The following is a 55,877-nucleotide window of genomic DNA, read 5'->3' on the forward strand; positions in this document are numbered from 1 at the left end:
GCGGACCTCGACGGCACCGCGCCCCGCTCCCAGGACTGGGGCTACGCGCAGCTACGACTGAACAGCGCGCCGCTGAAGGAGGCTGTCACCTGGTACCCCGCTGATGCGTGGGGAGGGCTGGGCGCGGCGACCGGTGCCGTCGCGGTCTGCATGGCGGCACGCGGGTTCGCGAGAGGCTACCTACCCACGTCCGGCGTCCTGACCTGGCTCTGGGGATGGAACGGGGAGCGGGCGGCCTTCCACCTGCGGCCGCCCTCCGCGCGCTGAGGCGGACTTCAGCGCGCGAGCCGAGGGAGCATCCGGTACTCGGGGTGGGTCCGCAATCCACGGCCCTCCGCCAGCCGGAGCAGGGCCAGTCCCTCGACGAAGATGTGGCGCTCGGTCTGGAAGCGCTCTGGGTGGGACGGCACGCCCGCGTCCTTGAACTCATGGGCCCGCTCGACCAGCAACTCTTCCAGCGACAGGTCGAACGCGTCCTGGTCCGCTGAAGCGAGGGCTTCGCACACGGCGAGCCGCGTGGAGCCCGTGTCGGCGGAGCACTGCTGGAAAGCGGCGAGGGCACGCTCGGCCCCAGCGGAGAGCCCCTGGGTTCCCGCGAGCAGGAGTTCGTGGAGGAAGTCCGCGTAACGGAAGTCATCCTCGAACTCGTCCTTCTCCGACCATTGGCGGGGCGAATGCCGGGCGATTTCCTGCGCCAGGCCGGCCTCGCCCGTGGCGAGCGCATCGAACAGCGGATCCGTACGGCTGGCACACGCAAACCGCCCTGGAGTCACGTCCGAACGCGCGTGGGCTTCGACCAGCAAATCCCTGCGGGCGGTGGCGGACTGGCGCAGGCATCTCCGGAAGGCGGGCGTGTCCGCCTCCACCAGCAAGGTGCTGATGGCGGCGATGCGAAGGTACGTAGAGAGCCGCGTCAGGAGCGTCTCTCGCTGGATCGCTGTGAGCGGCTGCTTCAGCCCCTTCTCCAGCTCCTCAACCGCAAAGAACGCATTCTCGCGAATGAAGTCCATCTTCAGCATCGACGAGCTCCCGCTGACGGATCCAACCTCAAGGTGAGTACTCGACTCAGGCTCGCCCGCGAAACTCGGAGCCGAAGTCCTCCATCTCCTGGAACAACACGCCCAGGCAGTCCTCGTCCACGATTCGCTGGCCCAGGTCTTCACGAACCAGGATGAGACTGGTCTGCTCCGCGAGCCGGAAGATCTTCACGTCCTTGGGGATCTTCTTCTCATTGAGGACCAACCGCCGGAAATGCAGCACCTGATTCTTCAGGATGGCGTTCATGCTGAAGTCGGACTTCTTCGCATCCATGCACGCGACCGTCCCCAGCACGTTGGCGATGTAATAGGGCATGGTCAGGACTTTCTTACGGGGCGTCCGGAGACGAATGGGCAGGTATTCGATGGAATCCGCTGGCGTCTCCTGCTCCAGGATGCCCTTGAGCTTTTCGGAGACCACCAGCATCCCGAACGTGTTCGGGATGCTGTCCGTCAGCGTGCTGCCCCCCTCCTTCGACAAGTCGAAGACTAGGCCCTTCGGGAACCATTCCTCACAGCGGACGCCCTCCGTGAGGAGGTAACCGCGCCCATCCAGTTCTTCCTTGCGGGAAGAGTCCAGCCACGCGAAGGACTCATCCTCGTCGTCGTCCACCCAGGGGTAGTAGCTCACGGCAATCCGCTCCACTTCAGCGCTTCTTCGCGATACCCCGCTTCTTCGGAGCGGGCTTGGTGAACAAGTTGATGTTGATGGGGCCTGCCGCGGACACCATGTCCCAGTAATCCGCCTGGAGGCGCATCAACATATCCTTGACGTCTGTCGGAGGATTCCACTCCTTGTGCTTCTTGTCCTTCGCCAGCGCGGAATCCAGCGAATTGCGGACGATGCGCATATCGGCACTCGCCTGTTTCGAATAGGCCGGATGACTCCCCATGTGGTGGGGCAAGCTGTGGAACTCCGAGTCGCGCGCCACGGCGGGGAGGAAGATGATGTTCTCCCCATTGTTGATGTTGTAGTCCACGCCCCGAAGCATCCGCATCTGGTCACTGGTGAAGTTCTTATCGGAGAAGGCCTCCTCCGGAAGCAGATGGTGTGCCTGGTTGATGTACGGGGACTGGCCAATCTTGAAGTTCTGGCCGTGGACAAAGGTGTATCTGCGCGCATGCGTCAGGCTGCCAGGCTTGATTCGCTTGTCCCCGCGCACACGGGTGCCTCGCGCCTGGAGCACGCCCTGGATGATCTCGAGATTCGCGTAGATCTTGTTCCGGCCACCATTGCCCTTGATGTGCTTGTGGCCTTTATCCCGATAGTCACGCGACCGCCTGAGCCGGGCCTTCAGCTTGCCCATTCCAGAGAGATGATCTGCCTTCGCCATGCGTGCCCCCGTGGAGCTCAGTTCAACTCAATCTTACCACCGCGGATGAGCTGGAGCCCCGAAGCCCGGCTCTCTACTCGAACCCCTCGAAGAAGGATGGTGCCGTCCCGGCGCAGCGTGATGCTTGCCTCGCCTACACGCAACACGATTTCCTTCTCAGCGCCGAGCACCAACCGGTCCTCCTTCGGGGTGTCCTTCACCTCAGGGGCCGCGGGCGCCGGACCGCCAGCAGCGGCCTCGGGCCGGCTCGCCACTTCGAGCAACTGCTCCAGCAGCGAAGGAGCGCTGGGGGCTTGAGCCAGCGCGACCAGCAGCGGACGTGCGGGGTCACCGTCCTCGAACAGCAGCACGACCTCCCGGCGCTCTTCCACCGCCGACCGCAGCTGCTCGGCCCCGAGCGCGACGAAGCTCCGGGCCGCGACCGGCATGGACGTCGGATTGCCCGCGAAGTCCACCAGCGCCAGCCCCTCCGGATTCACTCCCATGAGCCTGCCAACACGAGCCCCGGTGATGGGCTCCCGGTGAGCGGCGTGGAGCGTCTTCTCGGGCTTGGCGCCATCATCATTCGAGGCCATAGGCCCTCCAATTCGACGTCATGACGCGCAGTGAGACCTTCGCCCCAAGGAGACGGCGGACCTGAACGATATCAGGCCCTTCCCAACCACTCCACCAGCAGCGCCAGGCTCCGGCCCACGATGGCGCGCCGGACCTCGGCTCTGTCCCCGGGGAAGACGTGCCGCTCCACCGTGGCCTGTCCACCCCGCTGGAGCACCGCGAGGTAGGCCAGCCCCACGGGCTTCTGCGGCGTGCCACCTCCGGGGCCCGCGATGCCTGTCTCCACCAGCACCCAGTCCGCCGTGGAGCGCGCCAGGGCGCCGTGGGCCATGGCCTCCACCGCCTCCGCGCTGACGGAGCCATGCGCTTGCAGCAACGCCAGCGGCACGCCGAGCTGCTCCACCTTGGACTCGTACGAGTAGGGAATGAAGCCACGCTCGACCACCGCGGAGGCGCCTGGCACCTCCGTCAACGTCGCGCCCAGCAGTCCTCCCGTGCAGGCCTCCACCAACGCCAGGCGAACACCCGCCGCGCGACACCGCTCCAGCGCCTGCCGCGCCAAGGCCTCCAGGGATGCTTCCGTCATGCGCCCCACTCCATCGCATCCGCGGCGGACCTGCACGCCCAAGAACGGTCGCGCCGTGCGTTCCCGGCCGTGTCCTCGCTCGGGGTGCGGCACCGCGTCCGAACCCACCGTAGCAGCCGAACGTGGAGCCCTGTGGACGCACCAGGGCGGGGGCACCGTCCACGGTCGCGCAGTCCGTTGACCGGCATACCCTGGCCACACTCCGGGTGCCCTCGGCGGCGGATTCCTTGACCCATCCGCGCTCGTGCGCAACAGAGTGCCGCCCGTGTCCTGGCGAGCGTGGAAGGTTGGAGTCCTGGCCCTGATGGCCGCGTTCCTGGCAGCCTGTGCGTCCAGGCCGGTGGCCCCTGCCCCGTTGCCAGTCCCCGAACCCGTCGTCACGGGCCCGTTCGCCGAGGCCGAGGCCTATCTGCACGCCTGGGCCGCGGGGGATGTCGCCTCCATGCGGCGCGCGGTCGTCAACCCGCCCGCGTACTTCGAGGTGATGCACCAGCAGTTCCGCGACGGGCTGCGCATCGTCTCCTCCCAATTCGAGCTCGGACCCTTCCAGCGCGATGGCGACGCCCGGGTGGCCACCTACCGCGCCGTGCACCTGCTGCGCGGGCTCGGGGAATGGGAGCTGGATGGCGCGCTGCGCTTCGTCCGCCACCAAGGCCACTGGCGCGTCCAGTGGACTCCCGCCGCGCTGCACCCCGAAGCCCGCGAGGGTGACTTGTTCTCCCGCACCCGCACGGCCCCGCAGCGGGCCGATATTCTCGACGCGAAGGGGACACCGCTCACCCTGCAAGGCGAGGTCATCACCATCGGCGTCGACCCCACCCGCGTCCGGAACCGCTCGGACGTGGCGGCGGCGCTCCAGGCCCAGGCCGGAGTGAGCACCGCGCAGTTCGACGCAGCGCTGAGCGTGGCGGGCACGGCGACGAGCCGCTTCGTGCCCATCATCGACCTGCCCCCCGAGCGCTACCAACAGGTGCGCCCGGCGCTGGCCCCCGTGCCCGGCATCTTCTTCCGCCGCAAGAGCGCCCGTACTTCGGAGGACGGCTTCGCGGCGCACACCCTGGGCCGCATTGGTGATGTGACGGCCGAGCTGCTGCCCCAGATGGGTCCCACCTACCTGCCTGGAGACCTCGTGGGCCTGTCCGGCCTGGAGCGGGCATACGAGGTCCAACTCGCGGGCAGTCCTTCCGGCGACGTCCTGCTCATGCGCCCCTGGGGCAAGACGCAGGTCCTCTTCCACTTCGAGGGTGAGCCGGGCGCGCCCCTGTCCACCACGTTGCGCCGCGAGGTCCAGGCCGCCGCGGAGGCCGCGCTCGACGGCGTGGCCCACCCCGCGGCCCTCGTCGCCGTCGACAGCGCGACGGGGGCCATCCTCGCCGTCGCCAGCCGGCCGCTCTCGCAGCCGCTGCACCGTGCCCTCACCGGCCGCTACCCGCCCGGGTCCACGTTCAAGGTCGTCACCACGGAGGCGCTGCTCGCCCGAGGCATGCGGGTGGACTCCCCTGTCGCGTGCCCGCCGATGACGATGGTGCGCACCAAACCCTTCCGGAACTTCGAAGGGGAGTCCCTGGGTGACACCACGCTGCGGCAGGTGTTCGCCCACTCGTGCAACACCGCGTTCGTGACGCTCGCGACGGGGCTCGGCGGTGATGCGCTGAGTGCCGCGGCTCGCCGGTTCGGCTTCGATGTGCCCTACTTCCCCGGGCTGACTTCCGCCGGTGCATCATTCCCCACGCCCGCGGATGCCATTGAGCTGGCGGCCGCAGCCATCGGGCAGGGGCGGGTGCTCGCAACGCCCTTGCACATGGCCTCGGTCGCGGCGGCTGCGGAGTCAGGCGAGTGGCGCGCGCCCTATCTTGTCGAAGGGCTGGACGGCGGACCGAGCAGCCTGCTCTCGAACGGCGTCCGGGCGCCTTTGTCCGCGCTGATGCGTGCCGTCGTGATGGAAGGCTCCGGGAAGGCCGGCCGGCAGGTGCCCGGGCTCGGCGGCAAGACAGGCACCGCCGAGTTCGGCACCGTGGCGCCGCTGCCCACGCATGCGTGGTTCATCGGGTTCCGAAAGGGCGTGGGATTCGCTGTCCTGGTGGAAGGCGGGGGCGTGGGAGGGCGCGTCGCCGCGCCCATCGCCGCGAAGTTCGCTGGCGCGCTGTAACGCGCCTGAGAACCCTTCCCGCCGCGCGCCGCCAGCGCTCAGGCTCCGCGACGGCGCAGCGCCACTGCCAGTCCCGCGAACGCCAGCACCACCCACAGCGCCACCGCGCCCGGCCCCGTCGCGTTGCAGCCGCCACCGCCCACGTCCGCGCCGTTATCCCGCGACGTGCCCGCATCCGGCGTCTGCGGCCCGGCGTCCGGGTGCTGCGTACCCGCGTCCGGCGTGCCCGTACCCGCGTCCGGCTGCTTCGTCAGCGTGCTCTCGTCGAAGTACGCGCCACACGCCGGGTCATTCACCCCGGCCGCGCGGTGGTCCAGCGCCAGTGCATAGGCGCCCGCGCCGAAGCCCGCCATGGGCGTGTTGTACTTGTAGGTGCCGTTGAACTCGTCATACGTCTCCGCCACGGCCAGGTAGTTCTTCAGCGACTGGTCCGTCACCCACTTCAGCACGCGGTCGGCACGCGCCACATCGCCGCCCATGCGCTTGGCCACCGCGCCCCGCAGGCTGACGATGACCCACTCCGCGCTGTCGTACTCGCCGCCCCAAGGGCTCATGTCCGCGCCATCCGGGTGGTCATACCGGTCATCGTTGCGCTGCCAGCCCGCACCCGCCGGTGAGGACAGGCGCAGGTCCAGTCCATGATAGGTCGCCTGAGCAATCTTCCCCGCCGGGTCGAAGAGCTCGAAGGCGAACGCGTCGAACACCGCCGCGTCCCAGTAGCCCCTGCCCTTCCTCAGCTCCTCCAGGTTCGAGGCCAGCGCGAAGTTCCTGTCCGTCAACTGCTCCGCCATCGCCCGGCGCAAGGACTCGCCCGCCTGCCGGTAGCGCTGCGCGCGCTCCGTGTCCCCCACCCGCTGCGCCAGCTCCGCCGCGTCACACAGGCCGCGCGCCGCCGTGAGGCTGGTGTACGTCCACGACCGCTGCCGCCCCTTCCAGTGCGTCTCCCAGATGGACGAGTCCGGACGGATGAGCCCCGTCACCGGGTTGATGAGCGCCACCAGCGCGTCCCCCACCTTCGTGGACACCGTGGGCCAGGTCTGGTCCACCAGCGTGGTGTCACCCGTCGTCCGCTCGTAGTGCCGCAGCGCCCACAGGAAGAGACCGAAGCCGTCGAACTCGATGTTCGGCCCCGCCTCGTTGAAGTCCGTCTCCTCCACGCCGAAGCCGTGGTAGCGCGTGAGGGTGATGATGTACGGCGGCATCGAATACGGCTCCAGCTCACGCCAGTGCTGGAAGCGGCCACTGTCCGCGTTGAGGTAGTAGGACAGCCCGTCGCGGGCATCGCTCTGCATGCCCAACGTGGCCATGGCCGCCACCGCGTAGGCCCCGTCCCGAATCCAGGCGTACGTCCACTGCCCGGGCGGCAGGCTCGCCAGCACCGCGCCGTAGCCCGCGTGGCGCACCACGCCTGGCAGCGTCGCCGGCGTTCCGTCGGGCGCCTTGAAGCGCGTGCGGCGCGGCTCGCCATCCCGGGACAGCGACTCGCGCAGGTACACGTCACGCGAACGCACCTGCGCCATGTGCAGCACCACCGCCGAGTGCCGCAGCAGGGACTCCTCGTCCGCCGACATGCCCGCCGGCACCTTCACCGTGTCCGTCTGGAACGCCGCCCACCGCGCCACTTCCGCGTCCACCAGCGCCTGGGCGCCGGACGCGCCCGCGTACTCCGTCAGCCACTGCCGCACCGTGGCCCCGGCCGCGGGGTCACCGTGGTGCGCGAAGGCCACGCCCACCCACCGCTCCGCGCCCGCCGGGATGTCCCCCAGGTTGAACTGGTACGCCGTCGCCCAGCCCGTGCCCGCCGAGGGCTGCGCCGTGAAGTCCCGCAGGTCCTGCCCGCCGCCCCCATTCACCACCGAGTAAGCGTTCTGCGGGCCCGTCGTGGTGGACAGCCACGCCGACTTCCGGGCCACCGTGCCCAGCGGCCGCGCCACCAACACACCCGCGAAGCCCTTCTCCACGAAGTCGTTGCCGCTCAACTCCACCGTCTCGCCATTCTCATCCAGGTCCGCCATCACGCCCGGACGGCCGAAGCCCAGGTGGAAGTTGTGGAGCGAGAAGGCACTCACGCCCGTGACGGCCGCCGTGCCGGTGTTGCGCACGCGCAGCGCCATGACGAAGGACGCGTGCGGCAGGCCCTGCGGCGCGAAGACGAACGTCGTCGCCTCCAGCGTTCCCACCCGCTGCACCAGCGCGCCCAGCCCCGTACCGCCCGTCTTCTCCGGCGCCCACGCCGCGTAGCCGCTGGCTTCCCGGTCCGCCTCCTGCGTGCTGAGCCAGCGCTGCGTGCCCCCGGAGCGCAGCCCGAAGAACGCGTCGAAGAGCAGGTCGCGGGAGTGAATCACCTTCGGATGGCCATTCTCGAAGACGTCATTGCCCGCCGCGTCGATAACGGGCTCCTCGGTGGCGAACAGGTGCTCGCGGAAGTGCGTCACCTTGCGCTGCTCCACATCCAACATCACCGCGCCATGCCCGTTGGACGACGGCAGGCGCAGGAAGGAGCGCTGGATGGGGACTTCCGCGCGGGCGCCAGCGCCCACGGTGCACAGCAGCGCGAGGAGCAGCACGGGCGGCTGGCCGCGTCGGTGAGACAGGCGGGGGGTGGGAATCATCCGGTGGATTCTGGGACCCTTCCCGTCTCAGTCCAACGGGTGTGAAACCACCCCTCTTGCTGACCTTCCCGGAAAAGGCTGTTTCGAACGGGGTTTCAGCCGGGCTTCTGGCGCCTCCGCGCAACCACCTGTCGCCACCCTCCTCCCAAGAAATGGGACTCATCACGTACTGACTGGTGACGCGGCACCGGACGACCCACCACCGCCGCAGGGGACCTCATGACTTCGCTCGCCCGGCCCGCGAGGCTGACCTGGCAGAACCGCGGCACCTTCCTTCGCGTCCTGCTGACGCAGGTGCTCTACGTCGCCCCGCTCTTCTGGTTCATGGAGCTGGCGCAGAACGTGGCCTGGCGGTGGATGAATGGGGACTGGGGTTGGGTGTTCCCCAAGTCGCCGTACCACTGGTTCTCCTTCGGGAGCCTCATCCTGTGGGCCGGCTGCGTGGCGCTCCTGTGGAGCCTGCACTTCTTCTGGTTCTACCCGCGTCGCGTGAAGGTCTGGCCGCGGCTGGCCATTGGCGCAGTGGTGTGCTGGGTGGGCGAATGGGTGGGCGGCTACGTCGCGGCCAACGTCTTCAACCATCCGCTCCAGGTGTGGCCCGGCTCACCGCTCGTCTACGTCCACTACAGCGCCCTGTTCTTCTGGGTGAGCAACTGCATCGTCTACCACCTGCTCACCAACGACGTGGTGGACCTCACGCCCGAGTACGACGCGCCTCCGACGACGACGCGCGCACAGGTGGCCTGAGACTCACGCGCCCTGGGGCAGCTTCAAGCGCGCGCGGCAGCCCTTGCCCTCGGGGCGGTTCTCCAGGCGCAGGCTGCCTCCGTGGGCCTCCGCGATTTGCCGGCTGAGCGCCAGGCCGATGCCGCTGCCCTGGGGCTTGGTGGTGAAGAAGGGCACGAAGAGGTTGCCCGTGTCCGTCATGCCGGGGCCCTCGTCCTCCACCCAGACCTCCACCGCGCCCGGCGACAGCACGGCCCAGGACACCCAGACGTCCCCCACGGCCTCCGGCGCGGACAGCACCGCGTCCACCGCGTTGCGCACCAGGTTGATGAGCAGTTGCTCCAGTTGGTCCACGTCGCCCCGCAGCACCAACCCGGGGCCCGCGCGCACGCCCACCTTCCGGCGCTTCTCCAGCGCGGCCACCCGGCGCACCCACGCGTCCACCTCCACGGCGCCTGGCGTCGGAGGCGGCAACCGCGCGAGGCTGGCGTAGGCGGACATGAAGCGCGCCAGTGATTGGGAGCGACGGGCGACGATGCCCAATCCGCTCTTCGCGTCCTCTTCCCAATCGGACGGACGCGGCGCCATGAGCAACGTGTCGCGCAGCGCCTCCGCGATGGAGCCGATGGGCGCCAGCGAGTTGTTGATTTCGTGGCTCAACACCCGCACCAGCCGTTGCCAGGCCTCGCGCTCTTGCTCACGCAATGCCAGCCGCAGGTCCGCGAGCACCACCAACTGGTGCGGCAGGCCGCCCTGCCGGAAGGAGCCTCGCCGCAGCTCGTAGGGGCCGCCCTCCTCCGCGAAGGAGCGCGTCAGCCTGCGAGGCACGTCGCCTTCCAGCAGGTCCGTCAGGCCCAGGGCTCCGGCGCCCTTGCCCACCAACTGCGAGCGTGACGCGCCCAGCAGCCGCTCGCCCGCGCGGTTCACGAGCCGTAGCGTGCCCGCCACGTCGAAGGCCAACACGCCGACGTCAATCTCCTCCATCACCTGCTCCAGGAGCGCGCCCGCCTCCAGCACTCCCAGCCTCTGCTCACGCAGGGTGTCCCCCAGCGCGTTCACCTCCAGCAGCACCTCGCCCAGCGCATCCCCCGCCCGCGCGCCCCGGCCGCGCACGGAGTAGTCCCCTTCGCGCAGGGCGGCCAGCAGGTTGGCCACCGCGTGCAGCGGCCGCATCACCCGTTCGCGCACCAGCAGGCCCACGCCCAGGAAGGTGCCCACCACCAGGGAGGTCAGCGTCCACTGCACCTTGGAAGAGAAGTCCCCCAACCACACCAGCACGAGCGCGGCCACCGAGCCCGGCAGGCCCGCGAGCCACGCGAGCCCGAGCACCTGCAGGTCATGCGGCGGTAGCCGGCGCTCCTCGCTCACCGAGCGCCCTTGATGCCGTAGTACTGGAGCCGCCGGTACAGCGCGCTGCGCGACAGCCCCAGTCCCTTCGCCGCCTCGCTCACGTTGCCTTCGTGCCGCGCCAGCGCCCGCTCGATGAGGTAGCGCTCCACCTCCTCCAGCGTCATCTCCTCCAGCCGCGTCATGCCCTCGCGGCCGGCCCGCTTGAGCAGCAGGTCCTCCTGCGTCACCTCGTCACCCGACGCCATCAGCATCGCGCGCTCCACCGCGTGCTCCAGCTCGCGCACGTTGCCCGGCCACGCATAGGCCAGCAGGGCCTCCAGCGCCTCCGAGGACAGCCGGACGTTGGGCCTGCCGTAGCGCCGGCCCTGTTCGGCCAGGAAGTGCGCGGCCAGCAGCGGGATGTCCTCGCGACGCTCGCGCAGGGGCGGCAGCTGCACCTCCACCGTGTTGAGGCGGTACAGCAAATCTTCCCGGAAGCGGCCCTCCGCCACCGCCCGCGACAGGTCCACATTGGTGGCGCTCACCACGCGCACGTCCACCCGCCGCGTCTTCGACGAGCCCACCGGGTGCAGCTCGCCCGTCTGGAGCACGCGCAGCAGCTTGGCCTGCTGCGACAGCGGCATGTTGCCAATCTCGTCCAGGAAGAGCGTGCCGCCGTCCGCCAGCTCGAAGCAGCCGATGCGGTCCGTCTTCGCGTCCGTGAAGGCGCCCTTCACGTGGCCGAACAGCTCGCTCTCGAAGACACCTTCGGACAGGCCGCCGGAGTTGACCGCGACGAAGGCCCGCTCCGAGCGCGTGGAGCCCCCATGAATCAGCCGCGCCACCACCTCCTTGCCCGTGCCGTGCTCGCCCGTCACCAGCACGTTGGCGCCAGACGGCGCCACCCGCTCGATGAGCCGCCGCACCGGCTGCATGGACCGGGACTCGGACACCAGGGCGAGCTGATTGCCCTGCCCCCGGCGCAGGTGCTGGTTCTCCTCCTCCAGCCGGCGGCTGCGCTTCAGCGCCCGGCGCAGCTCCAGCTGGGTACGCAGCGTGGCCAGCAGGCGCGTGTTGTCCCAGGGCTTCTGCACGTAGTCGCGAGCACCGGCGCGCATGGCCTCCACCGCGCCCTCCACGCTGCCCCACGCCGTCATCACCACCACCGGCAGGGACGCATCCTGCGCGCGGATGCGGCCAAGCAGGTCGATGCCCTCCTGCCCGGAGGTGGTGTCGCGCGCGTAGTTCAGGTCCATCAAGACCAGGTCCACGTCCTCTGCCTCCAGCGTGGCGAGCGCACCCGCGGGCGACTGCGAGGTGACGACAGTGAGTCCGTCCCGCTTGAGGAGCAGCCGGAGGGCCTCCAGGACGTCCGCCTGGTCGTCGGCGACCAGGACACACGGAGGCCGCGTGGCGGCACTGGGAGCATTCGGGAGGGAGGGGGCGGATTCAGACACGGGGGACACCAATAGGGGGGGAATGTGCCAGAAACAACCGGCGGCGGGCGCGCGGGAGTTGTGGGCGGCCGGGGACCTCAGGCGCCCTGCAACCAACCATCCGCGAGCTGGATGACGCGGTGGCCGTAGGCGGCGTTCGCCTCCGAGTGCGTCACCTGGATGATGGTGGTGCCGTCCCGGTTGAGGCCCTGGAAGACCTCCATGATTTGCTTCGCCTGCTGTGAATGGAGGTTACCCGTGGGCTCGTCCGCCAGCAGCACCTTGGGGTTGGCGATGAGCGCCCGGGCGATGCCCACGAGCTGCTGCTGCCCACCGGAGAGCTGCGAGGGGAAGAGGTCCTTCTTCCCCACGAGCTGGAAGCGGTCCAGCATGTCGCCCACCAGGGCCTCGCGTTCGCCGCGCTTGAGGTCGCGGTAGGACAGCGGCACCTCCAGGTTCTCCGCCACCGTCAGGTTGTCCAGCAGGTGGTACTGCTGGAACACGAAGCCGATGGTGCCCCGGGAAAGCTCCCCGCGCGCCTTGGGCTTCATGGCATGTACGGCCTGGCCCTCCAGCAGGTACTCGCCCGTCCAGTCCACGTCCAGCATGCCCAGGATGGACAGCAGCGTGGACTTGCCCGCGCCCGAAGGCCCCATCAGCGTGACGAACTCGCCCGGCTGGATGTCCAGGTCGATGCGGCGCAGCACCCAGGCCCGGCCGCCAGCCAGGGGGTAGGACTTCTCGACGTTCCTCAGGGAGATGAGCGGAGATGGCATGTCCGTCTCAGCGGCGCTGTTCGTCCTGGACGATGCGGCCGTCGAAGAGGCTCACCGTGCGGGTGGCCACGCGCGCGTGCGCCGGGTCGTGCGTCACCATGCAGATGGTGGCGCCGCCCTTGTGGAGCTCCGTCAAGAGCTGCATCACCGCCTCGCCGTTCTTCGAGTCCAGGTTGCCCGTGGGCTCGTCCGCCAGGAGGATGAGCGGGTCGCCCGCCACCGCGCGCGCCACCGCCACGCGCTGCTGCTGACCACCGGAGAGCTGCCCCGGCATGTGACGGGCCCGGTGTGCCATGCCCACCTTCTCCAGCGCGCGCTCCACCCGCTGCTTTCGCTCGGCGGCGGGCATGCCCCGGTACGTCAGCGGCAGCTCCACGTTCTCGAACACCGTCAGGTCACCGATGAGGTTGAAGCTCTGGAAGATGAAGCCGATGTGCCGGTTGCGCACCAGCGCCCGGTCCGTCGCGGACAGGTCCAACACGCTGCGCCCGTCCAGCAGGTAGGCCCCGCGCGTCGCCGTGTCCAGCAGCCCCAGCACCGCCAGCAAGGTGGACTTTCCCGAGCCCGACGGGCCGACAATCGCCACCCACTCTCCCTTGCGCACGTTGAGGTGGATGTTGGAGAGCGCGTGCGTCTCCACGTCCTCGGTCTCGAAGACCTTGGTCAGTCCGTCCAGGTGGATGAGCGCCTTGCCGGGCTCCGCGCCCGCGTCCTCCTGCGCCACCGCGCCTTCCGGGGAAGCAGCCGTCTTCGTATCGTTCGTCATCATCGCAGCCTCACCCGCTCCACCGCGTTCCACGCGGTCATGTCTGAAGTCTCCATCGGGCTACTCCGCTCGCAGGGCGATGGCCGGGTCCACGCGCGTGGCCCGGCGCGCCGGAAGCCAGGCGGCCAGCACGGCCACCGTGCCCAGCAGCAACGCCACGCCCGCGAACGTCCACCCGTCGTACGCCGCCACCCCATACAGCATTGCGTCCAGCAGCCGCGCCAATCCCAGCGACAGCCCCAGGCCCAGCACCACGCCCAGCGAGGTGAGCCGCAGGCCCTGCCCCAGCACCAGCGTCAGCACGCGGGTCCGCGAGGCCCCCAACGCCATGCGGATGCCCATCTCCCGCGTGCGCTGCGCCACCGAGTAGCCGATGACGCCGGAGATTCCGAGCGCCGCCAGCAGCAACGCCGTGCCCGCGAACAGACCCATCAGCAGCGCCGACACCTGGCGGGAGCTGATGGACTCATCCACCAACCGCGTCAGCGGCGCCACCGCGTACAACGCCAGGTTGCCATCCACGGCGCGCAGCTCCGCTTCGATGGCGGTGCGCAGCGCCTCCGGGCTGCCGCCGGACTTCGCCCGGACCGCGAGCGCCAGGAAGGGCGTGGGCACCTTCGCCGCCGGGTAGTACGCGGCGGGCCGCGCGGGCGTATCCAGGCCCCATTCGCGCACGTCGTCCACGATGCCCACCACGGTGGTCCACTGCACCGCGTCCCAGTGCAGCTTCAACCGCTGGCCCAGAGCATCCCCCTGGGGCCAGTAGAGGTCCGCGAAGGTCTTGTTGATGACCACCTGCCAGGGCGCGTCCGGCCCCTCCATCCCGTCTCCCTCCAGGAGGTGTCCCTGGCGCGGGGTGACGCGCAGCGTGCGCAGGTAACCAGGGCTGACGGCGCGGAACTCCACCGCGGGCCAGACTTCATCCGGCGCCCGCGGCCGTCCCTCGATGTCGAAGCTGCTGTCCGAGCGCCCTCCCAGCGGCAGCAGGTTGGTGACCCCCACGGCCTCCACGCCCGGGAGCGCCTGGAGCCGGCCCAACAGCTCCCGCTGGAAGGCCACCTTGTGTGCCGCGTCCGGGTAGCGCGCGGAGGGCAGCACGAGCTTGCCCGTGAGCACGCCCTCGGGCGTGAAGCCCGCGTCCACCGCGCGCAGGGCCAGGAAGCTCTTGGTGAAGAGCCCCGCGCCCACCAGGAGCACCAGCGCCACCGCGACCTGCCCCACCACCAGCCCCGCGCGCATCCGGCCCGAACCATGGCCCTCCGTGCCCCGGCTGCCCTCGCGCATGGCGACGCTCAAGTCCTCCCGGCTGCCATGCAGCGCCGGACCGAGCCCGAAGAGCACGCCCGTGAGGAGGCTCACGCCCATGGTGAACACCAGCGGCCGCGCGTCCAGCCGCACCTGGCTCGCGCGAGGCAGCGCCTCTCCCACCAGTGCCACCAACGCGTCCGTGCCCCACAACGCCAGCAGCATCCCCAGCACCCCGCCCGCCAGGGACAGCACCAGGCTCTCGGTGAGGAACTGCGCCACCAGCCGGCTCCGGCTCGCCCCCAGCGCGGCACGGATGGACACCTCGCGTCCGCGCGCCGCCATCCGAGCCAACAGCAGGTTGGCCACGCTGCTGCACGCCGCCAGCAGCACGAAGCCCACCGCGCCCAGCAGCAGCCACAGCGTGCCGCGCACGTTGCCCACGACCTTTTCGTCCAGCGACGTCACCGAGAAGGACCAACCCACCTTCCGGTACCGCGAGGGGACGGCCTCCTCCATCTCCAGCGCCACGCGCGCCAGGTCCGTGCGCGCCGCGGCCTGCGTCACGCCGGGCTTCAACCGCCCCACCACCGACAGGAACCGGGCGCCGCGCTGGTCCTCCTGCCGCTGTGTCTCGGTGGGCACGAAGGGCACGTACATCTCCGCCCAGGCGGGGTAGGCCACCCCCGCGGGCAACACGCCCACCACCGTGTACGGCTCGCCGTCGAGCTGCATCGTCTGGCCCAGCACCTGCGCGTCCCGGGCGAAGTGCACGCGCCACGCCGTGTCGGTGAGCACCACCACCCGCTCACGCCCCTGGACGGCCTCCGCCTCCGTGAAGGCGCGGCCGAGCACCGGCGACACGCCCAGCGTGGCGAAGAAGGACGGTGTGGCCGCCACCGCGGCGAGCTGCTGGGGGGTGTCCCTGCCCGTGAGCGTCAGGTTGCCGCCCCGGTAGGCCGCCACCGATTCGAAGGCGCGCGACAGCGTCGCCAGGTCGAAGTACTCCGGCACGGACAGGGAGATGTCCTGGAGCTCGGCCTGCGCGATGTTCCCCTGGAGGTGCACCACCCGCTCGGGCTCCGAGAAGGGCGGCGGCGTGAGGAGCACCCCGTTCACCACGCTGAAGACGGCGCTGTTGGCGCCAATCCCCAGCGCCAGCGCGAGCACCGCCACCAGCGCGAAGCCGGGGCTCTGGCGCAGCGAACGCAGCGTGTACCGCACGTCACGACGAAGTGCGTCCATCATCGCAGCCGCACCCGCTCCACGGCGTCCCACGCGGCCATGTCCGACAACACCACCTGGTCACCTTCTTGAAGGCCCTGCAGCACCTCCACCGCGTTCACCGAGCCCCGGCCCAGCTGCACCGGCACGCGGACGGCTTCATCACTGCCCGGCATCAAGCGGAAGAGGGCCATGGTGGCATTGGGCTGCGCGCCAGCCGGGCGCCCCACGGACAGCACGTCGCCCAGCCGCTCCAGCTCCACCGTGCCCTCCACCGTCAAATCCGGCCGCGCGCCGCGGGGCAGCTCCGCGGGCAGCGACACCTCCACGCGCACCGTGCCCTGGCTCGCCGCGGGCGCCACCCGCGCCACCTGGCCTTCCACCACGCCGTTGCGGGTGTCCACCAACGCCTTCAGCCCAGGCTGGATGTCGCGCGCCTGCGTCTCCGCGATGCGCAGCTCCGCCTTCAGCCGCTCCGGCTTCACCACCTTGGCCAGCAGCACGCCCGGCGTCACCCACTGCCCCAGCTCCAGCGGCAGGTCCTGGAGCACGCCATCCTCGCCCGCGAGCACCTTCATCGACTCCACCTGCGCGCGGCGGAAGCGGGCCACCGCCTTCAGGCGTTCCACCTGTCCCTGCTGCGCGGTGAGCTGCTCCTTCATGCTGGACGCCACCACCTGGAGCTTCTTGCGCTCCAGCTCCAGGCGACGGCTCAGCTCCGCGGCCTTCTCGCGCGTCTGCTGCATCTCCAGGTCGCCGATATGTGCCTTCTGGTGAAGGGCCTCGTTCGCGTCGGCGCGGCGTCCCGCCTCGGAGGACTCGTTGATGAGCGCCGCCACGGTGGCCTCCTGGGCCAGCCGCTGCGTCTCCAGCTCCATGCGCACCTGGATGAGGTCGGCCTCCACGCTGGCCAGCTGACGCTCGGCCTCCAGGGCCTGGAGCTGCACGTCCGGGTTCGACAGCTCCAACAGGAGCGTGTCCGCCGTCACCGTGGCCCCAGGCCGCACGTGGATGCGCTCCACCCGGCCCGCCGTGTCCGCGGTGAGCCAGCGGATGTACTCCGGCACCAGCGTGCCCGCGCCCTTCACCTGGCGCACCATGGGTCCGCGCTTCACCGTGTCCAACCACACCGAGGCCCGCTCCACCGTGGGCGCAGCCGGGCGCAGCCGTGACAGGCCCACCGTCACCAGCAGGAGCGCGCAGGCTCCACCGATGGCGAGCACCCAGGGCTTGCGACGCGGCTTCTTGGCTTTGGGAATGTCCACGCCCCTGCCCAGAGCGAGGCTCGTGCCAAAGCCATCTCCCACGTCAACCCCCTGGAATTGCTCGGGATGAAGGACTGCCTCGCGAAGGCCGTGCCCACTTGCGGAAAGTGCCGTCCCAGAAGCGGACAGCGGCCGGAAGGGGGTGGAGGCCCCTGGGGGCGCCGGCGCTAAGGTGCGCGCCCATGTCGGCCTCCCTTCTCGAAGTGTTCCTGGACCATGCACACCGCGCACCCGAGCGGCCCCTGCTGTCGTTCGAGCAGGAGCGCTTCACCTACGGGCAGTTCGCCACGCACGTCACGGCCTTCGCCCGGGGCCTCAAGCAGCGCGGGCTCCAGCCGGGGGAGCGGGTGGCGCTCTTCCTGGAGAACAGCGCCCGCTTCACCATCGCCTACCTGGGTGTGCAGGCCGCGGGCGGCGTGGTGGTGCTGGTCAACACCGCCTACCGGCAGGTGGAGCTGGCCCACATCCTGTCCGACGCGGAGGTCTGCGGCTGCGTCACCGGCGCGGCGGGCGCCGCGGAGCTGGTGCCGCTGCGGGCCCAGCTGCCCTCGCTCCAGTGGCTCCTCACCGTGGAGCGCCCCACCACCGCGCTGCCCGAGTCGCTCACGGAGGTCCCCTTCGACACGCTGCTCGCGGAGGGCACCTCCGCCGCCGCGCCGCTGGTGATGCCGCGTCCGGAGGACCTGGCGGTGCTGGGCTACACCTCTGGCACCACGGGCCGCTCCAAGGGCGCCATGCTGATGCACCGCAACCTGCTGGCCAACGTGCGAGCCGTCACCGAGGCGTGGCGCTGGACGGAGCAGGACCGGCTGCTGCTCACCCTGCCGCTGTTCCACACCCATGGCCTGATGGTGGGCCTGCACGGCACGCTGTTCACCGGCGCCAGCGTGGACCTGCGCCGCCGCTTCAACGCCGCCGAGTCCCTGGCCGCGCTGCGCGATGACGCCTCGCTCACGATGTTCTTCGGCGTGCCCACCATGTACAGCCGCCTGCTGGAGGAGGCCCGCGCGTCACGCGTGAAGCCGCGCGCGCTGCGCCTGTGGGTGTCCGGCTCGGCGCCACTCAGTCCCCAGCTCTTCGCGGACATCGAGGCGGAGCTGGGCGCCCGCATCCTGGAGCGCTACGGGATGACGGAGACCCTCATGAACACCACCAACCCCTACGAGGGCGAGCGCCGCCCCGGCACGGTGGGCGTCCCCTACCCCGGCCAGGAGGCCCGCGTGGTGGACGTGCGCACGCGCCAGCCGCTGCCGCGCGGTGAGACGGGGGAAATCGAGGTCCGGGGCCCCCACGTCTTCGCCGGGTACTGGCGCCGCCAGGACGCCACCGCAGAGTCGTTCGACGCGGACGGGTGGTTCCGCACGGGTGACCTGGGGGATGTGGACGCGGACGGCTACCTGCGCATCACCGGGCGGGCGCGCGAGCTCATCATCAGCGGCGGCTTCAACGTGTACCCGCGCGAGGTGGAGGAGGTGCTCGCCATGCACCCGGGCGTCGCGGAGGTCGCGGTGCTGGGCCTGCCTGACGCGGACCTGGGCGAGCAGGTGGTGGCCGTGGTGGTGCCTCACCCGGGGGCGACCCCGCCGGAGTCCCAGTCCCTGGTGGACTGGTGCAAGGACCGGCTCGCCAGCTTCAAGAAGCCGCGCCAGGTCGTCTTCACGGATGCGCTGCCGCGCAATGCGTTGGGCAAGGTGCAGAAGCACCTCCTCCGGGCAGCCCTGGTGACACCCGGCACGCGCGAGTCACGGTGAGCCGCGCGTCCACAGCACGGTTCCGAACAGACGCCGCGCAATTGCGTGGCGTGGGCACCTTGCTGGCCTAGGGTTCGCGCCCTGGACGGAAGGAGCATCGTGTGACGGACACCTCTGAGCGGCCGGACGAACCCGACGCGCGGGTTCCCAGCGGCGTGCCAGGGCTGGACGCGCTCCTGCGCGGCGGCTTTCTTCGCGGGGGCACATACATCATCACGGGGGCGCCGGGGACGGGGAAGACCATCCTCGGCAACCAGTTCTGCTTCGCCACCGTGGCCCAGGGTGGCCGTGCCATCTACCTCACGGTGCTGGGGGAATCCCACGCGCGGATGATGATGCACTTGCGGAGCATGCGCTTCTTCCACGCGGAAGAGGTCGGCCGCGCGCTGAGCTACGAAAGCGGCTCCGCCGCCCTCAAGGCGGAAGGGCTGGCGGGCCTCAGCAAGCTCATCTTCCGCGCGGTGCGCGAGCACGGCGCCACGGTGCTGGTGGTGGACGGCCTGGTGGCCATGGAGGAGCGCTCCGAGGACCCGCTGAGCTTCCGGGAGTTCCTCCACGGCCTCTGCGTCCACAACGCGCTCGCGGGCTGCACCACGCTGCTGCTCACCGGGCAGCGCGGCGACCCGTCCGACCCACGCTACGCCATGGTGGACGGCGTCGTCGCCCTGGCCCAGGAGCGCGTGGGCGTGAAGTCGGTGCGCATGGCCGAGGTGACGAAGTTCCGCGGTGGCCCCCAGGTCCCCGGCCGTCACGGCTTCGAGATTTCCGACAACGGCCTGTCCATCCATCCCCGCATCGAAGCCCTCCACACGCGGCTGCCCACGCGCACGCCCTCGACGGACGCGCGGCTCACCTTCGGCATCCCCGCGCTGGACGAGATGCTCTTCGGCGGCCTGGTGCGGGATTCGTCCACGCTGGTGGCGGGCCCGCCCGGCAGCGGCAAGACGCAGCTGGGGCTGCACTTCCTGGCGGAGGGCGCACGCCGGCAAGAGCCCGGGCTGTACCTCGGCTTCGTGGAGACGCCGGCCCGGCTGGTCAACAAGGCGGAGCGGCTGGGGCTGGGGCTGGGCGGACCTGTGGACGCGGGCCGGGTCCACCTGGTGACCCGCGTGGCGGCGGAGACGCAGCCGGACGCGCTGGCCGAAGAGCTGTTCGGGTGGGTGAAACAACACGGCATCCAGCGGCTGGTGCTGGACGGACTGGAGTCCTTCTGTCAGGAACTCACGGACTCCGAGCGCACGCCCCGCTTCCTCGCCGCCCTCATGCACGAACTGCTCAACCTGGGCGTCACCCCGCTGGTCCTCCAGCAGACGCGCGCGCTCGCCGCACCGGAGGCGGACGCGCGGCTGGACGTGGAGGCGCTCGTCGACAACGTCCTGGTGCTGCGGATGGTGGCGCTGCGCTCGCGGCACTACCGCGTGCTCTCCGTGCTGAAGGCGCGGGAGAGCGAGCATGACACGGCCCAGCGCCTGTTCTCCATGACGCCTCGGGGCATCGAAGTCGCGGCGGACAGTGAGGGCGCGGAGGCCCTCTTCAACGGGCAGGCCCCGTCCCACGCGGCGCCCCCGCGGAAGCCGAAACGCAAGACAGGGAGCAAACCGGTCCGGCGCGGCAAGCCGTCCCGGCGTGGGGGGCGTGGCGTATGAAGCGGCTTCTCATCGTGGACGACGAGCTGGCCATCGTCGAGGCACTCCAGGACATCCTGTCCGTGGAGGGCTACGACATCGACACCGCCTTCAACGGCGCCGAAGGCCTGCACCGCATGGCGGACGCGAAGCCGGACCTGGTGCTGCTGGACTTGATGATGCCCGTCATGGACGGCCGGGAGATGCTGCGCCGCATGCGCGAGGACGCCGGCCTGCGAGGCATCCCCGTGGTGGTGATGAGCGCCGGCCGCATCTCCGACGAGGAGCGCCGCTCCAGCGCGCGCTTCCTCGCCAAGCCCTTCGAGCTGGACGTGCTGCTCGACACCATCGCCGAGCTGCTCGTCGAGCCCCAGCCCAACGCCTAGGCCGGCGTCCCGCGGAAGAGGGTGTCGCGGTAGTACTGCAGCTCAGAGATGCTGGCGCGCACGTCCGCCAAGGCGGTGTGCCCGCTGGGCGCCTTGCGCGGCTCCACCAGGTTCGGGTACCAGGCGCGCGTCAACACCTTGAGGCTCGTCACGTCCACCATGCGGTAGTGCAGATAGCGCTCCAGCAGCGGCATGTAGCGAATCAGGAAGCGCCGGTCGGTGTGGATGGAGTTGCCGGCGAGGATGCCCTCGCCCAGGGCGCAGTGCTCGGTGACGAGCGCCATCACGTCCCGCTCCGCCACGCGCAGCGAGGTGTTGGAGGCACGCACCTTCTCCAGGAGCCCGTTGCGGGTGTGCATCTCCCGGACGACGGGCTCCATGCGAAGGAGCGACTCCTCCGGCTGCCAGATGACGCGCTCAATCTCCGCGAGGGGCCGCAAATCCGGACCGGTGATGATGACACCCACCTCGATGATGGAACACGTCTCCGGGTCCAACCCGGTCATCTCCAGGTCCAGCCACACGAAGCGCTGCTCACTCGAAATCATGCGTCGGACCCTACCAGCCCGCGCGTATGCCCGGGGCGTTCATTGCTCCATGTCCGTGTGGACATCCACATCCGAAGCCAGCGTCCGGTGCACAGGGCAGCGGTCCGCGATGGCCACCAGCGCCGCGCGCTGCGCGTCCGTCAGCGGGCCCTCCAGCCTCACCGTGCGTTGCAGCCGGTCCATCTTCCCGTCCTTCGTCTCGCACTCCTCGCACGCCTTCGCGTGCACCTTCTCGTGGCTCAGCCGCACGTGGACATGCTCCAGCGGCCAGCCCTTGCGCGCCGCGTAGAGCCGCAGCGTCATCGCGGTGCACGCCCCCAGCGCGGCCGTCAGCAGTCCGTAGGGCGTGGGGCCGGTGTCCTCGCCGCCCACCGACAGCGGCTCATCCGAGCGCAGCCGGTGCGCCCCCACGCGGATGTCCTGGGCGAAGCGGCCCTCACCCGCCTCGTGGACCTCCACCACGCCCGGGGGCAGGGGCGCCTCACGCTCCCGCACCGGTGTCACCTGCCGCGCGGCCCACACCCCCAGCACGTCGGCGGCATGGCCCGCGTCCGCGTCGTGGGACAGGAAGTGGTCCGCGCCCTCCAGCAGCATCAGGCTGGCCGGACGGCGGGCCATGGCCATCCACCGCCGGGCGTGCTCGAGCGGCACGTACCGGTCCGCCGGCGAATGCAGCACCAGCAGCTCGCCCGGAAAGGCGTTCAGCGCCCGCCGCAGGTGCGCCGCGTCGATGCCCTGGAGGAAGCGGCGCGTGAGGCGCAGACGGCCCGGCCCGAAGTCGAGCTCGCCCTCACCCGCCTCCCGCGCGGTGGAAGACAGCCGTTCGAGCAAGGGTCCACCGCCCACCGGCGCATTCACCAGCGCCAGCGCGGCCACCTCCGAAAGCCGGGGCAGCGCCGCGGCCGCCGCCGTGCCGCCCAGGCTGTGCCCCACCAGCAGGCGCACCGGCGGGTAGCGCTCCCGCAGCCACGCCGCCGCGGCCTCCACCGCCTCCACCGAGGGCACCGTGTCCGGCCGCGTCCCGGCAGCCGCGGGCGCGGTGAAGTCCAGCGACAGCACCGCGAAGCCGCGGGCCACCAGCGCGTGGGCCAGCCGGGAAGGTGCCGGTGATGGCCCCAGGCACGCGAAGCACCCCACCCGCACCGCGCTGGCCACGGGCCTGCCGGGGGGCAGGTCCAGCCGCGCCGTCACCACCGAGCCCTCCGCGCCTCGCAGCGCCACGTCCCGCGCACCCATGCGTCACAGCTCCACTTCGCACTCAGCCGTCCACAGGCCATCCGCGCCCTGGGACACACGCGTGTCCACCAGCGACACGCCCCGCACGTCTCGCGCGAAGGGGTGGCGCTCCCGGTCCAACGGCTCACCGAAGGCGTGACCGAAGAGGCGCGTGCCGTCCATGCGCACCGCGAAGCACCGGAAACACAGGCGGCGCGCCGCCATCTTTTGGACGATGGCGCGCAGCCAGTCCGCCAGCAGCCGCTCCGGCGCCGTCGCCTCGCACACCAGCTCCACCTCCTCGCGCACCTCCACCGAGGCGGGGTCCACCACCAGCGCGCACAACGCCACCGCGGCCTGCTCGAAGGCCTCTTCCAGCGAGCGCCCCCGTCCCCGCACCACGCGCTCCGAGCCGCGGGTGAGGTGCTCCCACCGAGGCATCGCCTCGCGCGCCGCCGACGCCTGCCCCGTCTCCATGACGCCTCCTTCGTTGGTATGTCCCGACGCCAGACTCACGCGCGCGCCTCCGCGCCGACGCCGCCAAGGAAGCGGAGGAACCACGCGGCGGCCTGCCGGGCCACCTGCTCCAGCGCGCCGGGCTCCTCGAAGAGGTGCGTGGCCCCCGGGATGATTTGGATGCCCTTCAGGCCCTCCAGCCGCGCGAGCGACGCCTCGTTCAGCTCCAGCACGCCCACGTCCTGCCCGCCGACGAGCAGCAGCGTGGGCGCCTGCACGCGGGGCAACACCGGTCCGGCCAGGTCGGGCCGCCCGCCACGCGACACCACGGCGTGGATGAGGTCCGGATGCAGGGCCGCCGCGACGAGCGCCGCCGCGGCGCCGGTGCTGGAGCCGAAGTAGCCCATGCGCAGCACGGCCAGCGCCGGCTGCCGCTGCGCCCATTCCGTCACCGCCGCCAACCGCCGGGCGAGGAACGGGATGTCGAAGCGCAGCTCCCCGGTGCGCGCGTCCCCCACCTCCTCCGCTTCGCTCAGCAGGTCGAACAGCAGCGTGGCCAGCCCCTGCGCGCGCAGCGCACGCGCCACCGCGCGGTTGCGGGGACTGAAGCGGCTGCTGCCGCTGCCATGGGCGAAGATGACCAGGCCTCGCGCGCCGTCCGGGATGCCCAGGCTGCCCCCCAGCAACACGTCGCCCACCTGGACCTGCACCTCCCGGACGTCCGGGTCCGTATTTCCTCCCTGCCACATGTCGTCCGTGCCTCCTTGTCTGTCTCGCGTCACATCCAGAAGCCGCCCAGGTCCGTGGACTCGAGGACCTCGCGCGGCTGCACGGGCTCCCGGGCGCGCACGAGCAGCTGCCGCAGCTCCACGTCCGGCAACGGCCGGAAGTCGTCGTAGGCCTCCGACACGTCGCGCATCGCGGGCAGCACCTCCACGCAGTGCACCGCGTCCGCTTCCGGGCGCACCCGGGCCAGCCCATGCGGGGTCCCCACGGGGACGCCCAGCACCAACCGGGCCGGGTGTTGCCGCCGCAGCACCTGGAGCGCGGCCATGGCCGTGGCGCCCGACACCAGCCCGTCATCCACCAGCAGCACCGTGCTGCCGCTCATCGAGGGCTCCGAAGTACCCCGCAGCCGCTGGACCTGATTGTCCACTTCCGAAGCCTCCGCCCGCGCCAGGCTCCGGGCCTCCACCTCCGGCAGACCCAGGCCCCGCAGCGCGTCCTGGTCCAGGTAGATGCCGCCCCCTTCCGACACCGCGCCCAGCACCGTCATCCGGCCCGGCACGTCAATGCGGCGGGAGACCCAGACGTCCAGTGGCGCCTCCATCGCGTGGGCCACCTCGTACGCCACGCGGAGCCCGCCTCGCGCCAGGCCCAGCACACGCACCTCGCCGCCCCGGTAGGGCAACAGCCGCGCCGCCAGCCGGCGGCCCGCATCTGCTCGGTCCCGAAAGCGCATTGCGTTCTTCCTCCTTCCCACAAAGAAGTCACGAGGCCCGCGACTGGCGGCGGAGGGCCATGCGGGGGCCGTCCCGGAGGGATGCTCGCGGGGGGACCGCCGGGGACGCGCCGTCCGACCGGCAGGCGCGCTAGGGTGCGGTCCATGGACCCTGTCCTCCTTGTTGGCACGGCGAGCCCCCACCTGGGACGCGCGCTCGGGCAAGCCCTGGGCGTAGCGCCCGCTGACTGCCACTTCGAACGTTTCCCCGACGGGGAAATGCACGTCGAGGTGCCCGAGCGGGTGCGAGGCCGCACCGTCATCCTGGTGCAGTCCACGACGCCACCCGCGGGCGAGCACCTGCTGGAGTTGCTGCTGATGGCGGACGCGTGCTGGCGCATGGGGGCCGCCCGCCTGGAAGCCGTGGTGCCCTACCTGGGCTACGCGCGGCAGGACCGGCGCGCCAGGCCAGGGGAGGCCCTGGGCGGCCGGCTGGTGGCAGACCTGCTGTCACAGGGCCGCTTCGCGCGCGTGCTGGTGGTGGACCTGCACAGCCCCGCGCTGGAAGGCTGCTTCGGCGCGCCGCTGGAGCACCTCACCTCGCTGCCCCTGCTGGCGGACGCGCTACGCGAGCATGTCACCGACACCTCCGTGGTGGTGGCGCCGGACCTGGGCGCGGTGAAGCGCGCGGAGGCCCTGGCGCGGCTGCTGAACCGACCGTGGGCGGTGATTCACAAGGTGCGGCTGAGCGGAGACGAGGTCCACGCCAGCGGGCTGATGGGCGAGGTGCGGGGACGCCGCCCGATTCTGGTGGATGACATGGTGTCCACCGGTGGCACCCTGGTCGCCGCCGCGGGCACCCTGCGCGACGCGGGCTGCACGGAGGACTTCACGGTGGTGACGACCCACGCCCTGCTGGTGGGCCCCGCCGTGGAGCGCCTGCGCAACCTGCCGCTCACCCGGCTGGTGAGCACCGACAGCGTGGAGCCTGTCCTGGGGCTGCCGTTCCAGCACCAGGTGGTGACGCTCGCGCCCCTGGTGGCCCGGGCCCTGCGGCCCTGACGGCCAGCGGACACTTCCCGCGCCCAGGCCCTGCCCGCCCGAGGGGGCCTGGACTGCTCGACAGCACCGATAGCCAGGGTGTGGGGTGCCATTCTCCCGCCCCAACGCACGGAGTCGGTTAGGCTCCCCGGCACCATGTCTGACACGCTGCTGACGAAGCTCGACTCGGGGGTCCTCACCCTCACCTTCAACCGGCCCGAGAAGAAGAACGCCTTCACGCATGCCATGTACGAGGCGGCCACCCGCGCGCTGAAGGACGCGGAGGGCAACGTCGACGTGCGCGCGGTGCTGCTCACCGGCGCGGGCAACGTCTTCACCGCCGGCAACGACATTGGCGACTTCATGGAGCACCCGCCCGCGGGCGAGGACAGCGCCGTGTTCCGCTTCCTGCGCGCGCTGGTGGACGCGGACAAGCCGGTTCTGGCGGCGGTGGACGGCCCGGCGGTGGGCATCGGCACGACGATGCTGCTGCACTGTGACTACGTGGTGGCCAGCGAGCGCGCGCGCTTCCACATGCCCTTCGTCCAGCTGGGGCTGTGCGCGGAGGGCGCCAGCAGCCTGCTCATCCCCAGGACGGCGGGCTTCGCGGTGGCCAGCGAGCTGCTGCTCTTCGGCGAGCCCTTCGACGCGGCCACGGCGCTGCGCGCGGGCATCATCAACAAGGTGGTGCCGGACGCCAGCCTCCAGCAGGTGGCCACCGAGCGCGCCACCACGCTGGCCTCCCGCCCCGCCGAGGCGGTGCGCGTGACGAAGCGGCTGATTCGCGAGCCCCTGCGCGCCCAGATTCGCGAGACGCTGGCCCGCGAGGGCGGCGAGTTCATCCAGCGCCTCCAGTCCGCCGAGGCGCAGGAAGCCTTCATGTCCTTCATGTCCCGCGGCCGGAAGTAGGGCCTGGCGGAACCTCCGGGCCCGGACACCCCATGAGGGATGCCGGGCCCGGCCGCCCGCGCGACTACCGCGACGTGGGTGCCTGCGGCGGACGCGGAGTGGTGCCCTTCGCGAGGAAGGACTCGACGCTGGCCGCCTGCGTCTTCTTCAGCGCGATGCACTGGTCCACGATCTCCAGCACCTGCGCCAGCAGCCGGGGGCCACCCGGCGCCTTCGCGCTGCGCGCGGAGAAGAAGTCCTCCACCTGCTGACGCTTGCCCGCATCACAGAAGTTGCTGCCGATGTAGGCCATGCGTCCGGCGACATCGAGGGGCAGCAGCGCCTCGGGTGAGTCCCCCACCAGCCGGTCGTAGTTCTCCTTCACGAAGTCGAAGGCCACGTCCTGGGTGCGCAGGCCCTGCGAGGCCGCGAACGCCATCCACACCGTCTCACGCGGGTCCAAGCCCTTCTCGAACACCAGGGCCAGGTTCTGCTTCACCAGCGCCGGGTCCGTGAAGCTGCTCAGCGCGCCGATGAGGTGCTGGCGCGTGCGCCGCTCCTTCTCCGAGCGCACCTCCGCGACGAGCTGCTCCCGGAAGGCCGCGTCGTTCTCGGTGGCGGCGAGGGCGAGCACCACGTCCACCATCTCCGGCGCCACCGCGCGCTTGTCCTTCATCCACTTGTTCGCGAGGGCACGCGCCTCCGCGAGCAGCTTCGGGTCCCTGCCGTCCCGTCCCGCCAGCCGCACCAGCCGGGGCCGGAGCAGGCGCGTGTCCTCGCTCTCGCCCTTGCGCGGGGCGAAGCCGAGCTGCCGCGCCCGGGGGCCGTAGGTCTCACGCAGGAAGCGGGCCCGGTCCTTCAGCTTCTCGTCCGGAAGCAGCCGCGAGCTGACCAGCTCCAGCAGGTCCAGCGAGGCCAGGGTGACGACGCGGTCCGGCTCATTCGCCAGGCGGCTCGTCAGGGCCAGGGCCTCGGCGGCGGGAATTGCTCCGGCCAGGGCCAGCGCGCGCACGTCCGTCAGGAACGTCACCTGCTCGGTGCGCGACAGCCGCTTCATCCCGGACTTCGCCAGCTTCGCCGCCGCGTCCCCATCGAGCTGAACCCGGAAGTAGCCAGCGCCCTCCGCGTTGGGGAACACCCAGTCCGGGCACGTCTTCGCCTCGCTCAGGGCCACCTCCGCGCGCTCGCCCTCCAGCAGCGTGCAGGTCCGGGCCTCCTTGCCGCCCGCCGCGTACTCCACGCACACCGGCACCTTCCACGTCTGCGGGCCCGGCGACGCGGCCCCCAGTCGCAGGTAGCGCTGCTGCGTGAGCACCACCTTCGCGCCGTCCGCGCCGCACGCCAGCGACGCGGTGACGAGCGGCGCCCCGCTCTGGTCCAGGAAGGTCCCCAGCATGCCCGTCACGTCCTTGCCCGCCTCGGCGGACACGGCGTCCAGGAAGTCCTTCGCGGTGGCGTTTCCACCCGCGTGCTTGCGGAAGTAGCGCTGGATGCCGCGTTGGAAGACCTCCCGGCCCAGCCACTCCTCCGTCATGCTGAGCACCGCGGAGCCCTTGCCGTAGGTGATGCCATCAAAGGCGTTGTGAATGTCGTTGGCGCTCTCGATGGGCTGGCGGATGCGGCGCGCCGACAGGAGGCTGTCCGCGTCCAGGGCCCGGGCGCGGTCGTGCACACGCTCGACGGGGGCGTCCCAGGCGGGGCGCCACGTTTCGACGATGCGCGGAGTCATCCACGAAGCGAAGGCCTCGTTGAGCCACAGGTCATCCCACCACTGCATGGTGACCAGGTTGCCGAACCACTGGTGCGCCAGCTCGTGCACCTGCGTGTCGGAAAAGGCACGCTGGCGGCCCAGCGAGTCTTCCTCCGGCTTCGCGAGGATGAGGCGCGAGTTGAACGTCACCAGGCCCGGGTGCTCCATGGCGCCGCCCAGCAGCGGCACCGCCAACACGTCCAGCTTCTCGTACGGGTACGGGATGCCGAAGTAGTCCTCCAGCGCGGCGAGGATTTCCGGCGTCACCTGCGCGGCGTAGGCGCCCTCCGCCGTGCGGCCGCGCGGGGTGATGATGCGCGTCTTCACCTTCTTCTGACCCGCGTCCGCGGCGGGGAGGAAGTCGAAGGGCCCCACGCCGAAGGCGATGAGGTAGCTGGGCAGCGGCTGCGTGCGCGCGAAGCGGTAGGTGCGGCCACCGTCCGGGCGCACCTCCTCCGACTCCTGCGGCGTGTTGGTGACGGCCACGACGCCCGCGGGCACGTGGAAGGTGAGTTGCCACGGCACCTTGAAGCCGGGCTCGTCGAAGGAGGGGAACACGCGGCGCGCGTCCACCGGCTCGAACTGGGTATAGATGTACCAGTCCCCGCCTTCATTGACGCGGAAGGCGCCGTCCGTCTCCTTCTCCGACGCGACGCCTTCATAGTTGATGACCAGTCTCGCCCGGCCGGCGGCCAGCGGCTTCGCCATAGAGAAGCCGAGGAAGTCCTCCTCGCCCTTCACGGGCGTCCCGATGAAGGCCGAACCGTTCTGGATGAACACGGCCCCCGTCACGTTGAGGCTCTTGGCGTGCAGCCACACCACGGACGTGGGCTTCGTCACGTCGAGCGTGATGTCCATCGCGCCCTGGAACGAGGACACCTTCGGGTCCAGCGTGAGAGCCACCTTGTAGCCGGTGGGGCGCACCTCCGTGGGCAGGCGCAGCTTCGGTGACTGCGGCGTGGCGGAGACGGCCTGTCGTAACGCCTGGGCCGAGGGGGGTTCAGCGGTGGCGGGAGGGTTCTGCCGGGCACCGCACGCACTGAGGAGGGCGACAGCGGCCAGTGCCGCTGGACGGAGCAGGTTGGGCATGGCGCGCAGTGTGTCCCATGCCAAGCGAGCAAGGTAGCGCGCAACAGGCAGGTGTGGCCTTGCCGTCATCTCCACTTCGAGGTGGAGTGCGTCACGTGTCCCAGATTGCGCCTGTATCCCCGCCCCCTGACTCACCCGCCGTGACGCAGAAGCTCCCGTCAGAGCACCTGCGCCGCATCGTCGGCACGCCACCCGGACGGGTGGTGGGATTCCTCACGCGCTTTGTCTGGGCGTTCTTGACGTGGCTGTCTCCGGAGTCGCGTGACGCGCTCGCTCGCTTCGTGGGCAACCTCGCATACAGGCTGGGTATCCGTCGTCGCGTGGCGTTGGAAAACCTGGCCATGGCGATGCCGGAGAAAAGTGACGCGGAGCGCCGGGAGATTGCGCGCGGCGCCTACATCAACATGTCGCGCGTGGTGCTGGAGTCGCTGCCCTCCGGCGACCGGCTGCCGCTGGACTGGGCCGAGCAGGGCGTGGAAGGCGATGCGGCCTGGCAGGCGCTGAAGGCGCGCGTGGCCACGGGCAAGGGCGCGCTGATGGTGACGGCGCACTTCGGCAACTGGGAGTTGCTGGGGGACATGCTCATCCGCCATGGCATCCCGCTCGATGCACTGGTGCGTCCGCTGAAGGGCGCGCTCAACACGCGCATCGCGGAGAACCGCGTGAGAATCGGCGCGGGCCTCATCTATCCGCGAGGCGCCATCCAGGAAATCATCGACGCGGTGAATCGCGGCGAGTCCCCCTTCATGCTGCTGGACCAGGCGCTGCCGGCGAAGGGGGCGGCCTTCGTGCCCTTCTTCGGCAAGCTGGCCTCCACCACGCCGGCCATGGCGGTGGCGGCGGCGCGCACGGACGCCCCGGTGTTCGTGGTGATGAGCGTACGCAACGGCCGAGGCGGCGCCCGCTTCCGCATCGAAGTGGAAGGCCCCATCCTCCCGCCCGCGCCGGGTGAGTGCGCCGACCCGATTACGGAGCACACCGCGCGCGTGACGGCCGCGATGGAGCGCTGCATCCGCAAGTACCCGGACCAGTGGATGTGGCTGCACCGCCGCTGGAAGGTGCAGCCGCCACCGGAGGCCGCACTGCCCGCCGGGACTACGCCACCACCGTCCGCTTCAGGTGCGCCCCCAGCCGGGTGACGACCTCGTAGTGAATCGTCTGGGCCCAGCCGGCCAGTGACTCGGCGGGCACGGACTCCTCGCCGTCGCGGCCCATCAGGGTGGCCGTCACGGGGCGCTCGTCGGACGTGGCGCGTGTCACGTCCACGATGAGGTGATTCATCATCACCCGTCCCAGCACCGGACACCGGCGGCCATTCACCAACACGTGCGCCTTGCCCGACGCGAGGCGCGGGTAGCCGTCGTAGTACCCCACCGGCAGCACCGCGATGCGCGTGGGCTCCGGACACCGGTACGTGCAGCCGTAGCCCACGTAGCTGCCCGCGGGCAGCCACTTCACCACCTGGCTGCGGCACCGCCACGACAGCACCGGCTTGAGCACCGGAACCTCGCCCAGCACCAGCCGCGCCGACAGCCGCGTCTCCGGCGACGGCCACAGCCCGTAGAGCGAAATCCCCACGCGCAGCGCCTCGTAGCGGGCGCGGGGCAACACCAGCGTCGCGGCGCTCGCGGCGATGTGCCTTTGCAGCGGCCGGGCCGGCGCCAGTTGCTCGGAGAGGAACGCCAGCCCCTTCTCGAAGGCGTCCACCTGCCCCAACGCGTAGCCCTGCTCCGTCACGTCCTCCGTGTTGGCGAAGTGGCTGAGCGCGCCCACCACCTCCAGCACGTCGCGGGACTCCGAGAGGAAACGAGACTCCGTGGGAAGGCCCTCCAGCGTGAAGCCCTCGCGCCCCAGGCCGGTGTCGAGGTGGACGTGGACCCGCAGGGGCCGCTCCAGCTTCGCCGCACGCAACACCGCCGCCGCGTCCGCCCAGCCACGGTCCGCCACCACCGCGTCCACGCCCTCGCGCGCCAGCACCACCGCCTCATCCGGCGCCACCGCGCCCAGGACGAGCACCTGCCGTGGCGCCAGTCCCCGTGCCCGCTCGTACTCCCGCACCTTCAGCGCGTCCTGCGGGGCAATGACATAGAGGAGGTCCACCTCGCCGTGGACCACGGGCAGCACCTGCGCCAGCCCGTGCCCATACGCGTTGCCCTTGAGCACCACCCCCAGGGCGCGCGGCGCCGCCCCCTGCCCCTCCAGGGCCCGGAACACGGCGACGTTGTGCCGCAGAGCGGACGCACTCAACTCCAGCCACGAGGAATGGACCGCGTCTCCTGGGCCACTGCCGATTGACTCCACGTTCACCTCCACCACGCTCGCAGCCATACCAGCAATGTGCGGGCCATGCGCCAGGCGCGGCCCGTATGCCACACCCGCCCGCGCGCGGAGCAGGCGGACGGCGGTGGCAACACCCCGGGTCCATGCCGCCTCGTTGCTGGAAGAGCCGCTGGGGAAGCATTGTCGGCCTTGACGGTTGAACCGCCCGGAGCGGTTTTCCGGAGGCAGTGCCATCGACTCGCGCGTGTCCCCCATGGACTTATCCCTGGCCCAGGCCTTCGTCGCGGCACGCGGTGGCACGAAGGCGTCTTCACCGGAGTCGCTGGCCCCACTCCAAGCACGGCTGGCCCAGGCCCTGGACATGGCGCGCGCGCCCTGGCCCGGGGTGGACCTGGAAGGCCGCCACTTCGTCAGTCACCTCGCCCGGCTGCTCCCCGGTGACGGCACGGCGGTGGCGGTGGAGACACTGAGCCTGCCGGACGTCTACCTCGCTCGCGCGGCGGCGGACGGACTGCCCACGGCGCTCTCCGCGTTCGAGGCGCGCTACCTCCCGGAGGTGAATCTCGCGGTGGCCCGGCTGAAGCTGCCGCCCTCGGGCCTGGACGAGGTACGCCAACTCTTGCGTCAGCGCATGCTCGTGGGCAGCGCGGAGACACCGGCCCGGCTGGCGGCCTATCCGGGCACGGGCCCGCTGAGTGGCTGGGTGCGCGCGGCGGCGCTGTGGCTCGCCCTGGACTGGCAGCGGCAGCGCGGCGGACCGGCGGACTCCACGGACGACGGCGACCTGTCGATGCTGGTGTCTCCCGAGGACGACCCCGAGCTGGCCTACCTCAAGCGCACGTACCGCGCCGAGTTCAGCGACTGCTTCTCCACCGCGCTCCTCGCGCTGGAGCCGCGCCAGCGCAACGTGCTGCGCCTCAAGTACCTGGACGGCCTGAGCATCGACCAGCTCGCCGCGCTGTACGGCGTGCACCGCTCCACCACGGCGCGCTGGGTGCTGGACGCGCAGGAAACCCTGCTCCAGCGGACGCGGCAACGGCTCACCGAGCGCCTGCGCCTCACGTCCTCCCAGCTCGACAGCGTGCTGCGCCTCATCTCCAGTCAGCTCGACGTGAGCCTCAGCCGCCTGCTGCGCTCGCGGATGAACGACTGACGCGCGCGTCCCATGGCCTGCTTGGATGAAAACACGTTCGTGGCGCTGCTGATGGGGGGCCTGCCTCCCGCGCGCGCGACGGAGGTGGATGCGCACCTGGACACCTGCTCCGCCTGCCGCCGCATGGTGGCCGAGGCCCTGCGGGCGCAGGCCCCCGACGACCACCCGCCCGGGGCCACCACCGTGCTGACGAACTCCCGGCCGCCCTCGGGAAAAGGGCCCTCGCTGGAGCGAGGCACCGCGGTGGGCCGCTACCTGGTGTTGGAGCGGCTGGCCTCCGGAGGCATGGGCGTCGTCTACAGCGCCTACGACCCGGAGCTGGACCGGCGCGTGGCGCTCAAGCTGCTGCGCGTCGCGGCCCTGGGCCTGGAGGCGGAGCAGGGCCGCGCACACCTGCTGCACGAAGCGCAGGCCATGGCGCGCGTCTCCCATCCGCACGTGGTGCCCGTCTACGACGTGGGCACCTTCGGGCCGCAGGTGTTCCTCACCATGGAGTTGGTGGACGCGCGGACGCTGCGCCCCTGGCTGAAGGACGCGCCTCGGACGTGGCGACAGGTGTTGGCGCTGTTCCTGGACGCGGGCCGGGGACTCGCGGCGGCGCACGCGGCGGGCGTGGTCCACGGGGACTTCAAGCCGGAGAACCTGCTGGTGGGCCAGGACGGCCGCGTGCGCGTCACTGACTTCGGGCTCGCGCGCAACGCCAATCCATTGGACGACGTGTCACCCCTGGCGGGAGGCACGCCCGCGTACATGGCCCCCGAGCAGATGGAGGCCCACGCGCCCGCGGATGCCCGAAGCGACCAGTTCGCCTTCTGCGTCACGCTGTACGAAGCCCTCTACGGCGAGCGCCCCTTCGCCGCCACCACCCCGCACGAACTGCTGACCGAGGTCCGCGCCGGCAAGGTGCGGCCCGCGCCCCGGGGCACACACGTCCCGCCCTGGCTGCGGCGCGTGCTGCTGCGGGGGCTGTCCGCCAGTGCCATGGGCCGGTACACGGACCTGAATGCCCTGCTGGTCGCGCTTCAGCACGACCCGGCCTCGCGCTGGAAGCGCTGGTTGCCCGCGGTAGGCGGCGCGGCGCTGCTGATGATGGCGGTGGGCCTCACCCACGCGGTGCACGCCAGCCGGGCACGGGCATGCCAGAGCGCCGACGAGGCCATGGCCTCGGTGTGGGGGCCGGAAGCGCAGCAGACCATCGAGTCCGCCTTCCTCGCGACGGGCAAGCCCTTCGCGCCCGCCGCATGGCTCCGCGTGCGGCGCACGTTGGATGCGTACACCGCGGAGTGGGCGTCGATGCGAACCTCCGCTTGCGAGGCCACGCGCGTGCGGGGTGAGCAATCCGAGCAGGTGCTCGCGCGGCGCATGCATTGCCTGGATGGACGGCTGGCGGAAGTGGCCGCCCTCACGCAGCTCTTCACCCGGGCGGACGCGGGCACCGTGGAGCTGGCCGCGCGCGCCGCGGAGGCCCTGCCGCCGCTGGGCAGGTGCTCGGACCTGGCGGCACTGGCGGCACGTGAGCCCCAGCCCACGGACGGCGCCTCTCTTGAACGGGCACGGGCGCTGGTGCGGGTGCGAGCCCTCAAGGCCGCGGGCAAGTACACGGAGGCGGTGGCGCTGCTGGAGCCCGTGGTGAAGGCGGCGAAGGACGCGGATGACCGCCACGGCGGCGCGGACGCCCTGCTGCTGATGGGACAACTGCGGGAGGAGACGGGGCAGCCGCGCGACGCGGAGACCACCTACTTCGACGCCGTGTGGAACGCGGAGGCCGGGCGCAACGACGTGGCGGCCGCGCGCGCCTGGACGCGGCTGGTGCATGCCTCCGGCTATGTGCTGGACCAGCACGCCCTGGGACACCGGTGGCGTGAGCGCGCGGAGGCCGCCATTGAACGGCTGGGCGGTGACGGCGTGCTGCGCGCGCAGCTCCAGGCCCGGGTCGGCGCGCTCCTCTTCGCGCAGGGGCGCTACACGGAGGCGGCCGAGCAGCAGGAGTCCGCCCTCTCGCGATTGGAAGCCACCTATGGGCCCGACAGCCTGGAGGTCACCGACGTCCGGCTGGAGCTGGGTGCCACGCGCATGGCGCAGCTGCGCGCCGACGAGGCGATGCGGCTCTTCGAACAGGCGCTGAGCACGCGCCGCGCGGCCCTGGGCCCCAGCCATCCGGACGTGGCACGTGCCCAGCTGGAGCTGGCCTATGCGCACTGGCGCAGGTCTGACGTCGAACAGGTGGAAACCCTGGCCCGCGGCGCGCTGGAGGTCTTCGAGCGCGCGCTCGGCCCCGAGCACCCGGATGTCGCCTCCGCCATCAATCCCCTGGCCGCGGCCCTCCAACGGATGAACCGCTCCGATGAGGCGCTGCGGCTCCAGGAGCGCGCGCTGGACATCGCGCTCAAGGTCGAAGGCGCGGACGGCGCGGGGGCGCTCATCACCCTGGGCAACCTGGCCACGTTGATGGCGCGTGCCGGCCGCTCCGAAGAGGCCCTGACCCGCTTCCACACCATGCTCGCGCCGCTGGAGCAGCGGCTGGGCGCCCAGCATCCCTACGTGGCCCAGACGCTGCGGGCCACGGGCAAACTCTTGATGATGGACCAGCGCTACACCGAAGCCCTACCCTACCTCGAGCGCGCCCGCGCCATCCTCGATGCGCGCGAGGACGATGCCTACGGCTACCGGACGGGGACGCTGATGGACCTGGGCCGCGCGCTGCTCGCGCTGGACCGACCGCTTCAGGCCGCCGAGCTCCTGGAGCGGGTGGTGACCAGCGGAGCCCCGTCGCCGCAGGCGCCCAGCGAGCAGGCACGCGCGCGTTTCCTTCTGGCACAAGCGCTCTGGGACGCGAAGCGGGACCGGCCTCGCGCGCTTCAGTTGGCGGAGGAAGCCCGTGAGTCATTGGTGACGCTGGGGACGTCAGGGCAAGAGGCGCTGGAGGAAGTGGATGCCTGGCGGGCACGCCTGCCCAGGCCCACACACATTCCCGCCGCGCGAGCCCCCTGAATGCCTGACACCCGACAGAGGGTTTCCGGATAGATGCAAAGCGCATTAAAGGGAGGGCGGATGCGAACGCTCTTCATTGGAGACGTGCACGGGTGCGCGGAGGAGCTGGACGCGCTGCTGACGCAGTGCGCCTGGCGGCCGGACGACCGCGTGGTGCTGGTGGGAGACCTGGTGGCGAAGGGCCCGGACTCCGCCGGTGTGGTGCGCCGTGCGCGTGAGAAGGGCTTCCTGGCGGTGCGGGGTAACCATGACGCCCACGTGTTGCGATGGCACGCCGGCCGGGGGCCGCGCGGCAAGAAGCTGAAGCCCGAGCATCAGCAGGTGCTGGACACCCTGACGCCCGAGGACTGGGCGTGGCTGGAGTCCCAGCCGCTGTACCGCTTCTTCCCTGAACTGAACGTGGTCGCCGTGCACGGCGGACTGGTGCCAGGCGTACCGCTGGAGGCGCAGAAGGAAGACGAGCTGCTCAACCTGCGCAGCATCCTGCCGGATGGGACGCCGTCGAAGCGCGTGGACGCGGGCGCGCCCTGGGCCAGCCTGTGGCAGGGGCCAGAGCTGGTCATCTTCGGCCACGACGCCATGCGGGGCATCCAACGGCACCCGCATGCGGTGGGGCTGGACTCCGGCTGCGTGTACGGCGGCAAGCTCTCCGCCTACGTGATGCCGGAGGGCCGCCTCGTGTCCGTCCTGGCGAAGCGCGCCTACGTGGACGTGGACGCCTCCTAGAAGAAGGAAGCGTCCACGCGCGTCATCACGTCGCCGGGGGCCGCACCACCAGCACGGGCCGGTCCGTGCGCAGCAGCAGGGACTGCGTCACCGAGCCCAGTACGGCGCGCTTCCAGCCCGACCGCCCATGCGTGCCCATGACGATGGCGCTCGCGCCCAGCCGCTCGGCCGTCTGCGCCAGCGTGGCCACCACGTCCTTGCTGCCGGGGATGATGTTCAGCCGCGCGTTCCGGTCATTCGCGCTCTTGGGGACGAGCGCCGAGAGTTGCTCGCGCATCTGGGCCTCCTCCTCGAGTGACGGCTTCGATTCCGTGGCGTGCACCAGGTGCACCGTGCCGCCCGGAGCCGTCAACGCGAAGGCATGGGCCACCGCGCGGTTGCCCGTCTCCGAGAAGTCCGTGGCCACCATCACCTCACGGTACTCCGGCAGCGGTGTGTCCGTGCCCACCGTCATCGCCTGCGCGGGCACGCACACCACGGACATCCGCGCCAGCCGCAGCGCATGGCGCGATACACTCCACAGCCGCCCCAGCGCGCGCCGGTGGTGCGTGCCCACCACCAACAGGTCCGCGTGCTCCTGCTCGGCCAGGTCCACCAGGTGGTCGGCGATGCGTCCCACGCCCACCTCCACGCGAGAGCGCACGGGCGTTCCGCCCTGGGCCAGCGGGGCCAGCAACTCCGCGCTCTCCCGCTCCAGCACCTGCTGCAGCTCGGGGAGGGCCTCACCGTAGGCCAAGGCATGCCGCAGCCCCAGGCGGCGGGCTTCCTCCTCGGGCCAGTAGACGCGTCCGCCCATCACGTCCACCCGGCCACCCTTGCTCAACGTCAGCACCCAGTCGCGCGCCGCCTCGAAGGGCAGCGAGCGGTCCACGCCGAGGAACACCTTCAGGGGCCGCTCGCCCCGGACCCACGCCTCCAGCGGTGCAGGGTCGCGCATGACGAGCAGGGGCACCGTCAGCGACTGCGCCATCCGGTCCACCGTGCCACCCTCGCCCCCGAAGGGCGATTCGTCCGCGGCTCGCGATGCCACCACCAGCGAGGCACCCTGCTCCCGGCAGAACCCCTCCAGCATCACCGCCGGCTCGCCGGTGAGGAGCACGGGCTCCACCTTCACACCCAGCTGCTCCAGGCGCTTCGTCTCGTCGCTCAGCACCGCCTCGGCGGACCCCAACAGGGCTTTGCCGAAGGCGCGCACGGAGTCGGGGTTGAGGACATGAACCAGCCACAGGGACGTACCGGCCTTGCGAGCCAGCTCCGCGGCCAGCGTGGAGGCCCGCCGCGCGGTGTCGGAGAAGTTGGTGGCGCAGACAATGGACATGACAGCTCCAGGTTCGAGTGGGGCGTGGAGTGGAAATCAACGCGCGCGGAGCACCTGCTCGGCGCGCACCTCGTTCACCAGGGGCTCGCCACGTTCGAAGGCCTGGAGGCTCGCCAGCGTCGTCTCGGCGATGTTGGCGAGCGCCTCATGGGTGAGGAAGGCCTGATGCGACGTGACGAGCACGTTCGGAAAGGTGAGCAGCCGCGCCAGCACGTCATCCTGGAGCACCTGCCCGGAGAGGTCCTGGAAGAAGACGCCCTCCTCTTCTTCATACACATCCAGTCCGGCCCCGCCGATGTGGCCGGACTTGAGCGCGGCGACCAACGCCTTGCTGTCGATGAGCGCGCCGCGGCCGGTGTTGACGAGCATCACGCCCCGCTTCATCCGCGCCAGCGCCGCCGCGTCCACCAGGTGTCGCGTGCCCGGCGTCAGCGGGACATGCAGCGTGAGGATGTCCGACTCGGCGAAGAGCGTGTCGAGTGGTGCGTAGCGCACGCCCAGCTCGCGCTCGAAGGCCGCGTCCGGCGCCACGTCGTAGCAGAGCACGTTGCAACCAAAGCCCTTGAAGATGCGCGCCGCCACGCGGCCGATGCGGCCCGTGCCCACCACGCCCACCGTCTTGCCGGCGAGGTCGAAGCCCACCAGCCCGTCGAGCGAGAAGTTCCAATCACGCACGCGTAAGAAGGCGCGCGGGATGTGGCGGTTGAGGGACATCACCAATGCCACCGCGTGCTCGGCCACCGCGTGGGGTGAGTACTCCGGCACGCGCGTGACACGCATGCCCAGCCGCCGCGCCGCTTCGAGGTCCACGTGGTTGTAGCCCGCGGAGCGCGCCGCCACGAGCCGCACCCCACCCGCGTGCAGCACCTCCAGCGTGGCCGCATCCACCTTGTCGTTGACGAAGGAGCACACGGCGGGAAAGCCCTCCGCCAGCGGCGCCGTCTGGAGCGTCAGCCGTGGCTCGAAGTAGGTAAGCGCATGTCCGAAACGTGCGTTGGCGGCCTCCAGCGCGTCCCGGTCGTATCGGTGTGTGTCGAAGACAGCCACCCGCATGCCTGCTCCCCTGCTCGGCGAGTCTATTTTCGCCGCGTACCGCCAGCGTCAATGCAAGGCCTGCTCCATGCAGCCCCCAGGCCGTGGGCCCTCGACAGCCGCGCAAAAGATGCGCAGCCAGGGGGCTCGCGGCAAAAGCTGCACGAACGGCGGACGCCCGCTCGCCCGGCAGCGGACTCGCGGGAGCGCGCGTCGAGGCCAGGGCCTAGCTTGAGTCTGAGGCGCCAGTACCCCCCTTTCGAGCGGAGCCCCCGACATGAACTGGCCGGAAGACACCGCGCTGCTGACGGACCTCTACCAACTGACGATGACGGAGGCCTATCTCGAGGAGGGAATGTGGGACGAGGCCGTGTTCAGCCTCTTCGCGCGCAAGCTTCCGCCCCGGCGTAACTACCTGCTGGCGGCGGGGCTCGACGATGCGCTGAGGTACCTGGAGCAGCTGCGCTTCGGCGCAGAGGCGCTGGACTGGCTGGCGTCTCAAGGCCGCTTCTCAAATCGGCTGCTCGGGTGGCTCGAACGCTTCCGCTTCAGTGGTGACGTGGACGCCGTCGCGGAGGGCACGCCGGTGTTCGCCGCGGAGCCCCTGCTGGAGGTCCGCGCGCCCCTGCCGGAGGCGCAGCTGGTGGAGACGTACCTCCTCAACCAGGTGCACTTCCAGACGACCGTGGCCTCGAAGGCCGCGCGTGTGGTGACCGCCGCCGCGGGGCGCCACGTCATGGAGTTCGGCTTGCGGCGCTACCACGGCACGGACGCCGGGCTGAAGGTGGCGCGCGCGGCGTACGTGGCGGGCGTGAACTCCACCTCCAACGTGCTGGCGGGGAAGGTGTATGGGATTCCGCTCGCCGGTACCATGGCGCACAGCTACGTGCAGGCGCACGACGACGAACTCAAGGCGTTCCGCGCCTTCGTTGGCGTCTATCCAAACGCCACGCTGCTGGTGGACACCTACGACACGCTGCGCGGCGTGCAGCACGTCATCCGGCTGGCGCGGGAGCTGGGCGAGGACTTCCAGGTGCGCTCCATCCGCCTGGACTCGGGAGATTTGCTCGCGTTGTCGAAGGCAGCGCGGGAGATGCTCGACGAGGCCGGCCTGGAGCAGGTGCGCGTGTACGCGAGCGGCGGGCTGGACGAAGACGCCGTGGCGAGACTGGTGGCACGCGGAGCGCCCATCGACAGCTTCGGCGTGGGCACGGCCATGGGCGTTTCGTCGGACGCGCCCGCGCTGGACATGGCCTACAAGCTGGTGGCGTACGCGGGGCGGCCCCGCGTGAAGCTGTCATCGGGGAAGCTGCTGCTCCCGGGCGCGAAGCAAGTCTACCGGCGGGAGGTGGACGGCGTGGCGCGCGGCGACGTGCTCACGTGCAGGCAGGACGCGGCGCCCGGAAGGCCATTGCTCCAACCGGTGATGCGCGGAGGACAGCGGTTGCCCGAGGCCTCACCGACGCTCGAGGACATCCGCGAATACACACGACGCGAAGTCTCACGGCTGCCGCCCGAGATTCGCGCCCTGTCGCCTGCCCAGCCGCCCTACCCGGTGGAGCTGGGACAGGCGCTGCTGCGGGCCCGCGAGCACGAAGTGGAGCTGTGGTCCGCGGCGACGTGAGCCGCGGTGATGCGCACGGGCACGGAGTCCCTTGGCGGCATTTCTCCAAGGCGGTAGGCAACGCCATGGCGACCAAGAAGACCGCTCCACCACGAGCCTCCGCGGCGAAAGCGAAGAAGCCAGGCAAGGCGCCGCCTGTCTCCATTGAGACCGCGTGGCAGGACCTGGAAGCGAAGCTGCGGAACACCTTGGGACAGAACGCCGCGGGCCAGCACCCGGCGGACCTGGAACCCATGCACATGACCTTCGAGCATGCGCCCGACCTGAGCTCGCTCCTTCCGGAGGACTATCAGCGCTTCGTCGAGGCCTTGGGCTACCGCTGGGTGTCCACCGGAAAGAAGGGCCTGTCCTTCCTGCCCCCGCGCTGGCGCCTCCAGGCCTCACAAGGCATGGGCGACCCAGGCCGGCAGTGGACGACCGTCCGGGAAGAGCGTGAGGCGGGACAGCACACCTACCGCTTCGTGATGTTCGCGTCCGAGGACCTCAATGACGTCAACGGCTACTGCTTCGGCAGGAGCGCGCACGACGACGCGCTGGTCGTCTGGTCCGTGGAAGACAGCCTGCCCACGCTCGAACTGGGGCCCTTCTCGCCATGGCTCACCAAGAAGCTCGCGGCGCTGAGCAAGGGCGCCTCCACGAAACCGAGCGGCAAGAAGGTCCCTTCGCTGGGTGATCCGCTGGGCCTGATGCAGGAGTCTCTCGGTGGAGCCGCGGCGAAGGCCCGCGACCAGGGGGCCGCGGCCATCCTGGGCACCTTCCCCCGGGACACGAAGGACATCTTCCTCATGGGGCGGAAGCTCGGCGTCGTCCCGGAGCTGATCGGCGAGTTCTCCGAGTTGGAGCGCCTGACACTGAAGCACGCACAACTGACGCAGGTGTCCGGCGCGCTGAGCCGGCTCACGAAGCTGAAACAACTCGACCTCGCCTGGAACCCGAAGCTGGAGACGCTTCCCCCCGAGCTCGGACAGTTGGAGGGACTGGAATCCCTCAACCTGGACAACACCGGCGTCCGCGCGCTCCCGAAGGTGGTGGGCCAGCTCACGCGCTTGAGGTACCTGGGCCTCAAGGCCACGCCCATGACGACCCTGCCGCCATGGCTGTCCCGGATGAGCAGCCTCAAGAACCTGGACCTCTACCAGACCTCCCTTCCGCCAGAGGAAGTCGAGGCCCTGAGACAGGCGCTCCCCGAATGCAACGTGGGCTTCCGGACTTGAAGTGCGAACCCACCAGGAAGGCAAGCGACGAGGTCCAAATGACCCCGGTGCGCCTTTCGGGTACTCCTGGGGTGGCTTCCTCTGAGGCCCAACCATCTGCCATGGTGGAGGGCCGTTTTTTTCTCGCTGGAGCGCAACATGAGTCTCCGTCTCGGCCCCGCCGTCATCCTTGGCTCGGCGCTGCTTCTGGGCAGCGCCTGCAAGAAGTCTGAGGACCCCGCCCCCGAGGCTCCCGCCACTCCGCCTCCGGCCCCCACCGAGCCCGCGCCTGGCTACACGCTGTCCTTCCTCGAAGCCGCGTCGCCCTCGGGCTGTACCTGGATTCGCCATGAGTCGTCGGGCACACGCAAGCCGCTCGCCACCGTGGACGCGGTGTGCGAGCGGCTCAAGCTGGCCTGGGGGCCGCGTGGCCGACAGGGCCTGGTGGTGGACCGGGGCAACGGCGAGCTGCCCCCGCGCGCCTGGCAGGTGGACTTCGAATCCGGCCAGAGCACCCGGCTCTTGCTGCCCGAGCTCGGCCACACCGACACGCTGGGCTTCGACGAAGCGGGCCACGTCGTCGCGCTGGTGTCGCAGTTGGAGGACCTGCCGCGGAAGATGGAGAGCGGCCGTGAGTACTTCCTCTTCGACGGCAAGCGCTTCCTCCTCCCGGAGGCGGAAGGCAGCCCGGGCCTGGCGCACGCGTATCGCCACGAGGCCGGCCAGTGGAAGCACCTGGAGACGGTGGCCACGCTGTACGAGATGGACGGCGCCCTGGGCACGGAAGCCCTGGCCACCGCCAGCCGGCTGACGTCCTCCACCTTCAGCCAGGACGCGGACCGGCTCTCCGAGTCGGAGCTGGAGGAAGGCAACGAAGACGCGGCCCGGCTGGACGCGGTGGTGAAGGACCGGGGCCACACGGCCTACGGCATGTGGGTCTCCATGGAGACACACCAGGGTCCGCTCTACGCCTGGGAAGCCGCGGGCGAGCTGCCCACGCTCATGCTCCCGCTGCGCTGGGAGGTGAACGACCGGCTGGTGGAGCCTGAGCAACTGGCGCTCGCGCCCACGTCGGCCGTGGCGCTGCGGATGCGCGGACGCCTGCTGCTGGTCTCCGCCGAGCAGGCCGCCCGCGTCTACGACGCGAAGACGAAGAAGCGCATCGCCGCGTTGGAGAACATCCACGGCACGCGCTTCTGGCCCCAGCAGCGGACCGTCACCGCCTCGGCGCCCGCCAGCACGGTGACGGAGCCATAGCGCCCGCGCGGCGCACTACCCGCCGATACCGGCGGCCGCGCCCACGACCGCCATCACCGCGTAGGCGGCGAAGAACAGGCCACAGGCGAGCAGCGGCGCCGCCAGGGCACCCACTGCCGCGGTGCCCCAGCTCGTGCGGTGCATGCTCCGGTACGCGAAGATGCGCAGCCCTAGAGCCCACAGGGGCGCGCCGTACATGCCACAGAAGGGAATCAGGCCCATCAGGTAGGGCGACAGCGACAGGGCGTTGGCGCGCAGGGTGACCTCGAAGGGCTGACCGGTGCCGTCCATCCGGAACACGAGGTGGTCCAGCGCGGAGTTGATGAGCGCGACGAGCATGCCCATGACGGGCGCCATCACCATCATCGCTCCGAACATCCCGACCCCGACCAGCCGGAACCCGCGCGGGGAGACGTTGTCGCCCTCCATCATCTCCGACGGGATGGCGAAGATGAGGGCCAGGTAGAAAAGCGCCGTGGTGAAGGAGGCGGCCAGGTTGGACAGCGCCGCGAAGCCCAGGGAGCTGCCCACCGAACCCTCCGGCCGCGCGCGCTCGAAGGTGGCCGTGGGACGCAGCATCACCGCCACACACGTCTGCCAGTACGCCCGCAGCGTCCCCAGCTCATCGCGCCGGTCCCACGGCAGGGCATCCGCGGGCACGCGGTCATGACACGCGGCGCACAGGGGCTCGTCCCGTGGCCCCTTCCGCAGGCACTGCGCGCACGCGAAGCTGCCGCACCGGCCACACGCATGCAGGCTGAGCAGCTCCGGGTGGACGGCACACACGGGGTCCGCGGAGCCTGGCGTGGCCTCCTGCAGAAGAGACGCGCCGCACCACGCGCAGCTCTGCGCGCCTGGGACGACGAAGGCCTGACAACGGGGACACGGGATGCGCATACGTGCCCCCATTCTCGCACGGGTGCCCACCGGGAAGCCCAGGGGTCGGCGTCATGCTTTCGCCCCACCCCACTCACGCTTAAGAGGAGAGACCATGCACCTGCCCGGACTCGTCTCACTCCTCCTGCTGTCCGCGCCTGTCCTGGCCGCCGAGCCGAAGGCCCAGGACAAGGAGTCCTTCGAAGCCGAACTCCAGCGCACCCTGGAGACCTTCGAGCAGAACATGGACCGCAGCACGCCCATCCCCTGCGGCAACCCGCCGATGCGCCGCCCCGAGCGCATCAGCGGGGAGGACCTCCAGTTCGACCCTAGGCGACTCGCCCACCTCGATGAGGACGAGACCCACTACCTGCTCACATGCACCTTCAAGCTGGACGGGACGGTCACGAGCTGCCGGATTCTCAAGCCGGCACTCAGCCTGGACGCCAGCAACCGTGAGACCCTCAAGCAGTGGCGCTTCAAGCCCGCCATCTACAAGGACAAGCCCATCGCGACGACCTGCACCCTGTCCGGCAAGCTGACGCCACGGCCAGAGAACTGAGCCCTCTCCGCCGGAGTCACCTGCTCCGGCGGTGACGCTCACTTCCCCGCGGGCACCAGCCCGTGGTCATCCGGCACGGGGCCGCTGGCGCCCGGCACCTCGGGGACGGAGGGTGCCGGCGCGACTTCCGGCTTGGGTGCTTCACGCGCCCGCTTCGCCTCACGCAGGGCCGTGGTGGCCGCCGCCTTCCGGCCCAGGGACTGCTCCCGCTTCGCCAACGCCTCCCAGAGCTCCGGCGCCTCCGGGTGCAGCGCCACGCCCGCGCGCAGCAGGCCCGCCGCCACCGCGGTGGACTCCGCGGTGAAGAGGCGCTTCAGGAAGTTCCGGGGCGCGAGCGCCAGTACGCCCTGCGGCGTGGCCACGGCCTCGCGCAGATGCGGCAGCACGTCCTCCTCCGGGTTCGCCGCGAGCAACGCCTCGGACAGGGCCCAGCGCGCATCCAGGCCCCGGGGCTGCAACTCCACCGCCCGCTCCAACCAACGCCGCCGCGACGCGGGCTGCTTGCGCCAGGCGAAGCCCTCCGCGATGCGCAGCAGTTCGTCCGAGTAATCCGGATGGAACCCCGGCGACGCGGTGACGGACTTGCGCAGCGCGACCCAGTGCGCCTCCGGGTTCTTCTCCTCGTCCAGGCGCAGACGTTGGAGCGCCGGCAACTGCGCGCGCTTCCAGCTCGCGGCCAGACGGAGCACGTCCGCGCGCAGCGGCTCGCCGATGCGCGCCGCTTCGGGCACCTGCTTCGCGTCACAAGCGGCCAGGTAATCCTCGAAGAACGCCAACGGTCCTTCGACTGTGTAGGCCTTCATCCGTTCCGCGCCGTGGACCTTCTCCAACGTGCGGGCCATGTGCGCGCCCACACGGATGAAGAGGGCGCGCAGACGTGGGTCATGCCCGCTTCGGACGCGCTCCAGCGCCGCCCGTGCGTCCCGGCCAATCTCCTTCCGGTTCAGCATCGCCGACACCTGGGCGAAGGCGCCGGGCAGGTCCGTCTCCTCCGGCAGCACGCCCGGGCCTCGCGTGGCCCACTGGTGATAGGACAGCCCATAGCTGGCGACGCGGCTGAGCCCTTCGTGCACCACCGCGTCCACCGGGTCCGCGACATAGGCATCGCGGCGGGTGTTGCCCTCTTCCAGCACCTGCTCCATCAAACGGATGGACAGCCGGCGCATGCGCCGCGCCTCGCCCTCCACGTTGGAGGCCAGGGCAATCACCGTGTCCTCGGCGGGGAGCATCATCAGCAGCGTGGTCGTCTCGGGCTGTCCGCCCGCGTGCGCCACCACGTAGTGGCCGCGCAGCGGATACGTCGCGAAGCCCATGCCGTAGTCGGTGAGGCGCCCGTCGATGGTGGCCATGGACGTCTGCATGCGGCCCATCGTCTCGCGCGACACCAGGGTGTGCGACAGCACGGCGCGGCCGAAGCCCAGCATGTCCCCCACGGTGGCGCGGGTGCCACCACCGGCGAAGCGGCTGGACACGTCGAGGAAGCGCGACGGCTTCAGCGCCGCACCCTGGATGCGGTAGCCCTTGGCTTGGTGCTCATCGCGCGTGGCGGTGATGTCCAGGTCCGCGTTCGGCATGCCCGCGGGCTTGAAGATGTGCTCGCGCAGGTAGTCGCGGTAGGACTGACCCGAAGCCGTCTCCACCGCCGCGCCCAGCAGGTTGTAGCCCCACGTCGTGTACAGGTAGCGGGTGCGCGGCTCGAAGGCGAGCGGCTTGCCCGCGAAGGCGGCGATGGCCGCCTCCGTGCTCACCGCCTTCGCGTTGCGGGTGGACGCCACCCCGTCATAGGTGGGCACGCCGCTCACGTGGCCCAGCAGGTCCCGCACCGTGACGGGCCACTGCTTGGCCGGATAGCTCGGCACCAGGGTGGAGATGTCCGCGTCCAGGCTCAGCTTCCCCTGCTCCACCAACTGGAGCACCGCCACCGCCGTGAAGGACTTGGTGACGGACGCCATGCGGTACGTGGTGCGCGGCGTCGCGGGCAGCTTGCGGCCCACGTCGCGAAGGCCATAGGCACACACCCAGCGCTCCGCGCCGCGTGTCACGCCCACGGACAGGCCTGCGACAGGCCCCTGTGACAGCTCGGCGCGGACAACCGTGTCCAGCGCCGCGCGCACCTCCGTGGGAAAGGCTCGCGGTGTGACCTCGTCGTCGAGGCTGGCGGGCTCGCACGTCATCCCCAGTGCGGCCCGAGGCGCCGCCAGCGACACGGGCCCCGCGAGCCCCAGGAGCACCGCGGCCCCATACCGTACGAACGCAAGTCTCATGGCGTGGCCTCCGCGCTGGGCTCGGACACCCCGGAAGGCGCGGCTCCCGTCCCCGAGGGCGTGGGCATCACCGCCGCGACGCCCCGCGCGGGCGGCGGCGTCTCCACATAGGCGCGCAGCAGCGCGTCTGTGACCAGGTGGCCCAGCACGTCCAGCCCCGCGCCGCGCGGGTGCACCAGGTCGTCATGCATGAAGCCGGACGCGTGGAAGCGCGCGAGCGCCCCCTTTCCACCCATGGCGGCGTAGAAGTCGAAGAAGGCACACCCTTCGGCGAGCGCGATCTCCCGCTCGGCGGCGTTGACCGCCTCCAGCGAGGGACGTTGCGTCAGCGCCTGGGCCTTCGCGTCTGGCCCCTTCACCGCGTCCATGGGCCCCACCAGCAGGCACGCGCTCCCGGGCGCGGCCTCACGCGCGCGGAGCAGCAGCGCCCGCAGGTCCGCGCGCAGCTTCTCCATGTCCAGGCGCTTCCATTCGATGCGCTTGGATTCATTGCCGCCCAGGAAGAAGACGAGCAGCCGGGGCGCGCGCTCCGCGAGTTGGGACTTCAGCGTGGCGCCGTCGATGCGCCCATAGAGACTGGCATCCGAGGAAGGCACGCCCAAGGTGTCCAGGACGATGCCGGGCCGCGCGTGTTGCAACACCACGCCCTGCACCACCGCGCCCTGTCCCTCGGCCACCACCTCCAGCGTCTGCGCGTCCTCGGGCAGCTCGAAGTGGGTGGCGCGCGATACGCCGCTTCCCGTGGGCTCGGTCTTCGCCAGCACCGTGCCACCACTGGAGATGGTGAGCGCGCCCGCGTCCGGCACGTCCAGCCACCACAGCGTGCCGCGGGGCTCACCGTCCAACGTGAACCGGCTGCGCGCCCTGGCGCGGGTGGCCACGTGGTACACGCCCGTGATGCCGAAGGCATGCGGCGGCGCGCGCAGCTCGCCCAGCGTGCGCGGCTCCCAACCACTGCTGCTGGCGCTGGTGCGGCCTCGCCCGCCGTAGGGGGCCATGCGGTCCACCAGCAACACGCCACGGCCCGCGCTCCCGAACGCGGTGGACAGGTCATCCCGCAGGACGTCCACGATGCGGTCCCCGGCAATCAACGAATTGCCGAAGGCCTCGATGACCACGGGGCCCGGCTCGGTGCCCGTGGCCAGCGCATCCAGCGACGCGAAGAAGGGCGCCAGCGCCGTGCGCGCGCAGCCGTTGTCCACGGGCGCCACGCAGGGGTCTTCCACGTTCGCACCGGGCGCTTCCAGCTTCTCCGCCAGGGCCTGCACCTCCGCGGTCCTCGCGGGGCGGACGGGCATCTCCCGTCGGAACACAGGCGCGGATGTGGGCGCGGGCAGCGCTACGGGTGCCGTTCGCTCGGGAGCAGGGGGTGTGGCGGCGCGAAGCGGGGACCCGATGTCACAGGCGGTCAACAAGCCGCCGAGCAGGACCGGAAACCAGGTCCGCCGGCCGCCCCGCCCGACTTCCGAATGCGTCATGTAGGCGGCAGCGTAGACGAAAGCCCCTGGGCGCGCATGTTCCCGGCCGACGTCTCCCCGCTTGCTGGAGGAGCGGCCCCACCACACACACTCCGCGTTCCTGGCCGCGGTGGAGTGGATGCCCGTGAGTCAACGGAAGTTGTTGGAGAAACAGCCCGGCGCAAATGCAAGGTCAAGCCCCGAACATCCTCCCTTCACTTGCGACCGAGATACCCCAAATTATCCGCTCCCTCTTATGGAGAAACGGAACAACAGGGTCGCCAACTGGACGCGCTTGCACCGACGGTTCGGCGACCACGTGCGCAAGCTTCGGACGACCCGGGAGCTCACGCAGGAAGCCCTCGCGGAACGCAGCGACCTGTCCGTGGATGCCATCCGCCGGATTGAGCGCGGTTCCTTTTCTCCCTCCCTGGACACCCTCGGAAAGCTCTCGAAGGGACTCGACGTCTCGCTGAAGACGCTCTTCCAGGGCTTCGAGCGCGAACGCTCCAACGCCGTGGCGGAGATTTGCGACTTCCTCTCCCTGCGCTCGGGCCGCGAGGTCGAGCTCGCCTGGCGCGTCATCCAGGCCATGTTCGAGGACCGCTGAGGCCCGCGCGGGCCTGTCACGCTCCCATCACCCTGTGTCGGTACACCTGGATTCGCGGCTCATGGAGAGCCGCGACGTGGCTGTCTTCCACAGGAGCAATCATGAACACGCTGACGAAGTTCCTCGCGGGCACCGCCTTCCTGTTCTCGCTCACCTTTGCCCCTGGCGCGCAGGCGCAGGAATGCTACGAGGCCTGCGGCTGCAACGTGCCCTGCAACAGGGTCTGCACGGATAACGGCCAGCCCTCCCGGTGTGGGCTCGCGGGCGCTCCGTGCCTCGGTGACTGCGCGAAGAACGACCCGCAGGCCTCCGCGAGCGACAAGAAGGCGTCCGACAAGGCCGCTCCCGCGTGCGGCCAGCAGCAGACGGACAAGGCCTCGGAAGAAGCCGAGAGCTGAGCCCTTCACGGGGTTTCCAGGGGGTCAGGACGTTCCCACCCCTCCTGACCTCCGCGGTCCGACATCATCCTCACAGGTCGTTTTGAGGGTGCGCCAACCCCAGTGGTAGCGTGCGGCGCCTGATGACTCCGCTGATGAATCGAGTCGCGAGCCTGCTGTGGACCCTCGCCGTCATCGCGGTGCTCGGCGGTGCGGGCGTGTGGGCCTACCGGCACTCCTCACTGGAGGCCGCCACGCTGCTCCAGGAAGGCGGGCGCTACCTTCAAGCCGCGATGTCGCCGCTGCTCGCCGGGAGCGTGGCCCTGGCCTTCGGGCTGAGCTACGCCTCCGGCGTGGTGGCCCGCCGCGCGCGGCACCGCCCGGCGCCGTCGAAGCCACCGCCGGCGGGCCCCAGCCTCTCCCCGCTGGAGGTCCTCACCCCCGACACGGCCACCGCCGTCAGGACGCTGCTCGTGGACCTGGGGCAGCGGCTGCGCCGCATCGCCGCGAAGCCAGACCCGGACATCATCGGATTCAAGAACCTGTTGATGGATGGCGCCATCCGCCTGGGCGCCAGCGACATCCACATCCACCCCCTGGAGGCGGGGACGCGCATCGCCTTCCGCATGCACGGCGTGCTGGAGGAGGTCCTCTCCTTCCCACGCGAGCACCACTCGCGCCTCATCAACCGCGTGAAGGTGCTCGCGAAGCTACCGCTGTACGACCTGGACAAGCCCCAGGACGGGCACTTCCCCTGGACCACACAGGACGGGCCCGCGGACATCCGCGTCTCCATCCTGCCCACCAACCACGGCCCCGCGGTGGCGCTGCGCATCGCCCGCACCGGCGTGCGGCTGCCCCAGCTTCCGGCGCTCGGCTTCCCCGAAGCGCTGCTCACGAAGTACCAGGAGCTGCTCGCGCTGCCGCAGGGCCTCATCCTGGTGGCGGGCGCCACTGGCAGCGGCAAGACGACGTCGCTGTATGCCTCGCTGGGCCACATCCAGCAGTCGCGCGGCGAGCTCACGCGCATCGCCACCATCGAGGACCCCATCGAGTTCGACGTCCCGCTCTTCGCGCAGACGCAGGTCAACGCCGCGCAGGGCTTCAACTTCGCGCACGGCCTGCGCGCGGTGCTGCGGCAGGACCCCAACGTCATCATGGTGGGCGAGATTCGCGACTCGGAGACGGCGCGCACCGCCATCCAGGCGGGGCTCAGCGGCCACCTGCTGCTTAGCACCATCCACGCCAACTCCGCCGCGGGCGCGTTCAACCGCCTCATCGACATGGGCGTGGAGCCCTTCCTCCTCGCCTCCGCGACGGCCGCCACCCTCTCCCAGCGCCTGGTGCGCGGCCTCTGTCCGCACTGCCGCGCGCCGCAGCCGCTGACGCCCGAGGAGGCGGTGCGGCTGGACGCGGCCGGGATTGCGCGCGGGAACTTCTTCGGCCCCGTGGGGTGCGAGCGCTGCGAGGGCAGCGGCTACCTGGGGCGCACCGCGCTCTACGAGATGCTCGTCATCTCCCAGGCCATCCGCGACGCCGTCAACGCCAAGGTGCCCAGCACCCGCATCCAGGAGATTGCCGTCCAGGAGGGCATGGTGCCCCTGCTGGCCGCGGGCGTCGAACGCGCGCGGGCGGGCGACACGTCCCTGCGTGAAGTGTTCCGCGTCGTTGGCGGCTGAGCGCTCTTCCCAAGGAAGCGACCCACGTGAACACCCCTCCCCATCCCCGCGGCACGCTCCCGGATGCCTCCGCCGAGTCCGATGCCTGGTCCCAGTCCCTGATGGGACGCACCGAGGAGCTGGCCCACCTCCAGGCGCAGACGCCCCGGGATGCCGACCCCACCGAGGCGCCCCAGGCCCAGCCCCGACTCGAAGTGGCGGAGGCGCCCCGCAGACAGCGCGTGCCCGCCCCACCACCGCCGCCTCCGCCCAGTCCACTGGCCGCCGTCCTCCGGCTCTGCGGCGCGGCCGTGGGCCTGCTCGCCGCCAGCATCCTCGTGCTCCCCGCGCTGAGGGACGCCGGCCAGCCGCCCCTCACGAAGGAGGAGCGGGTCACCACCCGCCCCGAGACGACGCTGGCCCCGAACTTCGACCCGCCGTCGGACGTCCAACCGGGCGAGGTCCGTGAGCAGCGCGCGTTCATGGAAGGCGCCAGCCTGCTCATGGTCGATTCCGAACCTTCCGGGGCGTCCGTGTCCGTGAATGGCCGGGCCGAAGGCACCACACCGCTGTCCGTCTCACTGGACTGCGTGACAGACGCGCCGGTTACGGTGAAGCTCACGCGCCGGGGCTACAGCCCCCTGGAACACACCCTCTCATGCCGGCAAGACACCATGACCCAGCTCTTCGGAAAGCTGCGCAAGGGGAAGAGCAGCGCGAAGCCGTGAGCACCGCGACCAACATCGTCCTGGTCGTGGATGACGACGCCGACATCCGCGAGGCAGTGCAGGACATCCTGTCCTTTGAAGGCTACGCCGTGGCCCAGGCCGCCAACGGCCAGGAGGCCCTGGCGCTGCTGACCGGACCGAACGCGCTGCGGCCCTGCCTCATCCTGTTGGACTTGATGATGCCCGTCATGGACGGCGAGGAGTTCGTCGGCCGCATCCAGCAGGAGCAGCGTTTGACCGAGCTGCCCATCATCCTCGTCACGGCGAGCGGCCGCGGCCAGGTGCCCGGCGTGCGGGCCGTCCTCAAGAAGCCCTTCGACATGGACGTGCTGCTGAGCACGGTGGGCGAACACCGCCACTGACACAGCGCCCCGCTCAGGAGCGCCGCTCTCCCGTCAACATCGCGGCCACCTGCGGGTCCAACTGGAAGGATTCGAAGAAGCGGTCCGCGTCCTCGGGCGGCTTGCCCTCCGGGTGCAGCAGCAACTGCTGGTAGAGCCGGGGCCCCACCAGGAAGAAGCGTCCGCGCAGGTGGCGCGGGCCGGACACGCCCTCCACCTCCCAGCCCGGGAAACCACTCAGCACCAGCGGACGCGCGGACAGCCCGGTGGCGCCCAGTGCCTCCAGCGCCCCGTGGCTGGCCCGGGCCACCACGTCACGCGGGTCCGCCTGGGACACCGCGGCCGCGGGGAAGTCCGTGTAGGAGACGTAGTAGGCGGTATCCACCTCTGGCCGCACGGCGATGAAGGTGTGGAGTGTCACCGCGCCGACATCCGTCTCCTGCGAACGGCGCTCCTCGCTCACCGGCCCGGGAATCGCGACGGAGAAGCCCCCTTCCGTGGACTGGACGACAGGCTCGGCGGCCCGCGGGGCTTCGGGCTTCGCGGCGGCGGTCGGCGCCTGCTGGCGGGAGGCACACGCCCCCAGCCCTCCCAGGGCCAGGAGGGCGGCGAGCGGCGCGGCGCGGCGCGGGGTCTTCATAAGGGCAGGCGACTCCTGAAGGTTGGACCCCGAAGGTACGTCGGGCCTTGCGTGAACGCATCCGCCGTCTACGCGCGGACGCGTGCCATGCGACGCTTCGCGCCAACCTGGGGGCAGCCCCCTCAGTGCAGGGGGTCTTGAGGGGACGTCAGCCCCGCGTCCTCTTCGGTATGCCGCGCGGCCTCGGTGGCAATGGCCAGCCGCACGCAGAAGACGGAGCCATGGCCGGGCTGGCTCGTCACGTCGATGCTGCCCCCATGCCCCTCGACGATGCGCCGGGCCACCGACAGGCCCAGGCCCACTCCCGGGGCGCGCTGACGGGCGTTGCCGGCGCGCTGGAAGGGCGCGAAGAGCAGGCGCATCTCGTCTTCGGAGATACCGATGCCCTGGTCCGTCACGCACAGGACAGCCGTGTCCTGTTCGCGGCGCACGGACACCTCCACGGTGCTGCCCGCTGGCGAGTACTTCAGCGCGTTGCTGACGAGGTTGTGGAGCACCTGCTCCAGCCGGGCCGGGTCCGCGCGAACCGGCACGGACACGTCCGGCAGGCTGAGACGGAGGCCATGGCCGGTGTCGCCGGAGCGGTAGAGCTCCACCACCTCGCGGGCCAGCTCACGCGCGTCCCGCACCTCCGGGCGCAGCTCCAACCTGCCGGCTTCGATGCGGGTGGCGTCGAGCAGGTCGCCCACCATCCGGTCCAGCCGCTCCACCTGCCGCCCTACCAGGGACAGGGTGCGGTCCATGCGCTCGGGCGTGAGCTGGGCGCGGCTGCGGTCCGACAGGCCTGTGGACAACTTGAGGGCGGACAGCGGATTGCGCAGCTCGTGCGCCACGCCCGCGAGGAACGCGAGCTGCTGCTCCTGCTGGTGGGCCAGGCTGTTGGCCATCTCGTTGAACGTGCGGGCCATGTCCCGTAGCTCGGTGGGCCCGGCCTCCGGGGCCCGGGTGCACTTGCTGCCCGCGCCGAAGCGGCGCATGGACTGGCTGATGTCCCGCAGCGGCTGGAGCGCCACGCGCCGCAGCAGCACGCTCACGACGAGCACCCCCAACAGCAGCAAGCCGCAGAGCACCACGCCCACGGAGTCCGCCATGTTGTTCCACCGCTCCGCTTCCGAGCGGGCCTCGTGCGCGCGCTCCACGTTGATGGAGATGACCTGCTCCAGGCCATTCAACGCGGCGTCCAGCGCCGGGCCCGCCTCCCGCTCCGCGCGCACCAGGTCCCGCTGGGCGGAGAAGTAGACGTCCACGTCCTCGCGGACCTCGTCGAGCCGCTCGCGCTCCGCATCCGTCGAGGCGATGCGCCGCAGCTCCCCAATCTGCCGGTACAGCGAGGCCTCCAGCTCGAACCGAGACAGCCCGCCCGGGCCACGGGGCACCCTGACGGGGCCTTCCCGGACCATCCGGTCGTGCGCCAGCAGGCCCACCTCCAGCTCCTCGGACACCCGGATGCCCCCGACGGCGACACCCAAGGTCGCGGCCGAACGGTCGAGCACGCTCGTCAGGACGATGAGCAGGGTGGCGGCCGCCAACGTCACCAACGTCAGCACCCCCATGGTGGCGGCGAGCCAGGAGCGCAGGCTCATGGACCCGCCCCGGGCGGAACGAGGGCCATCTGGAACACGGGGTAGACCCGAAGAGACCTTCACGCACGCTCCTCACGGGGTTCCCAGACACGAGGGCCACCCCCATTCCTGAGAGGAGCAACACAGCCAATGCCCACGGGATTCGCGGACCGGACGGCAAGCGGGCACGCCTAACCCGTTCCCTGAAAGCGGACATCACCGGATGGCGCCAGCCGTGCTAGGGAGGGGCGATACGTGGCCGGCAAGCGCCCTGGCCGACGAGCGAGAGGTCTCCATGGACATCATCTCCCAGCCGGTACGCACCTTGAAATTCGATGGCTTCTGGCGCTGGCTCCAGGAGCACACGCACTGCATCCTGCGGTGCGGCTCCGTGGACGCCATGCTGTATGACCACGACGACTTCCACTGGGCCCTCCTGGAAGAGGAGCGCCAGCACATCGTCCAGGTCCTCAAGGGAAAGGTGCTGGTGGGCGAGCTGGTCATCCCCGGCCGAGAGGTGACGGAGGTGAACGTCGCCCCCGACCCGGACACGGGCGCCCAGGGCCACTTCCTGGTGGAGCTCATGGGCGGGCCGAAGGAAGACCCGCAGGCGCTCTACCACTTCATCATGGCGCACGGCATCGACCCGGCGCCGGGCCACAAGGACCTCAAGCATTGAGGACGGTGCGCTCGATGAGCGTCACCGCGTCGTCCGTCCCATTGACGTAGGGCCTCGTGCTCCGAGCCGGTCGGGCACGAGCGAGCCCGGCGGCACGCGTCACCAGCGCCTCCACGGAGCCCGCCCGCTCCTCGGGGCGCAGCCGCAGGGCCTGCCTGTCGTAGAGCCGGGGCCGCGCGAGCGCCACGAAGGGTGTTCCGGTGACGCGGGCCTCCTGCACGGTGTTGTACCCGCCCGCGCCGACGAGCACGTCCACGCCGGGGAGCACCGCCAGCGCGGGCCACGTGGGCATGCGCAGGACCAGGCCCTCCTCCAGGGAAGCCCCGGCCAGTCTGCCCTGCTTCGCGCGCGGCGCGGGCGCATCCATCACATCTCCGGGCGGCACCAGCCACCGGACCACGGCCTCTGGCCCCAGCATCGCGTCCAGCCGGGCGGAGATATGCCCCGCCTCCCCCACTTCCTCGGGGGTGCCACAGCCCATCACCGCCACCAGGGCGCGCGTGTCCTCCGTGGGCACGCCCAGCCGCGCGCGGGCCTTGTCACGGGGCAGCAGCTCGCTGGCTCGCAGGAGCAGCCAGGGCGCGGTCCTCACGGCGCGAGGATGATTCGCGAAGGGAGCGGCCTCGCCCGGGACGAGCAGCAGATCGAACGCGTCCACCGCCCGCGCCAGGCCGTACTGCTTCACGTACGTGGGATTCACGTCGCGGTGAATCAGCACCTTGCGCGCGCGCACGGAGGGCAGCAGCGGCGCCAGCTCGCCACCGAGCCCCCGGGGAAAGGTGTCCACGACGAACAGGTCAGGGCGCACGTCCGCCAGGCACTGCTCCACCACTTCGCCCACGGCCTCGCGCCCCAGTGCGGGGTTGAGCCGGAACACCTCGACACCGGTGCCCAGCACGTCCTCCAGCGGGAGCCCGCTCGCGAACGGGCTGTTGGTGAGCAGGACGACGGAGTGCCCGCGGCGAGAGGCCGCACGCGCCAGCGCGGAGGCACGGGTCAGGTGCCCCATGCCGCCTCCCAGCGCATAGACGAGCCAACGGCCAGCCATCAGCTCCCGCCCATGTCCTCCTCGAAGGAGGCGTCGTCCTCGTGGCGGAGGCTCTCGCCGTCAGCCTCGGTGAAATCGTTGGTGTCGTGGGCCCTGCCGCTCCCCGACGAGGCGGCGGCGCCGTAGTACCCGTAGTTGTCGTAGTAGTAGCTCGGGTGGTCCTCGTCCACGCCGTTCCGGTCCCCCGTGTAGTCCTCGTGTTGCCGCGCGCACGTCGCGCAGAGCATCTCCGCGCCCATGGACGTCACGTGCTGCTCACACAGCGGCATCG

Annotated in this window: 50 protein-coding genes (2 of these 50 cut by a window edge); 22 read left to right on the forward strand and 28 right to left on the reverse strand. The window is 70.9% G+C overall.

Translation table 11 applies throughout. The features are described from left to right. A protein-coding gene (locus OZ403_RS37620) for a TIGR02270 family protein (RefSeq protein ID WP_268783013.1) crosses the window boundary here: on the forward strand, nt 1-267 show its 3' end. The gene continues 2,268 nt to the left of window position 1, outside the view; only the last 267 of its 2,535 coding nucleotides appear in the window; its start codon lies off the left edge, out of view; it ends in the stop codon at nt 265-267. Between the two features lie 8 nt (nt 268-275). On the opposite strand, the gene OZ403_RS37625 is transcribed toward OZ403_RS37620, so the two are convergent. The 5 genes from OZ403_RS37625 to OZ403_RS37645 form a co-directional block, all read right to left on the reverse strand. Further along, entirely contained in the window at nt 276-1,019 is a 744-nt protein-coding gene (locus OZ403_RS37625) for an Imm49 family immunity protein (RefSeq protein ID WP_268783014.1), read from the reverse strand. Between the two features lie 46 nt (nt 1,020-1,065). Continuing rightward, the gene (locus OZ403_RS37630; protein ID WP_140795989.1) at nt 1,066-1,668 is read right to left on the reverse strand and encodes an imm11 family protein; all 603 of its coding nucleotides are present in this window, start codon (nt 1,666-1,668) and stop codon (nt 1,066-1,068) included. Nucleotides 1,669-1,684: 16 nt separating this feature from the next. Next, entirely contained in the window at nt 1,685-2,371 is a 687-nt protein-coding gene (locus OZ403_RS37635; RefSeq protein ID WP_140795990.1) for an AHH domain-containing protein, read from the reverse strand. Nucleotides 2,372-2,388: 17 nt separating this feature from the next. Continuing rightward, complete coding sequence (locus OZ403_RS37640) at nt 2,389-2,946, reverse strand: DUF6484 domain-containing protein (protein WP_140795991.1); 558 nt, start codon at nt 2,944-2,946, stop codon at nt 2,389-2,391. 71 nt (nt 2,947-3,017) lie between these two features. Next, nucleotides 3,018-3,512, reverse strand: a complete 495-nt coding sequence (locus OZ403_RS37645; RefSeq protein ID WP_140795992.1) for a CinA family protein — start codon at nt 3,510-3,512, stop codon at nt 3,018-3,020. A gap of 304 nt (nt 3,513-3,816) precedes the next feature. Here OZ403_RS37645 and OZ403_RS37650 point away from each other — a divergent pair, with 304 nt between their 5' ends. Further along, the gene (locus tag OZ403_RS37650) at nt 3,817-5,661 is read left to right on the forward strand and encodes a penicillin-binding transpeptidase domain-containing protein (RefSeq protein WP_268783015.1); all 1,845 of its coding nucleotides are present in this window, start codon (nt 3,817-3,819) and stop codon (nt 5,659-5,661) included. Nucleotides 5,662-5,699: 38 nt separating this feature from the next. Here the strand turns inward: OZ403_RS37650 and OZ403_RS37655 are convergent, their stop codons facing one another. Continuing rightward, nucleotides 5,700-8,273, reverse strand: a complete 2,574-nt coding sequence (locus OZ403_RS37655) for a glycoside hydrolase family 15 protein (RefSeq protein ID WP_268783016.1) — start codon at nt 8,271-8,273, stop codon at nt 5,700-5,702. Between the two features lie 219 nt (nt 8,274-8,492). Between OZ403_RS37655 and OZ403_RS37660 the strand changes: the two genes are divergently transcribed. Then, the gene (locus tag OZ403_RS37660; RefSeq protein WP_268783017.1) at nt 8,493-9,020 is read left to right on the forward strand and encodes a hypothetical protein; all 528 of its coding nucleotides are present in this window, start codon (nt 8,493-8,495) and stop codon (nt 9,018-9,020) included. 3 nt (nt 9,021-9,023) lie between these two features. Here the strand turns inward: OZ403_RS37660 and OZ403_RS37665 are convergent, their stop codons facing one another. The 6 genes from OZ403_RS37665 to OZ403_RS37690 form a co-directional block, all read right to left on the reverse strand. After that, nucleotides 9,024-10,367 (reverse strand): sensor histidine kinase, encoded by a 1,344-nt coding sequence (locus OZ403_RS37665; protein WP_268783018.1) that lies wholly within the window; start codon nt 10,365-10,367, stop codon nt 9,024-9,026. Further along, complete coding sequence (locus OZ403_RS37670) at nt 10,364-11,785, reverse strand: sigma-54-dependent transcriptional regulator (RefSeq protein ID WP_268783019.1); 1,422 nt, start codon at nt 11,783-11,785, stop codon at nt 10,364-10,366. The genes OZ403_RS37665 and OZ403_RS37670 overlap by 4 nt, the downstream gene beginning before the upstream one ends. Nucleotides 11,786-11,862: 77 nt before the next feature. Next, complete coding sequence (locus tag OZ403_RS37675) at nt 11,863-12,540, reverse strand: ABC transporter ATP-binding protein (RefSeq protein ID WP_268783020.1); 678 nt, start codon at nt 12,538-12,540, stop codon at nt 11,863-11,865. 7 nt (nt 12,541-12,547) lie between these two features. Then, complete coding sequence (locus OZ403_RS37680) at nt 12,548-13,309, reverse strand: ABC transporter ATP-binding protein (protein WP_020478064.1); 762 nt, start codon at nt 13,307-13,309, stop codon at nt 12,548-12,550. Between the two features lie 57 nt (nt 13,310-13,366). After that, entirely contained in the window at nt 13,367-15,796 is a 2,430-nt protein-coding gene (locus tag OZ403_RS37685) for an ABC transporter permease (RefSeq protein WP_268784929.1), read from the reverse strand. Next, a complete protein-coding gene (locus OZ403_RS37690) occupies nt 15,796-17,040 on the reverse strand; it encodes an HlyD family secretion protein (RefSeq protein ID WP_140857845.1) in 1,245 nt (414 codons plus the stop codon). The genes OZ403_RS37685 and OZ403_RS37690 overlap by 1 nt, the downstream gene beginning before the upstream one ends. Before the next feature lie 182 nt (nt 17,041-17,222). On the opposite strand from OZ403_RS37690, the gene OZ403_RS37695 reads away from it, so the two are divergent. From OZ403_RS37695 to OZ403_RS37705, 3 genes are all read left to right on the forward strand, one after another. After that, nucleotides 17,223-18,791 (forward strand): AMP-binding protein, encoded by a 1,569-nt coding sequence (locus OZ403_RS37695; RefSeq protein WP_268783021.1) that lies wholly within the window; start codon nt 17,223-17,225, stop codon nt 18,789-18,791. A gap of 101 nt (nt 18,792-18,892) precedes the next feature. Continuing rightward, entirely contained in the window at nt 18,893-20,437 is a 1,545-nt protein-coding gene (locus OZ403_RS37700; RefSeq protein ID WP_268783022.1) for an ATPase domain-containing protein, read from the forward strand. After that, a complete protein-coding gene (locus tag OZ403_RS37705) occupies nt 20,434-20,802 on the forward strand; it encodes a response regulator (protein ID WP_140796003.1) in 369 nt (122 codons plus the stop codon). The genes OZ403_RS37700 and OZ403_RS37705 overlap by 4 nt, the downstream gene beginning before the upstream one ends. Here the strand turns inward: OZ403_RS37705 and orn are convergent. Genes orn through OZ403_RS37730 form a run of 5 tightly spaced genes read right to left on the reverse strand, consistent with a single transcriptional unit; the run spans nt 20,799 to nt 24,483 of the window. Further along, the gene (orn, locus tag OZ403_RS37710) at nt 20,799-21,350 is read right to left on the reverse strand and encodes an oligoribonuclease (protein ID WP_140796004.1); all 552 of its coding nucleotides are present in this window, start codon (nt 21,348-21,350) and stop codon (nt 20,799-20,801) included. The two genes, OZ403_RS37705 and orn, sit on opposite strands and share 4 nt — an antisense overlap. A gap of 39 nt (nt 21,351-21,389) precedes the next feature. After that, nucleotides 21,390-22,586: a bifunctional alpha/beta hydrolase/OsmC family protein gene (locus tag OZ403_RS37715; RefSeq protein ID WP_140796005.1), complete on the reverse strand. Its 1,197-nt coding sequence runs from the start codon at nt 22,584-22,586 to the stop codon at nt 21,390-21,392. Nucleotides 22,587-22,589: 3 nt separating this feature from the next. Next, entirely contained in the window at nt 22,590-23,042 is a 453-nt protein-coding gene (locus OZ403_RS37720; protein ID WP_237077825.1) for an archease, read from the reverse strand. A gap of 35 nt (nt 23,043-23,077) precedes the next feature. Continuing rightward, nucleotides 23,078-23,770: a dienelactone hydrolase family protein gene (locus OZ403_RS37725; protein ID WP_140796007.1), complete on the reverse strand. Its 693-nt coding sequence runs from the start codon at nt 23,768-23,770 to the stop codon at nt 23,078-23,080. 29 nt (nt 23,771-23,799) lie between these two features. After that, entirely contained in the window at nt 23,800-24,483 is a 684-nt protein-coding gene (locus OZ403_RS37730) for a phosphoribosyltransferase (protein WP_140796008.1), read from the reverse strand. A 135-nt stretch (nt 24,484-24,618) separates the two neighbouring features. Between OZ403_RS37730 and OZ403_RS37735 the strand changes: the two genes are divergently transcribed. Together OZ403_RS37735 and OZ403_RS37740 are read left to right on the forward strand one after the other, a co-directional pair. Continuing rightward, the gene (locus tag OZ403_RS37735) at nt 24,619-25,524 is read left to right on the forward strand and encodes a ribose-phosphate diphosphokinase (RefSeq protein ID WP_268783023.1); all 906 of its coding nucleotides are present in this window, start codon (nt 24,619-24,621) and stop codon (nt 25,522-25,524) included. Nucleotides 25,525-25,659: 135 nt separating this feature from the next. Next, complete coding sequence (locus OZ403_RS37740; RefSeq protein ID WP_140800404.1) at nt 25,660-26,412, forward strand: enoyl-CoA hydratase; 753 nt, start codon at nt 25,660-25,662, stop codon at nt 26,410-26,412. Between the two features lie 64 nt (nt 26,413-26,476). Here the strand turns inward: OZ403_RS37740 and OZ403_RS37745 are convergent, their stop codons facing one another. Next, nucleotides 26,477-29,230, reverse strand: coding sequence for a M1 family metallopeptidase (locus tag OZ403_RS37745; protein WP_268783024.1), 2,754 nt, complete (start codon nt 29,228-29,230; stop codon nt 26,477-26,479). Between the two features lie 95 nt (nt 29,231-29,325). Between OZ403_RS37745 and OZ403_RS37750 the strand changes: the two genes are divergently transcribed. After that, nucleotides 29,326-30,369, forward strand: coding sequence for a lysophospholipid acyltransferase family protein (locus OZ403_RS37750; RefSeq protein ID WP_174259006.1), 1,044 nt, complete (start codon nt 29,326-29,328; stop codon nt 30,367-30,369). Here the strand turns inward: OZ403_RS37750 and alr are convergent. Continuing rightward, nucleotides 30,326-31,558: an alanine racemase gene (alr, locus tag OZ403_RS37755; RefSeq protein ID WP_140796013.1), complete on the reverse strand. Its 1,233-nt coding sequence runs from the start codon at nt 31,556-31,558 to the stop codon at nt 30,326-30,328. The two genes, OZ403_RS37750 and alr, sit on opposite strands and share 44 nt — an antisense overlap. Nucleotides 31,559-31,763: 205 nt before the next feature. Here alr and OZ403_RS37760 point away from each other — a divergent pair, with 205 nt between their 5' ends. From OZ403_RS37760 to OZ403_RS37770, 3 genes are read left to right on the forward strand one after another with little or no spacing between them, the layout of a single operon-like run. After that, nucleotides 31,764-32,663 (forward strand): sigma-70 family RNA polymerase sigma factor, encoded by a 900-nt coding sequence (locus OZ403_RS37760; protein WP_268783025.1) that lies wholly within the window; start codon nt 31,764-31,766, stop codon nt 32,661-32,663. Nucleotides 32,664-32,675: 12 nt separating this feature from the next. After that, nucleotides 32,676-35,654 (forward strand): tetratricopeptide repeat protein, encoded by a 2,979-nt coding sequence (locus OZ403_RS37765; RefSeq protein WP_268783026.1) that lies wholly within the window; start codon nt 32,676-32,678, stop codon nt 35,652-35,654. Nucleotides 35,655-35,714: 60 nt separating this feature from the next. Beyond that, nucleotides 35,715-36,380, forward strand: a complete 666-nt coding sequence (locus tag OZ403_RS37770) for a metallophosphoesterase (RefSeq protein ID WP_140796016.1) — start codon at nt 35,715-35,717, stop codon at nt 36,378-36,380. 25 nt (nt 36,381-36,405) lie between these two features. Here OZ403_RS37770 and OZ403_RS37775 read toward each other — a convergent pair whose 3' ends face one another. After that, nucleotides 36,406-37,698 (reverse strand): universal stress protein, encoded by a 1,293-nt coding sequence (locus OZ403_RS37775; RefSeq protein WP_140796017.1) that lies wholly within the window; start codon nt 37,696-37,698, stop codon nt 36,406-36,408. A 36-nt stretch (nt 37,699-37,734) separates the two neighbouring features. Then, complete coding sequence (locus tag OZ403_RS37780; protein ID WP_140796018.1) at nt 37,735-38,751, reverse strand: 2-hydroxyacid dehydrogenase; 1,017 nt, start codon at nt 38,749-38,751, stop codon at nt 37,735-37,737. Between the two features lie 256 nt (nt 38,752-39,007). Here OZ403_RS37780 and OZ403_RS37785 point away from each other — a divergent pair, with 256 nt between their 5' ends. The 3 genes from OZ403_RS37785 (at nt 39,008) to OZ403_RS37795 (ending at nt 42,804) form a co-directional block, all read left to right on the forward strand. Beyond that, nucleotides 39,008-40,354, forward strand: coding sequence for a nicotinate phosphoribosyltransferase (locus OZ403_RS37785; protein WP_268783027.1), 1,347 nt, complete (start codon nt 39,008-39,010; stop codon nt 40,352-40,354). Nucleotides 40,355-40,419: 65 nt separating this feature from the next. Continuing rightward, complete coding sequence (locus tag OZ403_RS37790) at nt 40,420-41,568, forward strand: leucine-rich repeat domain-containing protein (RefSeq protein ID WP_268783028.1); 1,149 nt, start codon at nt 40,420-40,422, stop codon at nt 41,566-41,568. 138 nt (nt 41,569-41,706) lie between these two features. Continuing rightward, nucleotides 41,707-42,804: a hypothetical protein gene (locus tag OZ403_RS37795; protein ID WP_140877933.1), complete on the forward strand. Its 1,098-nt coding sequence runs from the start codon at nt 41,707-41,709 to the stop codon at nt 42,802-42,804. Between the two features lie 15 nt (nt 42,805-42,819). On the opposite strand, the gene OZ403_RS37800 is transcribed toward OZ403_RS37795, so the two are convergent. Further along, the gene (locus OZ403_RS37800) at nt 42,820-43,701 is read right to left on the reverse strand and encodes a YIP1 family protein (RefSeq protein ID WP_268783029.1); all 882 of its coding nucleotides are present in this window, start codon (nt 43,699-43,701) and stop codon (nt 42,820-42,822) included. A gap of 94 nt (nt 43,702-43,795) precedes the next feature. Between OZ403_RS37800 and OZ403_RS37805 the strand changes: the two genes are divergently transcribed. After that, nucleotides 43,796-44,242, forward strand: a complete 447-nt coding sequence (locus tag OZ403_RS37805) for an energy transducer TonB (protein ID WP_268783030.1) — start codon at nt 43,796-43,798, stop codon at nt 44,240-44,242. A gap of 38 nt (nt 44,243-44,280) precedes the next feature. Here OZ403_RS37805 and OZ403_RS37810 read toward each other — a convergent pair whose 3' ends face one another. Together OZ403_RS37810 and OZ403_RS37815 are read right to left on the reverse strand one after the other, a co-directional pair. After that, entirely contained in the window at nt 44,281-46,506 is a 2,226-nt protein-coding gene (locus OZ403_RS37810) for a serine hydrolase (RefSeq protein ID WP_268783031.1), read from the reverse strand. Continuing rightward, complete coding sequence (locus OZ403_RS37815) at nt 46,503-47,984, reverse strand: GDSL-type esterase/lipase family protein (RefSeq protein ID WP_328285489.1); 1,482 nt, start codon at nt 47,982-47,984, stop codon at nt 46,503-46,505. The genes OZ403_RS37810 and OZ403_RS37815 overlap by 4 nt, the downstream gene beginning before the upstream one ends. A gap of 298 nt (nt 47,985-48,282) precedes the next feature. Between OZ403_RS37815 and OZ403_RS37820 the strand changes: the two genes are divergently transcribed. From OZ403_RS37820 to OZ403_RS37840, 5 genes are all read left to right on the forward strand, one after another. Further along, entirely contained in the window at nt 48,283-48,573 is a 291-nt protein-coding gene (locus tag OZ403_RS37820) for a helix-turn-helix domain-containing protein (RefSeq protein WP_328285490.1), read from the forward strand. A gap of 101 nt (nt 48,574-48,674) precedes the next feature. Then, nucleotides 48,675-48,971, forward strand: coding sequence for a hypothetical protein (locus OZ403_RS37825; protein WP_011557094.1), 297 nt, complete (start codon nt 48,675-48,677; stop codon nt 48,969-48,971). A gap of 134 nt (nt 48,972-49,105) precedes the next feature. Then, complete coding sequence (locus tag OZ403_RS37830; protein WP_225888344.1) at nt 49,106-50,629, forward strand: GspE/PulE family protein; 1,524 nt, start codon at nt 49,106-49,108, stop codon at nt 50,627-50,629. A gap of 26 nt (nt 50,630-50,655) precedes the next feature. Continuing rightward, nucleotides 50,656-51,336: a PEGA domain-containing protein gene (locus tag OZ403_RS37835; RefSeq protein ID WP_268783032.1), complete on the forward strand. Its 681-nt coding sequence runs from the start codon at nt 50,656-50,658 to the stop codon at nt 51,334-51,336. After that, entirely contained in the window at nt 51,333-51,698 is a 366-nt protein-coding gene (locus OZ403_RS37840; RefSeq protein ID WP_140796029.1) for a response regulator, read from the forward strand. The genes OZ403_RS37835 and OZ403_RS37840 overlap by 4 nt, the downstream gene beginning before the upstream one ends. 13 nt (nt 51,699-51,711) lie before the next feature. Here OZ403_RS37840 and OZ403_RS37845 read toward each other — a convergent pair whose 3' ends face one another. Next, nucleotides 51,712-52,317, reverse strand: coding sequence for a hypothetical protein (locus OZ403_RS37845; RefSeq protein WP_268783033.1), 606 nt, complete (start codon nt 52,315-52,317; stop codon nt 51,712-51,714). Nucleotides 52,318-52,439: 122 nt separating this feature from the next. Continuing rightward, on the reverse strand, nt 52,440-53,900 hold the full coding sequence (locus OZ403_RS37850; protein ID WP_140796031.1) for a HAMP domain-containing sensor histidine kinase: 1,461 nt from the start codon (nt 53,898-53,900) through the stop codon (nt 52,440-52,442). A gap of 274 nt (nt 53,901-54,174) precedes the next feature. On the opposite strand from OZ403_RS37850, the gene OZ403_RS37855 reads away from it, so the two are divergent. Further along, the gene (locus OZ403_RS37855) at nt 54,175-54,558 is read left to right on the forward strand and encodes a serine/threonine protein kinase (protein WP_163783216.1); all 384 of its coding nucleotides are present in this window, start codon (nt 54,175-54,177) and stop codon (nt 54,556-54,558) included. On the opposite strand, the gene OZ403_RS37860 is transcribed toward OZ403_RS37855, so the two are convergent. Continuing rightward, nucleotides 54,548-55,606: a hypothetical protein gene (locus OZ403_RS37860; protein ID WP_268783034.1), complete on the reverse strand. Its 1,059-nt coding sequence runs from the start codon at nt 55,604-55,606 to the stop codon at nt 54,548-54,550. The genes OZ403_RS37855 and OZ403_RS37860 overlap by 11 nt on opposite strands. Then, nucleotides 55,606-55,877, reverse strand: partial view of a hypothetical protein gene (locus tag OZ403_RS37865; RefSeq protein ID WP_268783035.1) — the 3' portion only. Its footprint extends 88 nt past the window's final position; the window shows 272 of its 360 coding nt (coding positions 89-360); the start codon falls outside the window, past its right edge — the gene reads right to left on this strand; it ends in the stop codon at nt 55,606-55,608. The genes OZ403_RS37860 and OZ403_RS37865 overlap by 1 nt, the downstream gene beginning before the upstream one ends.

This window comes from Myxococcus sp. NMCA1, assembly GCF_026810205.1.
Lineage (GTDB): Bacteria > Myxococcota > Myxococcia > Myxococcales > Myxococcaceae > Myxococcus > Myxococcus xanthus_A.

What these genes read in the sequence shown, in the direction of transcription:
- OZ403_RS37625 (WP_268783014.1), bottom strand. Translation starts at nt 1,019, where the DNA reads ATGCTGAAGATGGACTTCATTCGCGAGAATGCGTTCTTTGCGGTTGAG.
- OZ403_RS37635 (WP_140795990.1), bottom strand. Translation starts at nt 2,371, where the DNA reads ATGGCGAAGGCAGATCATCTCTCTGGAATGGGCAAGCTGAAGGCCCGG.
- OZ403_RS37640 (WP_140795991.1), bottom strand. Translation starts at nt 2,946, where the DNA reads ATGGCCTCGAATGATGATGGCGCCAAGCCCGAGAAGACGCTCCACGCC.
- OZ403_RS37645 (WP_140795992.1), bottom strand. Translation starts at nt 3,512, where the DNA reads ATGACGGAAGCATCCCTGGAGGCCTTGGCGCGGCAGGCGCTGGAGCGG.
- OZ403_RS37650 (WP_268783015.1), top strand. Translation starts at nt 3,817, where the DNA reads ATGGCCGCGTTCCTGGCAGCCTGTGCGTCCAGGCCGGTGGCCCCTGCC.
- OZ403_RS37655 (WP_268783016.1), bottom strand. Translation starts at nt 8,273, where the DNA reads ATGATTCCCACCCCCCGCCTGTCTCACCGACGCGGCCAGCCGCCCGTG.
- OZ403_RS37660 (WP_268783017.1), top strand. Translation starts at nt 8,493, where the DNA reads ATGACTTCGCTCGCCCGGCCCGCGAGGCTGACCTGGCAGAACCGCGGC.
- OZ403_RS37675 (WP_268783020.1), bottom strand. Translation starts at nt 12,540, where the DNA reads ATGCCATCTCCGCTCATCTCCCTGAGGAACGTCGAGAAGTCCTACCCC.
- OZ403_RS37680 (WP_020478064.1), bottom strand. Translation starts at nt 13,309, where the DNA reads ATGATGACGAACGATACGAAGACGGCTGCTTCCCCGGAAGGCGCGGTG.
- OZ403_RS37685 (WP_268784929.1), bottom strand. Translation starts at nt 15,796, where the DNA reads ATGGACGCACTTCGTCGTGACGTGCGGTACACGCTGCGTTCGCTGCGC.
- OZ403_RS37695 (WP_268783021.1), top strand. Translation starts at nt 17,223, where the DNA reads ATGTCGGCCTCCCTTCTCGAAGTGTTCCTGGACCATGCACACCGCGCA.
- OZ403_RS37705 (WP_140796003.1), top strand. Translation starts at nt 20,434, where the DNA reads ATGAAGCGGCTTCTCATCGTGGACGACGAGCTGGCCATCGTCGAGGCA.
- orn (WP_140796004.1), bottom strand. Translation starts at nt 21,350, where the DNA reads ATGATTTCGAGTGAGCAGCGCTTCGTGTGGCTGGACCTGGAGATGACC.
- OZ403_RS37715 (WP_140796005.1), bottom strand. Translation starts at nt 22,586, where the DNA reads ATGGGTGCGCGGGACGTGGCGCTGCGAGGCGCGGAGGGCTCGGTGGTG.
- OZ403_RS37720 (WP_237077825.1), bottom strand. Translation starts at nt 23,042, where the DNA reads ATGGAGACGGGGCAGGCGTCGGCGGCGCGCGAGGCGATGCCTCGGTGG.
- OZ403_RS37725 (WP_140796007.1), bottom strand. Translation starts at nt 23,770, where the DNA reads ATGTGGCAGGGAGGAAATACGGACCCGGACGTCCGGGAGGTGCAGGTC.
- OZ403_RS37730 (WP_140796008.1), bottom strand. Translation starts at nt 24,483, where the DNA reads ATGCGCTTTCGGGACCGAGCAGATGCGGGCCGCCGGCTGGCGGCGCGG.
- OZ403_RS37740 (WP_140800404.1), top strand. Translation starts at nt 25,660, where the DNA reads ATGTCTGACACGCTGCTGACGAAGCTCGACTCGGGGGTCCTCACCCTC.
- OZ403_RS37745 (WP_268783024.1), bottom strand. Translation starts at nt 29,230, where the DNA reads ATGCCCAACCTGCTCCGTCCAGCGGCACTGGCCGCTGTCGCCCTCCTC.
- alr (WP_140796013.1), bottom strand. Translation starts at nt 31,558, where the DNA reads ATGGCTGCGAGCGTGGTGGAGGTGAACGTGGAGTCAATCGGCAGTGGC.
- OZ403_RS37760 (WP_268783025.1), top strand. Translation starts at nt 31,764, where the DNA reads ATGGACTTATCCCTGGCCCAGGCCTTCGTCGCGGCACGCGGTGGCACG.
- OZ403_RS37765 (WP_268783026.1), top strand. Translation starts at nt 32,676, where the DNA reads ATGGCCTGCTTGGATGAAAACACGTTCGTGGCGCTGCTGATGGGGGGC.
- OZ403_RS37770 (WP_140796016.1), top strand. Translation starts at nt 35,715, where the DNA reads ATGCGAACGCTCTTCATTGGAGACGTGCACGGGTGCGCGGAGGAGCTG.
- OZ403_RS37775 (WP_140796017.1), bottom strand. Translation starts at nt 37,698, where the DNA reads ATGTCCATTGTCTGCGCCACCAACTTCTCCGACACCGCGCGGCGGGCC.
- OZ403_RS37780 (WP_140796018.1), bottom strand. Translation starts at nt 38,751, where the DNA reads ATGCGGGTGGCTGTCTTCGACACACACCGATACGACCGGGACGCGCTG.
- OZ403_RS37785 (WP_268783027.1), top strand. Translation starts at nt 39,008, where the DNA reads ATGAACTGGCCGGAAGACACCGCGCTGCTGACGGACCTCTACCAACTG.
- OZ403_RS37790 (WP_268783028.1), top strand. Translation starts at nt 40,420, where the DNA reads ATGGCGACCAAGAAGACCGCTCCACCACGAGCCTCCGCGGCGAAAGCG.
- OZ403_RS37795 (WP_140877933.1), top strand. Translation starts at nt 41,707, where the DNA reads ATGAGTCTCCGTCTCGGCCCCGCCGTCATCCTTGGCTCGGCGCTGCTT.
- OZ403_RS37800 (WP_268783029.1), bottom strand. Translation starts at nt 43,701, where the DNA reads ATGCGCATCCCGTGTCCCCGTTGTCAGGCCTTCGTCGTCCCAGGCGCG.
- OZ403_RS37805 (WP_268783030.1), top strand. Translation starts at nt 43,796, where the DNA reads ATGCACCTGCCCGGACTCGTCTCACTCCTCCTGCTGTCCGCGCCTGTC.
- OZ403_RS37810 (WP_268783031.1), bottom strand. Translation starts at nt 46,506, where the DNA reads ATGAGACTTGCGTTCGTACGGTATGGGGCCGCGGTGCTCCTGGGGCTC.
- OZ403_RS37815 (WP_328285489.1), bottom strand. Translation starts at nt 47,984, where the DNA reads ATGACGCATTCGGAAGTCGGGCGGGGCGGCCGGCGGACCTGGTTTCCG.
- OZ403_RS37825 (WP_011557094.1), top strand. Translation starts at nt 48,675, where the DNA reads ATGAACACGCTGACGAAGTTCCTCGCGGGCACCGCCTTCCTGTTCTCG.
- OZ403_RS37830 (WP_225888344.1), top strand. Translation starts at nt 49,106, where the DNA reads ATGAATCGAGTCGCGAGCCTGCTGTGGACCCTCGCCGTCATCGCGGTG.
- OZ403_RS37845 (WP_268783033.1), bottom strand. Translation starts at nt 52,317, where the DNA reads ATGAAGACCCCGCGCCGCGCCGCGCCGCTCGCCGCCCTCCTGGCCCTG.
- OZ403_RS37850 (WP_140796031.1), bottom strand. Translation starts at nt 53,900, where the DNA reads ATGAGCCTGCGCTCCTGGCTCGCCGCCACCATGGGGGTGCTGACGTTG.
- OZ403_RS37855 (WP_163783216.1), top strand. Translation starts at nt 54,175, where the DNA reads ATGGACATCATCTCCCAGCCGGTACGCACCTTGAAATTCGATGGCTTC.
- OZ403_RS37860 (WP_268783034.1), bottom strand. Translation starts at nt 55,606, where the DNA reads ATGGCTGGCCGTTGGCTCGTCTATGCGCTGGGAGGCGGCATGGGGCAC.